The sequence below is a fragment of the Pusillimonas sp. SM2304 genome, assembly GCF_031628915.1.
GTDB lineage: Bacteria > Pseudomonadota > Gammaproteobacteria > Burkholderiales > Burkholderiaceae_B > Pusillimonas_C.
The window spans coordinates 55,166-111,829 of sequence record NZ_JAVLUJ010000002.1; the positions used below are offsets into that span (position 1 = coordinate 55,166).

The window sequence follows — 56,664 nt, forward strand, 5'->3', positions numbered from 1 at the left end:
AGCGAATTAGCCGATATGTTCCGTCTTCGGGAATGCTGCGGTGCGGATGGGCGTTCAACCGCCAAATTGTATTTTTTTGTAAATTCACCTTTGTTTCAGAGACGGCGCTCGCCGTTTCTGTCGGCCAGTTGCCGTCCGGCCTGGCGCAATGCATCGGCAAACGAAGCGTAGGCGTCATGGCGCAGGTCTTCCCGGCGCGTGAACAGGGTAATGGGCGGCAGCGTCCAGCCGAAGGAATAGGGCACGATGGCCACGCCGGCAATACGCACCAATTCTTCGGCCACGTCGGCTGGAACAATGGATATGGCCTTGTCGTTGGCGACAATGAGCTCGCCAATCAATTTGGTGGAGTAGCTTTCCACGATCGGCGTGGGCGGGGCAATGCCTGCCGCCAGAAAAATGTTGCTGACCTGCTCGCGTTCAGGCGTATGGACGGCCCCCAGTATCCAGTCCAGTTCCACGAGCTCGCGCCAGTCGGGCGGCCGGCGTGCCAATTGCGCGGCCAGCCGGCGGCTGGCGATCAGGCGCGGCTGCTGGGTGTACAGCACGTCGAAGTGCAGCCCCTGGATGTCGGCGGCTGCCGATGCGCGGCCGATTACCAGGTCCAGCGTGTGGTCGCGCAGCCCGGCAAGCAGTTGGTGGCTGTCCCCTTCATGCAGCGTCATGATCAGGCGCTGCTGGTCCGACGAGGTGGCGCGCAGGATGGCGCCTGACAGCACCTGGCCCGAAATGAACGGGATGACGCCCGCATGCAGGTGGGCGGCGTGTCCGGCCACGACCGCTTCCATATCGCGTGCCAGATGGTCCAGGTCGTGCAGCATGGCGCGCGCGCGGGCAAGCGCCGCCTTGCCCAAAGGCGTGGGCGTCATGCCCCGCACCGAGCGATCGAAAAGCGCGGCGCCAAACATGGCTTCGAGTTCGGCCAGCGTCTTGGTGATGGCGGGCTGGCTGGTGGCCATGTCTTCGGCAACACGGGTCAGCGAGCCGTGCTGCTCGATACGCAGCAAAAGCAGGCAGTGGCGCATTTTAAGGCGCTGGGTCAGCTTGCGAACGACATCGTCGGCGTCAAAAGCAGTCATGGCAAGCCTCGTGAATATCAAAATAGATATGGAATCATACTAAATCAGAATAATTAAGTTATGCGAAAGGCCTAGAATCGTTACCGTCACATTACACACAAATGAGGTCAGGGACATGAGCACAGCAGATCGGCAGGCAGCGTTGGATTATCACGAGTTCCCCCTTCCGGGAAAGATATCGGTGGTGGCCAGCAAGCCCCTGGCAACACAGGGCGACCTGGGCCTGGCCTACACGCCGGGCGTGGCGGCAGCCTGCGAGGAAATTGCCGTGGATCCGATGAACGCCTTCCGGTTCACGGGCCGGGGCAATCTGGTGGGGGTGATCACGAACGGGACGGCGGTGCTGGGCCTGGGCAACATCGGCGCGCTGGCGTCCAAGCCAGTGATGGAAGGCAAGGCGGTGCTGTTCAAGAAGTTCGCGGGGATCGACGTGTTCGACATTGAAATCAACGAAACCGACCCGGACAAGCTGGTCGAGATCATCGCGGGGCTGGAACCGACTTTCGGGGGCATCAACCTGGAAGACATCAAGGCGCCCGAGTGCTTCGAGGTGGAAAGCAAGCTGCGCGAGCGCATGAGCATCCCGGTGTTCCATGACGACCAGCATGGCACGGCGATCACGGTGTCGGCCGCTTTCATCAACGGGCTCAAGGTGGTCGGCAAGGACATCGGGCAGGTGAAGGTGGTGGTGTCGGGGGCGGGCGCCGCCGCGCTGGCCTGTCTGGACCTGATGGTGGACCTGGGCCTGCCGCTCGAGAACATCTGGGTCACGGATATCGAAGGGGTGGTCTATGCCGGCCGGAAGAAACTCATGGATCCCCAAAAAGCCCGTTTTGCCCAGAAGACCAAGGCGCGTTTGCTGGACGAGGTGATTGACCAGGCCGATGTGTTCCTGGGTCTGTCGGCGGGCGGCGTGCTCAAGCCGGCCATGGTGGCGAAAATGGCTGCCCGGCCCCTGATCCTGGCGCTGGCCAACCCGCATCCCGAAATCGTTCCGGCGGATGCCCACGCCGTGCGCGACGATGTCGTCATGGCCACGGGCCGTTCCGACTACCCGAACCAGGTCAATAACGTACTGTGCTTTCCCTATATTTTCCGCGGCGCGCTGGACGTGGGCGCCACCACGATTACGCGGGAAATGGAAAAGGCCGCGGTCTACGCCATTGCGGGGCTGGCGGAAGAAGAGCAGAACGAGGTCGTAGCGGCTGCCTATGGCACCTATGACATTTCATTCGGGCCGGAATACCTGATTCCCAGGCCTTTTGACCCTCGGCTGATCGTTCGCATTGCCAGCGCGGTGGCCAAAGCGGCCATGGACAGCGGCGTGGCCACCCGGCCCATCCAGGACTTCGAAGCCTATATGGGGCAACTGGAACAGTTCGTCTATCACTCCGGCGCCTTCATGAAACCTCTGTTCTCCGCCGCCAAGCAACTGGTGCGCGACGGCGGCAAGGCGCGCATCGTCTTTACCGAAGGCGAAGAAGAGCGCGTGCTGCGCGCCGTGCAGGTGATCGTCGACGAAAAACTGGCCCGCCCCATCCTGGTCGGGCGTCCGCAGGTGCTGTTGTCGCGTATTGAAAAATATGGCTTGCGGATCCGCCTGGGCGAAGACGTCGAGGTCACCAATCCTGAATACGATGAGCGCTTTCATCAATACTGGACCACATACTGGGAGCTGCGCTGCCGGCACGGCGTCACCAAGGAAATGGCTCGCGTGGAAATGCGCCGCCGCCTGACCCTGATCGGCGCCATGATGGTGCATCTGGGCGACGCCGACGGCATGATCTGCGGCACGGTCAGTGGCTATCACGAGCATCTGCGCTTCATCGACGAGGTCATCGGCAAGAAGCCGGGCGCCCAGACTTACGCGGCGATGAATGTGCTGCTGCTGGACGAGCGTACGGTGGCCCTGGTCGATACCCACGTCAACGACGACCCGACCGCCGAGCAGATTGCCGAGTTCACCATCGCCGCCGCGGAAGAAATGAAATGGCTGAACCTGACGCCCAAGGCAGCTTTGCTGTCGCGCTCGAATTTCGGTTCGGGCAGTTCGGCGTCGGGCGCCAAAATGTGCCGTGCGACAGAGCTGGTGATCGAGCAGGCGCCCGACCTGGAGGTCGATGGCGAGATGCATGGCGACTGCGCGCTGGACGAGGCTTTGCGCAAGCGCATCCTGCCGCAGTCGCGTCTGCAAGGGGCGGCCAACCTGCTGGTCTGCCCCAACGTGGATGCCGGCAATATCGCCTATAACCTGCTCAAGACGGCAGCGGGCAGCAACGTGGCGGTGGGGCCTTTCCTGTTGGGCGCAGCGGCGCCCGTGCACATCCTGACCAACAGTTCGTCGGTGCGGCGCATCATCAACATGGCGGCGCTTACGGTCATCGACGCCAATCGCTGACCGGCGATGGGCGCGGCGCCAGTGCTATAATCGCCGCCGACCATCAAGGGAGGCGGCGTTACGCCCATGAGAATTAGCCACCGAGCGCATCGCAGGGCCGGCTGGATAGCGTTGATCGCTTTCCTGTTGGCTACGCTTATGCCTTCGGCGGTCATGGCGCTGTCGCAGGACGCCACCGCCCAGGCGGTGTGGGTGCAGTTGTGTACCGTCAACGGTCCCGCCGCCATTCAGCTTGATCCTCCCGCAGACCATGATCCCGCCGATTTCGATGCGTCGCCATCCAAATCGGGGCACTGCGTATTGTGTTGTAGCCCGGCATGCCCGCCCCAGGCGGATTCAGGGCATGTTGCGGCCATCGACGGCCCCCGTTTCGGCGCGCCTATCCTTTTCTACCAAGCCCCCCGGCAGCTGTTCGCCTGGGCGGTTTCCCTGCCGCGCGCTCCGCCGCGCTCTGCCTGATCCTTTGTCAGACGTATCTTGAGTCGTTGGCCGCCTAGGCAACGATCCATCATCAACACGTATTTGGAATGCCTGACGGCGCGCTTGCGCGTACACCGTTTTGCTGCCGGACCGGCCAGCGCCCGAAGCGAGGACGCCGGTTGCTTGCGGTAAAGACGGAGCATGCTGCGTCCGCCTTGGGCTTCCAAGCAGGGAAATCATCATGCATAAAGAAAAACAAAGGCCAAGCGGCCTGGGAAGCGGAGTCCGTCCTGGATCGGGTCTGCTCGTGCTGGCGCTGCTGTCCGGCTCGGCCGTGGCGCAGACTCCTACGTCGACTTTGTCCACGATTACCGTCACGGGCGGACAGGCGGGCGGATTGAGCGCGCCGGCCTCGACGGGTTCGGGCCTGGCGCTCACGCCCATGCAGACGCCGGCCAGTATCGATGTCATCAGCCGCGAGCAACTGGAAGAGCGGGGCGATCACAATGTGGTCGACGCCATTACCCGCGCGGGCGGGATCAGCGCCATGGGGCATCCCGGCAACGGCGGCAGTTCCTTGTCGGCGCGCGGCTTCACCGATACGACCTCGGTGATGCGGCTGTACGACGGCATGCGGCAATATGGCGGCGTGGGCCTGACCTTTCCGTTTGATACCTGGTCGGTCGATCGCATCGAGGTCTTGCGCGGCCCCGCTTCGGTCATCTACGGCGATGGCGCCATTGGCGGCGTCGTCAATGTGATTCCCAAGAAACCCACGCGCGGTCCCATAGAGAATGAAATGGAAGCGACGCTGGGAACCGACGATACGGCCCGGCTTGGCTTGGGCAGCGGCGGCGCCTTGAGCGACAGCCTGTCGTATCGCGTGGACCTGAGCGGCGCGCGTTCGGACGGCTGGGTGGACCACGGCGATTCGCGCAACGCAACCTTTTCCGGCGCACTGCAATGGGAGGCCACAAGCGACCTGAGCATCAGGCTCAGTCATGCCTATGGCCACCAGAAACCCATGAAGTACTTTGGCACCCCGCTGGTGCAGGGCGCGCAGCAAGAGGGCCTGCGTGAAAAAAACTACAACGTGAGCGACAGCGAAATCCGGTATCAGGACCAGTGGACCGAGTTGAACGCGCTGTGGACGCCCAGCGACAGGACGACCGTGCGCGCCCGGCTTTATCACATCGACAGCCAGCGCGATTACAAAAATGCCGAGCGATACGTCTACAACGAATCGACCGGCCTGATCGACCGGTCGGACAATACGGAAATCCTGCACGACCAGAAGCAAACCGGCCTGACCGCCGATGCGGCCTTTGACGGCAAGCTGTTTGGCCTGGACAACAAGCTGTCCATGGGCTTCGATGTCAGCGCCAGCACCTTCCGGCACACCAACAACACCTACACCGGCTCGTCTCCCTCGGTCGATCCCTATCTCCCCGTACCCGGCTATTTTCATAGCGACGAACCGACCCTTCCCCGCTATCGCAATAAGGCGGACCAGTACGCCCTGTTCATCGAAAACCGCCTGGCGCTGACGCCCCGGTGGTCGGTCCTGGGCGGTTTGCGCTACGACCATACGGAGCTGGAGCGCAAGGATCTGGTGTCGGACAGCGCCGCTTTTGAGCGGACCTATGCCGATATCGGCTGGCGTGTCGGGACCGTGTATGACGTGACCCCGGACCTTGCGGTCTATGCGCAGTATTCGACCGCGGCCGACCCGGTGGGCGGCATGCTGTTGCTGAGTCCGGCCAACAGCCAGTTCGATATGTCCCAGGGCCGGCAGGTGGAAGTCGGGCTCAAGCAGGCCTTCTGGGCCGGCAAGGGCGAGTGGACCCTGGCGGCCTATCAGATCAAGAAGACCGATCTGCTGAGCCGCGATCCAGCCAACCCGGCCTTGCGTATCCAGGTCGGAGAGCAGTCCTCGCGCGGGATAGAGGCCTCGCTTGCGGTATCGCTGGCGCGCGGGTGGCGGCTGGATGCCAACGCAAGCATGCTGCGCGCCCGGTTCGACGACTTTCAGGAGGCTGCCGGCGGAACGGTTGTTTCCCGCCAGGGCAAGGTGCCGCCCAATGTGGCGCAGCGCCTGGCCAATGTTTGGGTCAGTTGGAACTTCCAGCCCAAATGGACGGCCATGGCGGGCCTGCGCTATGTGGGCAAGCGCTATGCCGACAACGCCAATACCCTGACGCTGCCGTCGTACACGACCACCGACCTGGCCCTGCGCTGGGACGTCGGCAAAGATACCGCCATTACGGCGCGCGGCTTCAACGTGTTCGACAAGGCCTACTTTACGACCGCCTACTACACCCCCACCCAGTGGCTGTATGGCCCCGGCCGCCGTCTTGAGCTGACGCTCAGTCACCGGTTCTGACCTGAAGGCATGCGACGATGCATTTTGGAACACGCGCGAAGCGCCTGACCTATCTGGTTCACCGTTGGACAGGCGTGGCCGGATGCCTGCTGATGGTGCTGTGGTTCATCAGCGGTGTGGTAATGCTGTATGTGGGGTATCCCAAGCTCACCCCCTGGGAGCGTTTGGGGGCGCTGCCTGCGCTGCAGGCCGCCGCATGTTGCGTGCCGGCGGATAGGGCGCTGGAACGCAGCGGTGTGCAAGGGGCGGCGCAATCCCTGGTGCTCAGTTCAGTGCGGGGCGCGCCCCATTATCTGATACGAGGGCAGGACGGCGCCTACCGGGTGATGGACGCCCGCACGGGGCGCCCGGCGCCGGAAGTGGACGAGCAAGCCGCGCTCGACGAGGCGCGGTCCTTCGCGCACGCCGCCCCGGTCCGCTACGGCGGGACGGTGTTTGAAGACCGCTGGACCCATTCGCGCGGCCTGGACGCGCATCGGCCGCTGCTGGTGGCGCAGGTACAGGGGCGGGCGCCGGCGACGCTGTATGTGTCGTCGGCGACAGGCCAGGTCGTGATGGATGCGCCCCTGTCCCAGCAGCGTTGGAACTACGTGGGGGCCTGGCTGCACTGGCTGTACATGTTCCGCAATCACGCGGTCGATCCCGTATGGAGCTGGCTGGTGATTGCGCTGTCCGCCGCCGGCACGGTCAGCGCGGTGACGGGTATTTGCGTGGGGCTGTGGCGCTGGCGCTTCAGCGGCCGGTACAAGTCGGGGGGGAAATCGCCGTATCGTGCGCCTTGGATGCGCTGGCACCATATTACCGGCCTGTTGTTTGCCGGCATTGTCTTTACCTGGATATTGAGCGGCCTGATGTCGATGAACCCGCTGGGTGTGTTCAATGCAGCCGGGGCGCGTCCCGACAGGGCGGCCTATCAGGGCGGCCCGCCCGCGGCGGAAGGCGTGCTGGCCGATCCCGCGCGTATCATGGCGCCGCTGCAGGCCCAGGGTTTCCATGCCGTCGAGCTGGAATGGCGCATGTTGGCCGGACAGCCTTATGTGCTGGCGCGCAATGCCGCCGGCGGATCGCGCCTGGTCATCGGCAGTGCCGTCGGCATCCGCGTGCTTGAGCATTGGGAGGATGCCGACGTCATGGCGGGGGCATCGCGCTTGCTGCCGTATCCCGTCGCCTCGGCGCAGCACATGGCGCAGTACGACAGCTACTACTACAGCCGCCAGCCCGAAGCCATGAATGGCGCCGCTGAGCGCCGCTTGCCGGCCCTGCGGCTGGACTTCGGCGATCCCGGCCAGACACGCGTGTACATCGACTTGCAGTCAGGCGATGTGGCCATGAGCCTGGATCACAGGCAGCGTGTCGGCCGGTGGCTGTTCAACTTCCTGCATAGCTGGGACATCCCCTGGATGCTGGCCGCCGCCCACTGGCGCGATGCGGTGCTGATCCTGCTGAGCCTGGGCGGGCTGCTGGTGTCGGCGACGGGCGTGGTGATCGGCTATGTGCGGCTGCGGACTTGGCTCAAGGCATGGCGCTGATGGCCGCTGGATTGTTTCCGCCTCGGGTCAATTGGGCGTCGCGCCCGAGGACTCGACCAGTTGCCTCCACAACACGACTTCCTTGTCCAGGAACTTCTTGAAGTCTTCAGGGGTGCTGCCCACGGATTCGGAGCCTTGTTCCTCAATGGTTTTTTGAACCTCCGTGCTGTGCATCACCTTGCCGATGTGCTCGGACAAGTTGGCGATCACCGGCGCCGGCGTGCCTTTGGGGGCGAAAATGGCGTTCCACGTTGCCACCTCGAATCCGGGCAGGGTGGCCGAGATGGGAGGAATGCCGGGTACCTGGGGCGCGGGCTTGCTGGTTGTGACCCCCAATGCCTTCACCTTGCCGCTGCGAATGAATCCCAGGGCATCGATCAGGGGCGCGAACATGATCTGGATGTTGCCGCCGATCAGGTCGGTGACGGCAGGCGCCGCGCCTTTGTAGGGTACGTGTGTCATCTCTACCTTGGCCATGGTTGCGAACATCACGCCGCCCAGGTGCTGCGACGTGCCTGGCCCGCCCGAGCCGTAGTTCAGTTCCCCGGGGCGCTTGCGCGCCAGCTCGATAAGCCCGGCTACGTCCTGGACGGGCAGATCGTTGTTCGCAATGAGCACCAGCGGCGTATGGACGATCTGGGATACAGGGATGAAGTCTTCAAGAATATCGAAAGGCAGCTTCTTGAACAGCGAGATATTGGCAATGGATGTGCTGGTACCCATGAACAGGGTGTAGCCGTCCGGCTTTGCGCGCGCGACATAGTCTCCTGCAATGTTACCGCTGGCGCCCGGCTTGTTTTCCACCACCACGGGCTGCCCCACCGACTTGCTCAGCCCATTTGCCAGAATGCGCGCAACAATATCGGTGCTGCCGCCCGCCGAGAACGGCACCACGATATTGACAGCGTGTTCTGGATAGTTTGCCTGCGCCATGCTGACGCAGGCGGTGGATGCGGCGGCCAACGCCGTTAATAGCTTGATGGTTGTTTTGAACATGTCTCCCTCCTTGGTTTCGGTTGTCGTAGAGGCCGTCCAGGACGCATAGGTCCTAGGACAGCACACCCACCTGTTTTCTCTGGATCAGCCCGAAGTCGATCTCCGCACCCAGGCCGGCGCCGGTCGGCGCATACACATAGCCATCCGCATCGGGTTCAATGTCTTGCGCCAAGCCATACTTTTGCGCGCCGTCGGGAAGCAGGACTTCGAAGAACTGGGTGTTCTTCAACGCCATGATGACGTGCAGGCCGGCCACATTGTTCAGCGAGTTGCCGCCATGATGGACTTCATAATTCATGCGGAAGGACTCGGCCAGGTGAGCCGTTTTCATCATGGTGGTGATCCCCCCTTTGAGCGCCACGTCTCCCCGGAGGAAGTCCGTTGCCTGCTGCATGACCCAGGGTGCGTAGGCGTCCAGGCCGACCGCCGGGAATTCCGTTGCCATGACGGGGATATGCAGCTGCTGCTTGAGCTTCACATAGTTGTAGATGTCTGCGTCATGCAAGGGGTCTTCATACCAGTAGTAGTCGAGATCCTGCAAGGCGCGCCCCACACGCAGCGCCTCTGGATACTGATAGCTCCATGCGGCATCGAGCATGAGCAGATAATCATCGCCCACCGCCTTGCGGACGGCTTCGCAGGCCTTGATGTCTTCCTGCCAGGGGTGAGGGGGGTGGATCTTGTACGCCGCCCAGTTGCGGGATTGGTAATGCAGCGCCTCCTCGGCATATTCCTGCGGACTGTCCAGAATCATCGAGCTTGCGTAGGCCTGGACCCGATCCCGGTACGATCCAAGCAGGCGGTGAATGGGCATGCCGGCGGCTTTGCCGCAAATGTCCCATAGCGCGACGTCGCAGGCGCCGATGCTGCGGACTGTCGTGGTGCGGCTGCGGCGCCAGAGCGCGTGATAAAGCCGTTCGCGATCCAGAGGGTCCTGGCCGACAAGAATCGGCTTCAGGTACTTGATGAGGTTGGGGCCGTCAAAGTCGGCGCCGTAGTAGGCCGAGCCCAGAAAGCTGTGGCCCGTTATGCCGTCATCGGTTTCGACCTTCAACAAACCAAGCTTGCTGGATCCTGCAAACTTGCCCGTATGCGCGGCATAGCTGGTGGGCGGGATATCGTCCCAGGCAAACAAGGTAAGGGTGACGTCGGTAATCTTCATGCGGCCTCTTCATGGGGGTGGGAATAAAATGGTCTGGGGTGCTAAGTTCTATAGTCCACTATAGGACTTAGTGTGTTCCTTCTTGACGCTGATGTCAACACCGCATGCAAAATTCCTGGAATAACCATCCGTTCTTTCTGGGGATAAACTATCGCCATGACAATAAGACCTTCCCGCTCGCTGCCCGATCTTCCGCTTGTAGGCCCTGAAGGGCTGCCGAAATATCTGCAGCTCAGAAACGCCCTGGCTGCCGAGATCACCGCCGGACGCTGGGAAGCCGGCGATCAACTGCCCGCCGAAGATGTACTGGTCAAGGCGTCCGGGTTCAGTCTGGGCACGGTGCAGCGCTCGCTGCGCATGCTGGTCGACGAGGGGATTCTGGTGCGCCGCCATGGCTCGGGTACGTTCGTGGCCGAGCATAGCCACCCCCTGGGCGGCCCCTTTCGGCACTTTCGATTTCTTGATGACAGCGGCGCGGGCATCCTGCCTATTTACACGCGTGTGCTCCAGCGTTTTTTAGTGGACGAGGCCGGGCCCTGGGACGCGTTCCTGAACAGCGAGCGGATCATGTGCATCGATCGCGATTTCTCGATCAACAATGAGTTCTCGCTGTATGTCCGGATTTACTTCTGCGCCTTGCGTTTTCCCGAGCTTGCCACCATTGACACCGCCTTGCTGAATGGCGTGAGCTTCAAGGATCTACTGTCGCGAAAATACCGCCAGCCGACGGCCTCGTATACCGAGCGCATGCGTGTTCAGGCGCTTCCCCGCTTGGTCACCGACGCGCTGAAGCTGCCAGCTCGGACGGTGGGCGCCCGTCTGGATATTGTCGCCACCGATCAGCGTAATGACGCCATTTATGTGCAGCACGCCTATATTCCACCCAATGGGCGGCAACTGCTCATGCAGGATTGATGGCGACTGCGTTGCATACGCTGGAAGCGAGTGGCGTCCTGCGGCATCGCGAAGGCCTTGAATAGCCGGGCTTTCGCGAATGCCGCATTCGTACACCGTCTTTGTCTTTTGATTAATCGATCTGGATTTGCAGCTTTTCGATGATGGGGCCGTAACGGCGCCTTTCCATGTCTATTTGCGACATGAGGGAGGCGGGGTCGCCGGCAACAATTTCCCATCCTTGCGACGATAAAGTGTCTTTTACTTTGGCGTCTTTCAGCGCCTTGGCAAACTCCTTGTTCAGCCGGTCAATGGCTGCTGGAGGCGTTCCCGCTGTAGTAAATATTCCTAGCCACGTGTAGCTCGTAAATCCGGGGATGCCTGATTCTGCAACCGTCGGGACGTCGGGCATGATAGGCGATCGTCGTTCACCCGTTGTCGCAATGGCTCGTACTTTACCGTCCTTCGTATAGCGGTTCGCCGTTGCTGCGCTAATGAGGAAGAGATCAACGTCGTTCGCAATGACGGCAGAGATGATTTGAGAGGTCCCTTTGAACGGAACATGAAGCAGTTTGATGCCTGCCTCCTCGCTCAAGGCCTCCATTGCAAGATGCTGAGAAGATCCATGCCCTGGACTGCCGAATGTTATCCCCTCGGGTGTTTCCTTGGCTTTAGCGATAAGATCTTCGAGCGAGCGGATAGGAGAGTTCGCGGAAACAAGCAGGGCATTGTCCAGATTGGCTCCCCATATGACGGGCGCCAAGTCTTTTTTTACATCGAAAAGGGGCTTCTTGTACAAAAGTGGGTTGGTAGCGATAGACGATTGATCCACCATAATGGTGTAGCCATCCGGCTTTGCGTTGGCAACCGCGGCGCCTGCAATTTGACCGGACGCGCCCGGACGATTTTCCACGACCACGGCTTGCTGTATGTTCTGACTGATTTTCTCGGCGGTAATGCGAGCGAATAGGTCATTACCTCCGCCAGGAGGATACGGAACTACAAACTTAATCTGTTGCGACGGAAACTCGTCCGCTAATGATGGTGTGCAAATGAGTACGCCGGCACAAGCGAAAACTCTGAACAAGTGTGTGCGAAAACTGACCATCTTATATGCTCCTCTTTATTATCATGCTTGATGCGAAAAAGTTAAGCTTCACACGTCGCCTAATGCCTGAACAGGCTTGGTCTTGCTCCACGAGCGCAATGGTATTCCTTGTCGAACCCAGCGTTCCATCGCGGGATCAAAATCACCCATTTCTTGCAACTCGATCCAGAGCCTCAGCATGAGTCGCTTATGGCCTTGGCCATCAACGAACGCATTTCGATAATGCAATGTGGAATAGTTGTTCAGGAGTTGAATGTCGCCACGCTCCAATTGCATATCAAGGCGAAGGTCGGGGTCGCGGCCTAACTCTTCCATGTATTCCATTGCTTCCAGTTGGAGAGGCGTCAGCTGTACTGCCTTTTTTCGGGTGCCGTTGCGCATCTTCTTGCTATGGAACCATGCCCTGAACTGGTTGTTGTAGTTGCTGAAAACGGGAACAGGAACGTCACTGGTTTCGTTGATGTCTCCCGATTCTCCTTCTCCGCGCAGGTCGTGGTAATAGCCTTCGTAAAGAGGGACGAGGTACTCAGGATGCTCGGTCAAAATGCGGTTGTATATCGCCAGCGAACTGACGACGACGCTTTCCCCTCCCTCCAATGCGCGATCCACACATAGCAGGGACACAACGTCCGTTTGGTCTGAGTGGGGTGGCTGGGCTTCGTTGGTGACGTAGCTGCGCAGATTGGGGTCGCCAAGATTGCTGGGATTCTTATCTGTAATATGCTCTATGAGAGTGCCTTTGGCGTTTTGGGAAACGATGCTCCCCAGATGTGTGCCTAGCCCCCAGTAGATGGTCTTGATTTCATCGAGCGTGTATTTCTCAACGGGTAGGCCTCTTAACAGCACAAACCCTCGGCCTTGTTTCAGGGTATGGCCTACTTCGCGCAGCTTGTCTGAAAAAGCCAAGAGCGGAAAGGAATCTGCGTCAAACTCGCCCCAATTGAGTCCTTTCTCGGACACGTAACGCAGGGCCTCATCAATGCTCTGGATGTCGGTTTGGGTTAAATGAGTGATCCATTCTTGCGTCGTTTTTAGGCGGGAACCTATCCATGCCCTGTCTTCTGAGATGGGATCTTGCAGCATTGTCATTCTGATGTCTCCTAAAGAATCTCGGTTGTAGATACTTTATGGCACCAAATACATAAGTACAATGTCTATATAATTATCTATTGTTATATTTTTGCTTATTAATAATGAGCGGACTAGTTCATCCTTTACCTCGTGAAACCGTAGAAGTTCTCCGCCAAATGACGTCCAGACAGCTTGAGGGGTTCGTCATTGCGGCGGAGCTGCTGTCCTTTACACGCGCCGCGCAACGGCTGCATATGACGCAGCCTGCTTTTTCACAACTGATACGTGAGCTCGAAGCGGGAATGGAGGTAAAGCTGTTTGAGCGCACAACCAGGCGAGTTAGCTTGACAGCAGCGGGTCAAGTCTTCTACGAAAGGGTGCAGGGTGGCGTGCGAAGCATTTTCGAAGCGTACGAGAACGCCCGTGCAGTCGCGCGTGCGGAGTGTGGGCACTTGTCAGTGGGGTCGCTTCAATCGCTCGCGATAGGTTTGGTCATTCAAGCACTTGGAGATTTCCGTAGAAGCTCTCCAGGCGTTACGGTGAGCTTGCGTGAAGACTATAACGGTGCCTTGTATGACCATGTTTTACGCGGGGAACTGGATTTTGCAGTGTGTGCCCACTCGACGAAGTCTAATGAGATTGCATTTGACGAGCTATTCGAAGAGGAACTGGTCGTAGTAATGCCGTATAACCATCCACTCTCCCAAAATGAATTGTGCCGGTGGCACGAGCTACAGTCCGAGCAATTGATTCTGATGTCTCATCAATCGAGCACGAGAGAACAGATCGCAGAGGCGTTTGCCGCTAATCATATTGTGGAGAAGGGCGCTTATGACGTAGCCAGCATGTTTACCGCCCTGGGGATGGTGCGAGAAGGCTTCGGGGTGACATTGCTTCCTGTCACGGTGTTGCCTGAAGTCAATATGCTGGATCTGACGACGCGCCGGCTCAAGGGGCCGACGCCTATGCGCAGGATTGGCGTGTGTCGCCGGACCGATCGAGTGCTATCGCCTGCCGCTATCCAATTCAAGGCATTGCTACAGAGCCGGTCGAGCAAATTGAAAAAAGTAGCGGATGGTTCCGCCTGGGATGGATAGTCTTATGTACATCTGTTAATGACTCGCTGGCGGGCCATGTCTTTCAGCGGACACCGTTCTTGCCGCTCAGCAGACGGCTGTGGCGCTGCATTTCGGTTTGCAATGCGCCTACGGTTTGCAGGCCACGGGCTTTCAGGACGGGAAGCAGCTTCAGCAGGATATCGGCCGTCGCGACCGCATCGCCGATGGCGGTATGGCGCGCGTGGCCGGGCAAGTCTACCCCCAGCCTGGCGGCCAGGGCATCCAGGCCGTGGTTTTCAGACTGCCCGAACACAATTGCCGACAGCAGTACGGTATCCAGCACAGGGTGGTCAAAGCATAAGCCTATGCGGGCTTCAGTACGCTGCAGGAAGGCGAGGTCGAATGAGGCGTTGTGGGCGACCAGGACGGCGCCTTGGGCAAACTTGTGGAAACGCCGTGCTACCTGTTCAATGGCGGGGGCATCCGCCACCATGGCGTCGGAGATGCCATGGATGCGGGTGGAGGCAGTTGGAATGGCCATGGCCGGGTTGACCAGTGTGTTCAAGACTTCATTCTCCATGAGCCTGCCGTTGACGATACGGACGGCGGCGAGCTGTACGATTTCATCGCCACTGCTGGGCAGCAAGCCCGTGGTCTCGGTGTCGAACACGACATAGGTCAGGTCGTCCAGTGCTGTGTTCGCCATATCGGCGTTGCGGCCTTTGTTCAATAACCCGAAGTCGTAAACAATCGTACGCGCAGGCGTGAGCAAGTGTGGCGGCGCGTGGCCGTGTTCGTGCAAGGCCAGTACATATCCGGGTTTTTTGCCATGCGAGGCCGCCAAGGCACCGGACAACAGCCGGATTCGGACCCGTAGCGGCCGAAGTGTGTGGCGGGCAGTACACACTATGTCGATTTCGGTATCGCTCCTGTTGTGCTGCAGCAATTGTTCGTAGGCCTGGCGGATGGGCTGTTCGTCCAAATAGTTGAACACCAAGCGGTCCAGTCCAGGTGCGTTGGCGGCTTGGGCGTCACCCAGCAGGCTGATTGCCTGTCCGTTATACAGTGCGACCTGGTGCTCGGCGGTGCACATGATCACACCGACGGGAACATCCGCGAGCAGGGTCGCCAGACGTTCATTTTCCGTGACCTGCCATGCGGTTTCGCGGGCGACGGTTTCAGCAAGTTCGTTGCGGGCTTCGCCCAGGTGCTTGATCAAGGCGGTGGCGGCAGGCGCCAGGTCGCCCAGGTGGCGGGCCTGGGTGTCTTCGAGCTCGCTTGTCATGTGGGCGTGTGTGCGGGCGCGCAAGTCGCCGGCCAGACGATCAAGAGGCTTGGCGACGTTTTCGTCGAATAGCCGCCACAGGGCGACCACCAGGCCGAGTATGAGGGAACCTGCGATGACGCCCCCGGTAAGCACCGCATTCAGTGTTGCTGGCCCGGGATCTCTGGCATAGCCGTAATACAGACTGATCATCAATGCCAGGGCTGCACCGGCTGCCAGCCCGGCAAAAAGCAGAAAGATACGCTGCCGCAGGCTGAGTCGTTGCAGCAGGGCGTGCAGGCTGGTGCAACCTTGTTTCATGATGTCAGGCAGGAAGCGGGTTCTGGCATGCGGCAAGAAGCATGGGGTCATCGGATTTCATGGCTTGCCAACGGGCGTTTTCCAGTTTGCCGGTGGATGTCAGGTGGGTATCGCCGAGCAGATCGGCGCGGCTGGCGCGGTGGCAATCGAAGGCCACGGGCACCCGGCGAGTGCGCTGCCAGCGTTCGACCAGCAGCAGTTCGGTGACGACCAGGCCGGCTTGATGCTCGGATTCCACCCGGGCGCGGGTATCCAGTGCAATGAAGCGGATGGTGACCGGGTGCAGGTAAGTCCAGGGTGCCCAGACGGCGCTGCGTTCACCTTGAGCCACGACAGCCACGCCCGAGGGCAGGCCGGCTGTGATACGGCCGAACCATGTGTATTCATTCCAGACGCTGTAGCTGATCATGCCTGCGCCAATCGCGGCGGGCAAGATCCATCGAGGCGGGGTGCGGCCCCTTTTGGCGAGACTGCGGCGAATGATGAACACCATGCATGCCACAAGGATGCCGACGGCGGCCATTGAAATAAGATCGACCCACATTCTTGAGTGTCCTGTCCGGTTCTGGGTTGGAAAATCAGCGCAAGGCGCTGCGGCCACGGTCTATGGCCGATTGCATGGTGCGCACCACGACGAACGCATCGCGCAGATGATTGCGTTCGAAATCGGAAAGATCGGCTGGGGCCAGGTAGTTGGAAGGTTCGTGCCCGTATTTGATCATATCGGCCTGGTTTTGAAGGCGAATCATGGCGATGACATCGTAGGCATTAATCAGGTCGCTGGCCCCCGATGCGGAAATGACGCCGGCTTCCTGAGCGGCTTGCAGCCGTACCCGTGTATTGACATCGGGGATACGGCCCTGCAGGGCATAGATACGCGCCAGGTCGGTGACGGGGATGACGCCATTGAGCTTCATGTCGAGATGGTGGCGATGAGGGCCGGTGCGCAGTGGCGAGAATCCTCGGATCATGCCCAAGGGCGGGGTATGCTGCAGGCTGTTGGCGATCATGTGCGCCATGAATATCGAGTTCTTTGACGCCATGTCCAGGGTTTCCGCCTGCAGGTTGCGGTGCAGGCTGGCAGCGCCACCTATAGGGCGCAGATCGAACATGACGGAGGCCAGCATCTGCGATGCTGGCTCGTGTGTGACAGACCAGCTATGAAAGTATTCGCGCCATACCCGCACGGGTTGGCACCAGCGCGGATTGGTGGCCATCATGTCGCCGGGGCAGTAGATATATCCGCAGGCGTTGAGACCATCGGAAACGATGCGGGCCAACTGGGCAAAGTAGGGCATGTCGGCGGGAGAGACGCTGTCGTCCAGGAACAGACAGTTATCCTGGTCGGACACGCTGGATTGTTCCTGCCGCCCCTGGCTGCCGCAGGCCAGCCACAGATAGGGGACGGGTGGCGCCCCTAGCTGGGCTTCCGCCATTTTCAGCAGTTGGCGGGTAATGGTGTCGGCGATATCGGTAATCAGCCGGGTGATGATTTCATGAGTATGGCTGGCGCCCACCAGTTGTACCAGCAAATCGGGAATGCGTTTGCTGGTCGCCGCCATGTCGGCCACATTATCTGCCTTGGCAAGGTCTGTGACCAGGGCTGCCGCGCTGACGGCATGGAAGCGCATGATATCTGTTTGGGTGATCATGCCGGCGAAGCGGCCGTGATCAACAATGGGTAGATGGCCCACTTTGTTCTCCAGCATGCAATGCAGGATATCCGAACCCAGGGCGTTCATAGGCAAGGAGGCCGGATCAGTGGTCATGACTTCGCGAACCGTGGTGGACGGGTCCCGGCCTTCGGCCAAGACCCGGTGGGTCAGGTCGCGCGCGGTCAGTATGCCCAGCAGTGTGTCGGTGCCTGGCTCAGTAATGCCCAGCGAAGAAACATGATGGGCGCGCATGATGCGGGCGGCTTCGGCTACGGTCGTGGAGGGCGGGCAAGACAGCGGCGCCCGCGCAATCAGCTCAGAGACTTTCCGCGTGGAAATATCGGCGCTGCGCGAATACGGCTGCTGGGCCCGGTTGAAATAGCGCCGGAACGGCGCAAAGGTGTCCAGCAGCCGATGAAATTCTTCTGCGGGAAGCTGCAGGATATGGCTTTCCCGGGTGGCGTGGGCGGTGGTGGCGGCATATCCGTCGCGCAGAAAACCGCGTTCGCCGAAGGTGTCGCGGGCAGCCAGCATGGAGACCACGGCGCCGTGACGGTCAGTGGTTTGGACTTCGCCATCCATGATGATAAATATCCCGCCCAGCACATCGTCGACCTTGTAGATGAGATCGCCGGCCTGATAAGTGCGGCAGCGCATCGTTTCGGCAATGTGCAGGCGTTCCTCTGCCGAAAGATTGTCGTAGGGATGCGCACTTTCCAGGAATGCTGCAATAGCTTGATGCGTATCGTTCATGGGGCTCTTGGAGCAGATGGGTGCGTGAAGCACCCATCTGTTTGGTTGGTGCCGGGCAAAATACCCGACGGTAAGCCTACATTAATGCTGCGTGGCAGCGCCTGCGCCTCTGGGAATGCGGATCGATTCAACCATAGCCTGAATTTCCTTGGGCGGTTCTTCGGTGAAGGAAGAAACCGCGAAGGCCACGATGAAGTTCACCAGGGCTCCAACAGCGCCAATCGACAACGGCGAAATGCCGAAGAAGTAATGCTCGGCCGTGTCGGGCAGGTTGTTGGTGCCAGGAATGAAAAACCAGCCTTTATAGATGAATATATACACGGCTGTGAATACCAGGCCTACCAGCATGCCGGCAATGGCGCCCTGCTTGTTCACGCGTTTGAAAAAGATGCCCATCATGAGCGCAGGAAAGATGGTTGCCGCGGCCAGGCCGAAAGCCAGCGCCACCACCTGCGCGGCGAAGCCCGGTGGGTTCAGACCCAGCCAAGTAGACACGATAATGGCGAAGGTCATGGCAATACGCGCAGCCATGAGTTCGTCTTTCTCAGAGATGTCGGGTTTGATGGAACCCTTGATGAGATCGTGCGAAATGGCTGACGAAATCGCCAGCAATAATCCTGCAGCGGTCGAGAGTGCAGCGGCAAGCGCCCCCGCAGCGACCAGCGCAATGACCCAGCCCGGCAAGCCAGCGATTTCGGGGTTGGCCAGCACCATAATGTCGTTGTCGGCTTTTACCAGCTCATTGCCCTTCCAGCCCCGTTCTGCAGCGAGCTTGGTAATGGGGTGATCGGCGGGCGCTTTGTCGTTGTAGTACTGGATCAGGCCGTCGCCGTTCTTGTCTTCGATGTCGAGCAGGCCGGTTGCTTCCCAGGTACGGATCCAGGAAAGCTCGGGCTTGCTGTCGATGTCAGCGCGCGAAACAGCGGGGCCGTCGACGGCATTGGCCGTGATGGCTGAAGGCCACATGGTGGTGGTGAGGTTCAGGCGTGCCATGGAACCCACTGCCGGTGCGACGGTATAGAGCAGGGCAATGAAGACCAGCGCCCAGCCCGCCGAGGAACGCGCATCGGCCACCTTGGGCACGGTGAAGAAGCGGATGATGACGTGGGGCAGGCCGGCGGTACCGATCATCAGCGACAGCGTGAACAGGAACATATTCAATCGGTTCGTGGTGTCGGATGTATATTCCCTGAAGCCCAGTTCGGTTACGACCTGATTCAATTTTGTCAGGAAGGCGACATCGCCGCCGCCGGGCGCATAGTTGCCGATAAGGCCCAACTGGGGCAGCACGTTGCCGGTCAGGCTCAGCGAAATGAACAGGGCGGGGATCGTGTAGGCGATGATCAGTATGACGTATTGCGCGACCTGAGTGTAGGTGATGCCTTTCATGCCGCCGAACACAGCGTAGATGAACACGATGGTTGCACCGATATACAAGCCCATGTCGGTCGATACTTCAAGGAAGCGCGAGAAAGTGACACCCACGCCGCGCATCTGGCCGATCACGTAGGTGATCGAGATGACAATAAGGCAGACGACGGCCAGAAGACGGGCGCCGTTGGAATAAAAACGGTCACCGATGAACTGGGGAACCGTGAACTTGCCGAACTTGCGCAGGTAGGGCGCCAACAACATGGCCAGCAGCACATAGCCGCCTGTCCAGCCCATGAGGTAGGCGGATTGTTCATAGCCGCCGGTAGGGGCCAGCGCAATAATGCCGGCCATGGAAATGAAGGACGCGGCAGACATCCAGTCGGCCGCCGTGGCCATGCCGTTGGCGATGGGGTGCACACCCTGGCCCGCGGCATAGAATTCCGCCGTGCTGCCGGCTCGACTCCACACCGCAATGCCAATGTATATGGCAAATGTGGCGCCAACAAAAATTAGGTTCAGCGTAAATTGATCCATATTCCGCCCCTCTTATTCTTCAACGCCGTGTTCACGGTCGAGCTTGTTCATCACCTTGGTGTAGACAAAGATCAGAATGATGAAGATGTAGATCGCTCCGTTCTGTGCCATCCAGAATCCGAGATCGGCGCCTCCTACCATGATGCCGGACAGCGCTGGGCGCAAGATAATGCCCATGCCGAACGAGCAGATGAACCAGATCGCCAAACTGATGCCGATGACTCTCAGGTTGGCTTTCCAGTAGGCGCGTGAAGATGAGTGTTCCGCCATGTATATCTCCTGGTTTTAAAATTGTTGGCGGACGATCGCCCGTCAGGGCGCCGCCTTCTTCTTTAGCCGCGGGATGCGGTATTCGTTGCGAATTGGTGGCGTGCTGCGGATGCGTAGAGGTTGCCTGCGCGCGCGGGCAGGCAGAAAACGCGTGGGTGAGAGAAAAATGCCGACAGGCATACATACAGTAAGGGCGGTAAGGGGAACCCTGCCGCTGGGCGTTGCAGACTGCTCCAAAGCTATCATGCTGGCGTCGCCTCCGCTGTTTTTGCTACAGGTCAGTATCCTGTGCAGTGGGCTCCTGCTCGTGGCCGGCAAGCGCCCATCAATATTTATTTTTCAGCCTAGTGCCAAATCTAGCATGCCTTGTTGTAAGGAGCTTGTCAGTTTTGTTTGGCTGTGGCAGCAGAACAACGCTCCTGAACGGGGTGTCTGTGCCGATAGAGCCCGGCCACCTGCAGCGTGATGGCTTCGGTTTGTGCCGTCCGGAATACGTATTGCGCATGCATCTGGGCACATTACCGAGGCGAGACAGGAGGGCTGATCTGTCCAAAGGGTACGCATGGCTCATTGCATAATGAAATCCGTAAGCCCAGGCGAAAAAAAGCGCTTACGGAAAAGTAAGCGCTTTTTTTCTGAATTCTTTGGCGGAGCGGGCAGGACTCGAACCCGCGACCCTGGCGTGACAGGATAGTGCTTCAAGTTAATGTTTATGCGGATTTCCAGCTATTTTGAATTCCAGAAACTCCCGAGTTTAGCCTGGTTTCTATAGAATTTTGCCGACTTATATTTCAAATATTCTGAAAGAAAGGATTGATTCAATCGCTTCTCTTTAACCTGGATGTAAGTCGCGTCATTAGGTCCATGCGCTCATGGAAAACTGCCACGATCAGTGCGGGAGCATTTTCGCGTGCTAGACAAAATACGTAGTGATGCTCAATGTGAGCCATACGTAACCCCGGGTAGATCGTGCTCATGTCCTTGAAAGTGCCGCGACCGAGAGCAAGGCGGGAAATACCTTCTTCCAATGTCTCGATATAGCGACGCACCTGGGCGTCACCCCAGTGCTGGCGGGTGTAGCGAATGATTTCGCGAGTATCGCTTTCCGCAGCGGTTGTGAGGGCGTAATGCCCGTTCAAGATTGCTTGCCCTTGGCGAGTTCTTCGTCGAGGATGTTTCTGAGGTTTAGAGTAGAGATTTTGCCGGAAAGTCCTTCATGGATGCGGTTGCTCAATAGGGTTCTGAGTTCTTGCCAAGCTTCCTCGTCCCCGGTGGAGTCAGGAAATAGCCTTTCAAGCGCATATTGTTTGATGGTTTTGCCTTGCAACGCCGCTAAAGCTTTCAGGCTTTTGTGCTGCTGGTCGGTTATGTCGATAGTGAGGCGGCTCATTTGGAAACTCCGTCAACTTGCATTAAACTCACATTAGCACAAATGATGTTTTTTTGTGGTGGCTTCTTGTTTAATTGAGCAAAAGTCGAGTAGAACTGATGCTCGTTAGTGGCATACCGGCGACATGGGCCGAGTTGACCCAACTCGGAAAGCTAGGCCTGGCGCGGCTTTCCAGCCAGCCCGAAAGTCGGGTAATCCAAACTTTGGAATGAAAAACCCGACTTTGAAATATAAGTCGGAACGAAAAAAAAGCACTTGCATCGTGCAAGTGCTTTTTTTCTGAATTCTTTGGCGGAGCGGACGGGACTCGAACCCGCGACCCCCGGCGTGACAGGCCGGTATTCTAACCAACTGAACTACCGCTCCGCAGCGGGTACTGCTATTGCCAGAAATGCTGGCGTCCCCTAGGGGATTCGAACCCCTGTACCCACCGTGAAAGGGTGGTGTCCTAGGCCTCTAGACGAAGGGGACAGGACAAAACAAGCTGCGTATCATAGCATATTTAATACGCTGATTTACTGCTGCCTGAAAACCGAAACAGGCATTCTCCGTTCGACTGGTGGAGGTAAGCGGGATCGAACCGCTGACCTCTTGCATGCCATGCAAGCGCTCTCCCAGCTGAGCTATACCCCCGTACTGGCTTGTCTAGCGAAGAAGCGAGATTATGCACCAAAATTTTTATGTGTGCAAGTCGACCTGCGTTTTTTTGTTGGTACGTTGCGAAAGTTGTATTACATATGTTGTAATACAGATTATCAAGAAACCATCCCGAAGCGGGCGCTCCCAGTGAGCCGAGCAAGCAGAAGCTGGTATTCCTTCAATCACAGAATAAATTCGAATTCCCAGGAGACAAAATGAATATTTCCCGCCGTACTACTACTGTTGGGCTCATGCTGTCCGTCATGGCAGCCGGACTTGCGTTGGGCGCTAGCGCTTCGGCGCAGACGGTGATGCGCATCAGCATTTCTTCACCGCAAAATTCGCATCAAGGCGTTGCGATCGATACTTTTGCCAAGGAAGTGGAAAGGCTGACCAATGGCCGCTATGTGATCAAGACCTTTTACGCCAGTTCTTTGGGCGCCGAGCGCGAGGCCATGGAATCGGTGCAGATGGGGACGCAGGAACTGACCTGGACGTCCAGCGGTCCTGTACCCAACTTTGTGCCGGAAGTGAAGATTCTGGACGTGCCCTATCTATTTACCGATTATGCGCATGCACGAGGCGTGCTCGACGGCCCTATCGGCGACGAGATGCTGGAAAAGTTCGAACCCAAGGGGTTCAAGGCCTTGGCCTGGGCGGAGAACGGTTTTCGCCATATGACGAACAACAAGCATCCCATCAAGGTGCCCGCCGACATGCAAGGACTGAAAATGCGCACGGTGGAGAATCCTGTGCATATCCAGGCTTACAAGGCCTTTGGCATCAATCCCACGCCGATGGCGTTCAGCGAGGTGTTCACCGCGCTGCAGCAGGGCACGGTGGACGGCCAGGAAAATCCCCTGTCGGTGATCACCGCTTCCAAATTCGACCAGGTGCAGAAGTACCTGACCCTGACGGGCCACGTCTATTCCCCGGGTGTTTACCTGATGAACAAGGCCACGTTCGACAAGCTGTCGGATGAGGACAAGAAGGCATTCATCGAGGCGGCGCGCATCGGCGTGAAGGCCAATCGGGATCGCATCGATTCCGACGAGAAAAATGCGGTGGCCGACTTGCGCAGCAAGGGTATGGAAGTGATCGAGACCATAGACAAGGCGCAGTTCCAGGCGGCGCTGGAGCCGATCATGGCTGACTTCAACAAACAATTCGGCAAAGAAAATCTGGACAGGATCCGCGCCGCAAAATAAGACTTTTATGGCAAAGCGCCCCATTATCATGGGGCGTTTCTGTCTCTGTTCCTTCAGTGCCCAACACATTTCCTCTCAAGGAAAAACGTGAAAACAGCTTTCTTGAATTTTGAACACCGCCTGACAACGCTTTCGACCGGGTTGGCCTGCCTGATGCTGGTCGTCGCCGCCAGCATGGGCATGGTGCAAGTGCTGATGCGCTTCGTCTTCGAGCTGCCATCGGAGTGGAGCGAAGTCATTGTCAGGATAGCGCTGGTCTGGATGGTGTTCCTGGGGATTCCCGCGGCGTTTCGCTACGGCGCCATGATTTCAGTGGACTTGATGCACCGGACGGCGCCGCCCCGGTTTCGCCGGGTGCTAGAGGCCGTGATCACGCTTTTATCCCTGGCGCTTCTGATCGTTATTGCTTGGTACGGGTGGGATTACGCGCAGCGCGGCAAGGTCCAGACCATTATCGGCCTGGAGTTTTTCTCGATGTTCTGGGCTTTTGTGGCTTTGCCGATAGGGTCTGTTTTCGCCATGGTCGGCGTGATCGGGAACTACCTGGACCCGCGCCACGAAGAACTGGAAACCGCACAGTAGCCTCTGCCTAAACGCCTGAAAGAAGAACAAATATGACGACAGCCATGCTTATCACGATGATCGCCTGCTTTGCGATCTCGGTGTCCATTGCAGTGTCCATCGGGCTGGCCAGCGTGGTCGGCATTGTCGTAGCCGAAGCAAACATGCTGGTGGCCGTCAAGGAAATTTTCAATTCCATCAACAAGTTCCCACTGGCCGCCATCCCTTTCTTCATCCTGGCCGGCAACCTGATGGAGGCGGGCGGAATTTCCCAGCGGCTGGTCGAGTTTGCCAAGTCGCTGGTGGGCGGGGTACAGGGCGGGCTGTCGGCCACCTGCGTACTGACCTGCATGATCTTCGCCGCGGTGTCGGGATCATCCGTCGCCACCACCTTCGCCATCGGCGCCATCCTGATTCCGGCCCTGGTCAAGCACGGCTATCCGGTCAGCTACGCGGCGTCGCTGCAGGCCACATCGGCTGAGCTGGGCGTCATCATTCCGCCGTCCATTCCCATGATTCTGTATGGCGTCTCGGCGGAAGTGTCCATCGGCGAGCTGTTCATCGCCGGCATCGGCCCCGGCATTCTTATCGGCGGCGTCCTGATGATCTTCACGCTGCTCTACGCCCGGTACTATGGCTACGGCAAGCAGGACGGCGTCGGACGCATGCCGGTTTGGCGCGCCAGCAGCCACGCCTCCCTGGCTTTGTTGATGCCGGTCATTATTCTTGGCGGGATATACGGCGGTATCTTCACACCGACCGAAGCGTCGGTGGTGGCGGTTTTCTATGCCTGGATCGTGGGCGCATTCATCTACCGCCAGATCAAACTGCGCCATCTGATGGCGGTGCTGAAGAAGTCGGTGATCTCGTCGGCCGTCATCATGTTCATCATCGCGAATGCGGGCTTGTTCAGTTTCATGCTGACCCGCGCCGGCGTGCCCGACATGATAGGGAATTTCCTGGCCGAGCACCTGACCAGCCCCAATATGTTCCTGCTTGGCGTCAATGCAGCCCTGTTCGTCATCGGCATGTTCATCGAGACGTCGGCCTCCATCATCGTGCTGGCGCCCATCCTGGTTCCGGTGGCCATGAAGTTCGGCGTCGATCCGGTGCACTTCGGCACCATCATGGTGGTCAACCTGGCCATGGGCATGATCACGCCGCCTTTCGGCGTGAATCTGTACGCGGCCTGCGCTGTGGCCAAGGTCTCGCTGGACAAAATCATTCCCAAGCTCGTGCCTTTTGTGCTGGTGATCCTGGGGTGTGTGATGGTCATCACCTATTTCCCGTCGCTGTCGCTGTTCCTTAGGGATCTGGTGTACGCACGCTGACGGGTCCTTGGCGGCCCGGCGGCAAAAAGAACCCTCCGTTCTGTTATTTTTTCGGGTCCAGGAGCTTGGGCATCCAGCCCAGGCCCGGCACTGTGCCATGGGCCGGCCGGTATTCGCATCCTACCCAGCCGTCGTACCCCAGCTCGTCGAGCAACTGGAATAAATAAGCATAGTTCACTTCACCCGTGTCGGGCTCGTGCCGTTCGGGCACGCCGGCAATCTGTATATGCCCCACATGCGGCTGGAACTTGCGGAAGGTCATGGCGATATCGCCTTCCATGATCTGCGCATGATAGAAATCCATCTGCACTTTGAGGTTGGGCTGATTGACCGCTTGGCGTATCGCGTGCGCCTGGTCTTGCAAGCTCAGGAAATAGCCCGGCATGTCGCGCTGGTTGATGGGTTCGATCAGCACATTGATCTGATGCGCAGCGCATTGCCGCGCGGCGTACTCAAGATTGTCGATGAAGGTGGCCCTGCATTGGTCCACATCCGCGCCGGCGGGCAGCAGGCCGGCCATAGCGTGGATATTGGGCGTTCCGAGCGCCTGTGCATAGGCGATGGCCTGGGCCACGCCGGCACGGAATTCGTCGGAACGGCCCGGCAGGGCTGCGATGCCGCGCTCGCCCGCATCCCAGTCGCCTGGCGGCGTATTGAACAGGACATTCTTGAGCCCGTGGCGCTTCAGTTCGGCGGCAATGTCCTGCGCGTCGAAGTCGTAGGGGAACAGGAATTCAACGGCTTTGAAGCCGGCCTGCGCGGACGCCTGGATACGCGCCAGAAAAGGCAGTTCGTTGAACATCATGGTGATGTTGGCGGCAAGTTTGGGCATGATGGTTCCGATCAGGACAATTTCTTTATGCGCTGGGGTTGCGGCGGCGCGGCTGGCCACCGTGCCCGCAGAGCGGGCTATTGCTTGAATACCGTGTTGAGTTCGTCTATTTGCTCTGGGGTCAGCACACGCGGGTTGTGCCCCTGGAGCAGCAGGAAAAGCTTGGCGGTTTCTTCGAGTTCTTCCATGGCGTATACCGCTGATTCCAGGGTCGCGCCCGAGACGACCGGCCCGTGATTGGCCAGCAGGACGGCACTGTGCCTGGCGGCAAGGCCGCGTATGGCGTCGCCCAGATGAGGATCGCCGGGCCGGTGATAGGGAATCAGGGGCAGCTTGCCGATCTTCATGACGAAGTAGGGTGTCAGCGCGGGGATGCAGTCGCAGCGATTCAGGCCGTCCATGCAGGAAACCGCCGCGGAATGGGTGGCATGAAGGTGGACGATGGCGCCGGCACCGGCCCTTTCTTCGTACATGGCGCGATGCAGGAAGGCCTCTTTGGAGGGCGGCGCGCCGGACAGCAGCTTGCCGTTCCAGTCCAGCTTGGACAGGCTTGCGGGGTCGAGCGCGCCCAATGAACTGTTGGTGGGCGTCAGCAGCCAGCCGTCGTCGGTGCGCACACTGATGTTGCCGCTGCTGCCGGCCGTCAGGCCGCGCTGATGCAAAGAGGCGCCGAAATGGCAGATTGCTTCGCGCAGACGGGATTCGTTCATGGCAGGGCGCTCCATGCCTTGGTGAAGAAGTCGGTGGCGCCGAAGTTGCCGGACTTGAGGGCCAGGGCGATAGGCGTGGCGCCCAGGCTGACCGTCCAGGGCACGCCGGGATCGATGGTGGGGCCGATGCGCAAGCTGCGCACTTGCAGCGCCGTCACGACCGCGCCCGAGGTTTCACCGCCCGCGACAATCAGTTGGCGTACGCCTGCCTGGACGAGTTGCCGGGCGATTTCCGCCAGCGCTTCTTCCACCAGCGCTCCCGCGCGTTCCACGCCCAGCTGTTCCTGTGCCGCCTTGACACGGTCGGACGAGGCGGTCGCATAGACGATGACCGGTCCCTGGGGCAGCAGGGGGCTTGCCCAGGCCATGGCGTCCGCCACCTGATCTTCATTGGCGGCCAGCCGCAGGGGATCGACGGCATAGGCGGGGATGCCGCGCGCCATGGCGTCGGCCAGTTGCGCCTGGGTGGCCTGCGAGCAGCTGCCGCACACAATGGCGCGCAAGCCCAGGGTTGGCGGCAGGTCGAGCGCCGCATCCTTTGTGTCCAGCAGGCCTTGGGCGCGGAAATTCTGCGGCAGGCCCAGCGCGATGCCCGAGCCGGCGGTGACCAGAGGGAGGCCCGAGCACGCCGCGCCGATGTGCAGCAGATCGTTATTGGAGATGGCGTCGACGATGGCGATGCCCACGCCTTCGGCCTGCAGGCTGTCCATGCGTTCCACGATGGCCTGCGGCCCGGCGGCAACGGTGCTGTGTTCGATCAGGCCGACCTTCCCGGCTGTTTGGGCTTGCAGCACCCGTTGCAGATTGGAGTCGTGCATCGGGGTCAGGGGATGATTGCGCATGCTGCTTTCGGCCAGCAGGGTGTCGCCCACGAACAGGTGGCCTTTGAATATCGTGCGCTTGTTCTCGGGAAACGCCGGACAGGCAATCGTGAAGGGTGTGCCGAGCGCGCTCATCAGCGCCTCGGCGACCGGCCCTATATTGCCTTGGTCGGTCGAGTCGAAAGTGGAGCAATATTTGAAATAGACTTGGCGGCAGCCGGCATCGCGCAGCCAGTGCAGTGCCGCCAGCGACTGCGCCACCGCCTGGTCGGCGGCGATGGTGCGCGACTTCAGGGCGATGACCACGGCGTCGGTGCCCGCGGGCAACGGCGCTGTGGGTATGCCTATGGTCTGCACCGTGCGCATGCCGGCATGCACCAGCATGCTGGCCAGATCGGTGGCCCCGGTGAAGTCGTCCGCGATGCAGCCCAGCAATATGCTCATGATGTTCTGTCGTCTTCCAGATAAGCGCGGATGATGTCGCTGAAATTCGTGTCTGCCGTGAAACCCAGCGCCTTGGCGCGTGTGGCGTCGAAGTTGCCCGGCCACGAATTGACGATGCGTTTCACGGCTTCGTCTTCGCGCCAATGTATGCGCTGCGCGGTTTCGCTGCCCGCCACGCTGGCCAGGGCATCCGCCATGTCGCGTACGGTGACCGACAGGCCGGGCAGGCTGAGGATACGGCTGGCTTCGAACAGCCCGGCGTCCAGCTCGTGGCCGTGGATCAGATTGCGAATGGCCTGGCGCGGCGACATCAGCCACATGCGTGTGTCACCGCCTACCGGACAAACCGATACTTGGCCGTTCAGGGGTTCGCGGATGATGCCGCTGGCAAAGCTGGAGGCCGCCTTGTTCGGGGCGCCGGGCCGTACGGAAATGGTTGGCATGCGCAAGATGCGCCCGTCGATGAAACCCTTGCGGCTGTAGTCGTTGACCAGCAGCTCGCCCATGGCCTTTTGCGCGCCGTACGAGCTTTGCGGCACGGGACTCATGGTGTCGGGCACCGTGTCGGGAAGCGCGCCGCCGAAGACAGCCACCGAACTGGTGAATATCACGCGGGGGCGGGTTTCCAGCGCCCTGGCGCGTTCCAGTATTTGACGCGTCGCGTCAAAGTTTATTTTCATGCCCAGGTCGAAGTCGAGTTCGGCGTGGCCGCTGACGATGGCCGCCAAATGAAAGACGCTGTGCGTATCGGGGGTGATGGCTGACGCAATGACGGCGGGGTCGGAAATGTCGCCCACCCGCACATCGATGCGAGGGTCCGAGAAGCCGGCTGCTGCGGCAATGTCCACCATGGTAATGCGGGAGATTTTTTCAGCCTGGCCGCTACGCCCGATCAGTGAGCCTTGAGTTAATAGTTGTTTTGCCAGCTTGCTTCCAAGAAAACCGGCGGCGCCCGTGATGGCGATGTGCATGTTATGGCTCGCTAAATGTTGTCATACAAATTTCTTACCAGTTTATGGATTAATCTGTATCATGTCAACAAAATGGGCGACTGCAATCACACTGATATAACCGCGGGTGTTTTCATGGACGGCTTGACAGAAACCGGCAAAAAGCCGGAGAAAAAAAAGGGCACCCTGGCGGACCGGGTTACGCAGGTTTTGATCGGGGAAATCAAGGACAGCACTTTTCCGGTTCACGCGCGCCTGCCGTCCGAAGTCGATATGGCGCAGCGTTTCGGCGTGAGCCGGACGGTCATTCGCGAAGCGATTTCCCGCCTGAAGTCGGAAGGCATGGTGGCCACGCGGCAAGGAAGCGGGACCCGGGTGCTTGAACCCGGCGCCGCCACGCCGTTCAGGCTGGATATCGACCCGCATGATTCCTTGCAGGCGGTCTTGCGTGTGATTGAACTGCGCCGTGGCATCGAGGGCGAAATGGCGGCGCTGGCCGCCGAGCGGCGCAGCGACGCGCAATGCGCGCACATCAGGAAAGCCTTCAACAACATCAGGAAAGCGGAGCGCGCCGGCCGCGACGGTGTCGATGAAGACGTGGCTTTCCACACCGCGATTTCCCAGGCCAGCGGTAACCCCTTATTCCTTTCCTTGCTGTCTTTCCTGAGCCAGTATGTGCGCAGCGCGATTCACGTCACGCGCAATAACGAAGCGCGCCGCGCCGATTTCAGCCGGCAGGTGCAGGCTGAGCATGCCGCCATCCTGGACGCCATTACCCGCAAGGATGCGGCGGCGGCGCGCGCCGCCGCCCTGAATCACATCGAACATGCGGCAATACGCCTTCAGGCGGCCGATGACGCTTTCTGGACAGCCGATGTCACCAGGGTGGCGCGCAGCCTGTCGATCGATCACGCGCTGGACGCCCTGCAGAAATAGGGTCGCGCCAGCGCACCCTGATTGGTCAGGCGGGAAGGGGCTTGCGCTTTCGCAGGCCCAGTCCCAACAAAAGCAGCAGCAGCGTCCACGCCAGCACGGGGACGTTGCCCCAGCGCACATAGGGCGTCAGGCCCGTCATGCCCTGGACTTCCACATCAAGCACGCCCTTGCTCATGGGCGCCAGCGCGGCACGTACGACCCCATGGGGGTCGATGGCGGCGGTCATGCCGGTATTGGTGGCGCGCAGCATGGGGCGGGCGGTTTCCAGCGCGCGCATGCGCGAGATTTGCAGATGCTGGCGCAAGGCCCAGGAATCGCCGAACCAGCCCAGGTTGCTCAGGTTGATCAACATGCTGGCGCCGGGGCCATGGGCGGCGCTGTCGCGTACCGACTGGATGATTTCCTCGCCGAAGACGTCTTCGTAGCAGATGTCCGGCGCAATCATCTGGTCCTTGATCGGAAACAGGGGCTGGCGCAGGGGGCCGCGGTTGAAGTCGCCCAGGGGTATCCGCATGCTGTCGACAAACCATCGGAAACCGGGCGGGACGAATTCGCCGAAGGGAACCAGGTGGTGTTTGTCGTAGCGCATCGGGGTGGCGCCCGCCACCAGGGTGTCGAGCGGCGTGCGGGCGTCAAAGCCAATGGCGCTGTTCGTATAGCGGTCGGCGCCTTCGTAGTGATCTTGCAGGGGGATGCCCATCAGGACGGTGGCATTGCGTTCATGGGCGATGGCCAGCCATTGCTCCCAGACCTGGGGCGCGACCCTGTTCTGGAACAAAGGGATGACGGTTTCCGGCAGCACGATCAGTTCGGGTGCGCCGCTGGCTTCCTTGGGCGACAGCGCGGCCAGTTCCATATAGGTGGCCAGGCCGTACTGGAGCAATGCCGGGTCGAACTTTTCCGATTGCGGCACATTGCCCTGCACCAGCCGCACGATCAGGGGCTCGCCCTGGGGCTTGGACCAGGCGACATGGCCCAGGGCGATGCCGATCAGGCCCGACACAATGGCCAGCCCGACGCCGACAGCGGCCTTGGCGTCGTTGGCCGTGTCCTTGGCGCAGGCCAGCAGGGCGATGGCGCCGGCGGCAAAGGCAGCCAGCCAGGCCAGCCCGTATACGCCCAGCACAGGCGCCCAGGGCGCCAGGACGCCTTCGACATGGGCGTAACCGATATTGAGCCAGGGCAGGCCGGTAAAGAGCGTGCCGCGCAACCATTCGGACAGCGTCCAGCTCGAGGCCCAGACGGCGGCCAGCAGCACTTGCCATCCATAGCTGGAAAAGGCCTTGGGTTGCTGCGCCGACAGCCAGCGGGCCAGCGCCGTGGCCAGGGTGGTGAACAGGGCCAGGCCGGCGGCCAGCAGCATGACGGCCGCCGCCGCCATGGGGGCGGCCATGCCGCCGTACTCATGCATGCTGATGTAAAGCCAGTACAGGCCGACGGCGAAATGGGACGCGCCGAACAGAAAGCCGCCCAGGGCGGCCTGGGCCACGGTGCTGGCCTTGAACACAAAAAACGCCAGCACCGCCAGCGTAAAGATCTGCGCGAAAGGCAGGATCCAGTGCGGCAGCGGGTTGGGCGCAAAAGACAGGGCGTGCAGGGCGCCCAGGGCCAGCAGGGCGGCATGCCAGCGATTGAAATGGCCGAGTTTGCTCAAGTGCTTACTCGCCGGTGTTGGCGCCGGCCGGAGACAGCGGGTCGGCGATGTCGTGCTGGATATGCAGCCACAGCGCGCGTTTGGCGTCGGCGCCTACCACCGTGATGTTCAGGCCCTGGTGGCTGATGCTGTCGCCGCGCCGCGGGATGCGGCCCAGTTCGGCCGCCAGCCAGCCGCCCAGGGTATCGTAGTCGTCGTTGGGCAGATCGGTGTTGAAGCTGCGGTTGAAGACATCGATTTCGGTGATGCCCATGGCCCGCCAGCTATTGGTGCCGGTCTGGAAGATGGTTTTTTCGGCATCTTCGTCGTATTCGTCCTCGATGTCCCCCACGATTTGTTCCAGCACGTCTTCCATGGACACCAGGCCCGATATCCCGCCGTGCTCATCCACCACAATCGCCAGGTGGTTGCGGCTGCTGCGAAAATCATGCAGCAGCACGTTCAGGCGCTTGGTTTCGGGAATGAAGACCGCGGGGCGGACCAGCGGGCGCAGGTCAATGGCCGGGTTGGTAATGGACAGCAGCAGGTCTTTGGCCAGCAGGATGCCCACGATATTGTCGCGGTCGTCTTCGTAAACGGGAAAGCGGGAATGGCCGGTTTCGATGATGTCCGGAAGGACCTCGGCCAGCGGCTTGCTGACGTCGAGCATGTCCATTTTAGAGCGGGGGACCATGATGTCGGCAACGGTCTGGTTGGCGACTTCCAGGGCGCCGGAGATCATGGCGTAGGATTCGCCGTCGAGTACCTGGCGGTCATGGGCGGCTTCGAGTACAGCCTTGATATCTTCGCGGTCTTCGGGTTGCGAGCGCCGCATGAAGGCGGTAAGCCGTTCGAACAGGGATTTGGAGGAATTTTTTGCCGGGCGGGGCTCGGCGTCGGGTGAGCTAGGTTCTGACATTGTCCAGGGGACTGAATACAAGGAGTTTTAGCATAACCGAAATTTCCGGCCAGGGTATCAGGCGCCGGCGGCCTGGTAGGGGTCGGCAATGCCCATTTTGCGAAGTATGGCGACCTCGAGCGATTCCATTTCGTCGGCCTCGTCGGGGGCGATGTGGTCGTAGCCCAAGGCGTGCAGCACGCCATGCACGGTCAGGTGGGCGGCATGGTCGAGCACGGCTTTATGCTGTTCCGCCGCCTCGCGATACAGGACGGGCAGGCACAGCACGATATCGCCGCCCGCCACGCCGTCCGGGTCCACGCCGTACTCGAAGGTCAGGACATTGGTGGCGTAGTCCTTCTGGCGGAATTCGCGGTTCAGGCGCCGGCCTTCGTCGGCATCCACCAAGCGCAACGTGAAGGCGGCGGCGCGAAAGGGGCCGGGCGCGCCGGCCGCCGCGGCCACGCCGGCGACGGCCTGCCCGACCCACCGGCGCAGGCGCCAGCGGGGCAGCTCGGGCGCCGGTGTGGCGTACTGCACGGCCAGCGACAGATCAGGCGACATGGTCGCCCGCCTTTTCGTAAGCATCGACAATGCGGGCAACCAGGGGGTGCCGGACTACATCCCGGCTGGTGAAGCGGGTGGTGGCGATGCCTTGCACGGATTCCAGCACATCGACGGCATGGACCAGGCCGCTGGCCTGGCCGCGCGGCAAGTCCACCTGCGACGGGTCGCCATTGATGACGGCCTTGCTGCCGAAACCGATGCGGGTCAGGAACATTTTCATCTGTTCGGGCGTGGTGTTCTGGGCCTCGTCCAGAATTACGAAAGCATGGTTCAGCGTCCGTCCGCGCATATAGGCCAGGGGCGCGATTTCTATGGTCTGTTTTTCGAACAGGCGCTGGACCCGTTCTATGCCCATCAAGTCGTAGAGCGCATCATAAAGCGGGCGTAAGTACGGATCGACTTTTTGAACCAGGTCGCCCGGCAGAAAGCCCAGCCGCTCGCCGGCTTCGACGGCGGGGCGGGTCAGCACCAGCCTTTGCACGGTTTCGCGCTCCAGCGCGTCGATGGCGCAGGCGACCGCCAGCCAGGTCTTGCCGGTCCCGGCCGGGCCGACGCCGAACGTAATGTCGTGGCGCAGAATGTGGTTCAGGTATTCGCGCTGGCGCGGCGTACGGGGGCGCAGGTCGGATTTGCGTGTGCGCAGAACGACGCTCTGGTCATCTACGGGCGGCAGTTCCGGAAGCGCGGCGGCCGGTTCGGCGGCCTCTGGCGCCTGGGAGCGTCCGGCGCCCAGCTCGACCAGGCCCAACTGGATGTCGTCGACAGACAGTGCCTTGTGCACGGCGCGGCGGTGGAACAGTTCGAGCGCCTTGGCGGCCGCCTTGGCCTGATCGCCGGTGATTGTGACGCGGTCGCCGCGGCGGTTCAGACTGACGTTCCAGCCGTCGGCGATCTGGCGCAGGTTTTCGTCCAGCGGGCCGCACAGATTGGCCAGGTGCGTATTGTCGCCTTCCAGGGTGACGGCGACGGGTCCTTTGCTGCGGGCGGCACGTGTCATGCATGTACCCCGCTGACCGATTCGCTGGTGACGATATCGCCCTTCAGTGTATTGGTCATGGCGTGGGTAATGCGTACATCGATCATCTGGCCAATCAGGCGGGGCTGGCCCACGAAGTTCACAATGCGGTTGTTTTCGGTGCGTCCGGACAGCTCGTTGGGGTCGCGCCGGGACGGCTTCTCGACCAGAATGCGTTGCGTGGTGCCCAGCATGCTCTGGCTGATGGCGTCTGCCTGTTCGTTGATCAGGGCTTGCAAGCGGTGCAGCCGCGCCAGCTTGACGTCCTTGGGCGTGTCGTCTTCCAGGTCGGCCGCCGGCGTGCCCGGGCGGCGCGAATAGACAAAAGAAAAAGATTGGTCGAAACCTACGTCGCGGATCAGCTTCATGGTCTTTTCGAATTCGGATTCGGTTTCGCCGGGAAAGCCCACGATAAAGTCGGATGACAGCGTCAGCCCCGGGCGCGCGGCACGCAGCCGGCGTACGATGGACTTGAATTCCAGCGTGGTGTAGCCGCGCTTCATGGCGGCAAGAATCGTGTCGCTGCCCGCCTGTACCGGCAAATGCAGGAAAGGCACCAGCTTGGGCAGGGCGCCATGCGCTTCGATCAGGCGGGTGGTCATTTCCTTGGGATGCGAGGTGGTGTAGCGGATGCGCTCGATACCCGGGATGTCGTGGACATACTCCAGCAGCATGGCAAAGTCGGCGATGTCGGCGCCTTCGCCCATGGGGCCGCGGTAGGCATTGACGTTCTGGCCCAGCAAGGTGATTTCCTTGACGCCCTGGTCGGCTAGGTCGGCCACTTCCATCAACACATCATCGAAGGGCCGCGACACCTCGGCGCCCCGGGTGTAGGGGACGACGCAAAAGCTGCAATACTTGCTGCAGCCTTCCATAATGGACACAAAGGCCGTGGGGCCGTCCACGCGCGCGGGCGGCATGGCATCGAATTTTTCGATTTCGGGGAAACTGATGTCGACCTGCGCGCGGCCGGACGCGCGGCGGCGGGCGATGAGCTCGGGCAGGCGATGCAGGGTTTGCGGTCCAAAGACCACGTCGACATACGATGCGCGCTTGACGATGGCATCGCCTTCCTGGCTGGCGACGCAGCCGCCCACGCCAATGATGAGATCGGGGTTGGTCTGCTTCAGGTGCTGGACGCGGCCCAGGTCGGAAAACACTTTTTCCTGCGCTTTCTCGCGCACAGAACAGGTGTTGAACAGAATGATGTCGGCTTCTTCGGGATTCTGCGTGATTTCGACGCCCTGGTCTTCACGCAGCACGTCCGCCATTTTGTCCGAATCGTATTCGTTCATCTGGCATCCGAAAGTCCGGATGAAGAGCTTGCGGGCGGGGGATGCGGGTTCAGGTTCTTCGGGGATCAGGAACTGGGCCGGCGCCTGGTTTTCGGGCTCGGTGGGCAACAGGAAAGCGCTGGGCTGGACAGGCGTCGCGGACGTAGCGGGACGATTCCGTTTGAGGGTGGTTTCTTGCATGGCGGGTGCCGTGACGGGTGTATATCCCGGGGGCAAAAGGTAAAAACGCCATTGTAACGTTCTTTGGCGCAAGCGAACCTTCATTGCTTTGGGTTATATTGATATGCATCAAGAGTATAAAGTGGATCGTAGTACTCGAAAAACCCGGTCACTCGCTCATGTGCCATGCGTGGGGCGGCCCGAACAGGAGGAGACTGACATGACAGAACTCAGTAAAGAACCCGGTAAAGAACTCGGTAATGCCGGACGCCGCCGCATGCTTGCCTCGACGGGCGGCATGATGGCTTGGGCGGGGCTGGGCGGTATCGCCCGCGCCGACACCGGTGCGGCCGATCCGGGCGCCGCGGCGGGGCCGGCCGCCAAGCCCTTGCCCGCTTATGCCGGCTGGAAAGACGCGGACAGCATGATCGTCCATAGTGCCAACACCATCGAGACCAAGCGGACGGCATTCGGCAACGGCGTCATTACGCCCGCCAACCGTCTGTTTGTCCGCAACAATGTGGCGCCGCCGACGGACCCCGCCCTGGTCAAGGAACCCGATAGCTGGACGCTGGAAGTCAGCGGCGTGGCCGAGCCGCGCAGCTTCACCGTGGCCGAGCTCAAGACCCTGGGGCTGGCGGCGGTGCCCATGGTCCTGCAATGTTCGGGCAACGGCCGGAACTGGTTTCCCCATAAACCCAGCGGCACGCAATGGACGGTGGGTGCGGCCGGTTGCGTCATTTTCACGGGCGTGCCGGTCAAGGCGGTGCTGGAAGCGGTGGGCGGCATGGCCGACGGAATGGTCTATATGACCAGCACGGGCGGCGAAGAGATTCCTGCCGGACTGGACCCCAATACCATCAAGGTCGAGCGTTCCGTGCCGATTTCGGCCATAGAGGACGCCATCCTGGCCTGGGAACTCAATGGCCAGCCCCTGCCGCTGGCGCACGGCGGACCCTTGCGCATCATCGTGCCCGGCTATACGGGGGTGAACTCCATCAAGTACATCAAGCATCTGGCGTTCACCAAAGAGCAATCGCCCGCCAAGATCCAGCAAACCAGCTATCGCTGGACGCCGGTGGGCGGCAAGCCCAGCCCCAGCGACGACGCCATCTGGGAAATGCCGGTCAAGTCCTGGATCAACTTTCCGTCCGACCCCGACCAGACCGTTCAGGCGGGGCGGGTGCTGATCAGCGGCGTGGCCATGGGCGGGATGACGGCGGCCAAAACCATCGAAGTGTCCGTCAATGGCGGCAAAGACTGGCAGGAAGCGGCGTTTGTGGGGCCTGATCTGGGCAAGTACGCCTGGCGCGAGTTTGCCTTTTCCGCCGAATTGGCGCCTGGCACGCACGAGCTGGCCTGCCGGGCCACCAACGAGGCGGGCGACACCCAGCCGGAAGAACGCCGGGAAAACAACCGCGGCTATATCAACAACAGTTGGCGCGACCATATGGTGGTGGTCAAGGTTGCCTGACTGAATCAGCCGGCACCCCCGCAGCGGGCGCCGGCTTGAAGCGCTTGCATTGCATGCCCCGGAAACGGGGCATGTTTTTCTATAACACCCATTGAAGGAAAACTATGAAACGACTTGCCTTGCCTGGAATAGCGGGAATGTTGCTGGTCAGCCTGGCGGGCGCCTGTTGGGCCGGGGAGCCCGACAGCCTGCAGCTGGAAAAAGGTAAAACCCTGTTCATATCGGGGGCGGTGCCCGCCTGTGCCGTGTGCCACGCCCTGAGCGACGCGGACGCGGCCGGCACGATTGGTCCCGACCTGGATGAGCTGAAACCCGATGCCGAACGCATCAAGAAAGTCCTGCAAGAGGGCATGGGCGTCATGCCGTCGTTTGCCGACTCCCTGGACGAGGCATCCATGGACGCCATTACCGCCTATGTCGTGCACGCAACGGGCGGCGGGCAATAGGCCGAAAGCCGGGCGGGCATAAAGAAAATCCCCGCCGGGGCGGGGATGATCTGAAGGGCGGTTACATGACCTCGGCCGCGGGGTCTTCTTTCTTGACCGGCTTGACCAGGTCTTCACGCTTGACGCCCAGCCACATGGCAATCGCGGCCGCCACGAACACGGACGAGTAGATCCCGAACCAGATCCCGATCGTCAATGCCAGCGAAAAATTGTGCAGCGTGGGGCCGCCGAAGAAGAACATGGACATCACCATCATCTGCGTCGAGCCGTGGGTGATGATGGTCCGCGAGATGTTCTGGGTGATCGACAAATCGATGATTTCCGATACGGGCATCTTGCGCTGCTTGCGGAAGTTTTCACGGATACGGTCCATGACCACGACCGATTCATTCACCGAATAACCCAGCACCGCCAGCACCCCGGCCAGCACCGATAGCGAAAACTCCCACTGGAACAGGGCAAAGAACCCAAGGATGATGACCACGTCGTGCAAGTTGGCGATGGCGCAAGCCAGCGCCAGCTTCCATTCGAAGCGGAAACCCAGGTAGATCAGGATGCCGCAGACCACGAACAGCAGGGCCATGAGCCCGTTGTGCAGCAGCTCCTGGCCCACCTGCGGGCCCACGAACTCGACCCGCCGCAGCTCGGCGTCGCTATGCTGCTGTTTCAGCACCTGCATGACGTTTTCGCTTTGCTGCCCGGCATCCTGGCCGTCGCGCGCGGGCAGGCGGATCATGATGTCTTGCGATGTGCCGAAGTTCTGCACCTGGAAGTCGGTGTAGTCCAGGCTCTGGATGGCGCCGCGCACATCGTCGACCTGCACCGACTGCTGATAGTGCACTTCCATCACGGTGCCGCCGGTGAACTCGATGGACAGATGAAAGCCCTTCAGGATGATGAAGGCCACCGCCGCCACGAAGGTGAGCAGACTGATCAGATTGAGCACCAGTGCATGCCGCATGAACGGGATGGTGCGATGAATACGAAAGAATTCCATGATGCGTTGCCTGTAATTTGACTGGGCCGGGCGGCGTGCGCCGCCCGGCGACTTGCATTACTTTTGTCCGGGTTTCCAGATCTGGCCGATCGAGATGCTCTGCAAGCGGCGCTTGTTGCCATACCAGAGGTTGACCAGCGCCCGCACGCCGACCACCGACGAGAACATCGAGGTCAGAATGCCTATGCAGTGCACGACGGCAAAGCCGCGTATGGGGCCCGATCCGAAAGCCAGCAGCGCGACCCCCACGATCAGGCTGGTCAGGTTGGAGTCGAAAATCGTGGCCCATGCGCGGTCGAAACCCAGGTGTATGGCCTGTTGCGGGCTGGCGCCGTTGCGCAATTCTTCGCGGATGCGTTCATTGATCAGCACGTTGGCGTCGATGGCCATGCCCAGGGTCAGCGCGATGGCGGCAATGCCGGGCAGCGTCAGGGTGGCCTGCAGCATGGACAGGATGGCCAGCAGCAAGAGCACGTTGAACGTCAGTCCGATGGTCGAAAAGGCGCCCATCAAGTGGTAGTAGATGATGATGAAGATCGCGATGGCAATGAAGCCGTACAGGGTGGCATTGAAGCCTTGCTTGATGTTGTCGGCCCCCAGGCTTGGGCCAATGGTGCGCTCTTCGATGATTTCCATGGGCGCGGCCAGTGCGCCGGCGCGCAGCAGCAGGGCGGTGTCGGCGGCTTCCTGGGCGGTCATGCTGCCGCTGATCTGCACCTGTCCGCCGGGGATTTCGCTGCGGATGACGGGCGCGGTCACGACTTCGCCCTGGCCTTGCTCGAACAGCACAATGGCCATGCGCTTGTTGATGTTGTTGCGGGTAACGTCGCGGAAGATGCGCGCGCCTTTGGAATCCAGCGTCAGGTTGACCGATGGCTGCTGGGTTTGCTGGTCGCGGCCGGGCTGGGCGTCCTGCAGGTTTTCGCCCGTCAGGATGACCTGCCGGCGCAGCAGCAGGGGGCGTCCGTCGCGATCGGTGTAGCGTTCGAGCCCGAAGGGCACGGTGCCCGACGACAGCGCGGCCATCGCGGTGGGCGAATCGTCGACCATGCGGATTTCCAGCGTGGCGGTGCGGCCCAGGATTTCCTTGGCCTTGGCAACGTCTTGCACGCCGGGCAACTGGACCACGATGCGGTCCGCGCCCTGCTGCTGGATGATGGGTTCGGCGACACCCAGCTCGTTGATGCGATTGTGCAGCGTGGTCATGTTCTGGCGCAGCGCGTTGCCTTGCACCTGTGTGACGGCCGTTTCGGTCAGCCGGCCGGTCAGCACGAACTGGCCGCCGCTTTCGCCGCTGTTGACGAAGGCCATGTCGGGCATGGCGCGGCGCAGCTCTGACGCCGCATTGTCGCGCGCGTCGGCGCTGGCGAATGTGGATACGATAGACATGTCGGCGCGCTCTACCCCGATCGTGGCGACCTTGGCGTCGCGAAGGGTGTTGCGCACATCGCTGGCAAGCGAGTCATAGCGTCCCGTCAGGGCGCCCTTCATGTCGACCTGAAGCAGGAAATGCACGCCGCCGCGCAGGTCCAGGCCCAGGTACATGGGCCGTGCGCCCAGGGCCGTCAGCCAATTGGGGGACGAGGGCAGCAGGTTCAGGGCCACCGTGAAATCGGGATTGGACGCATCGGGGTTCAGCGCTTTCTCGATGACATCCTTGGCCTTGAGCTGGACGTCGGTCGAGTCGAAGCGGACCCTGACCGCCCCCACAGGCCCGTTCTGCTCGAAATAAGCGCCTGTGGCGGTAATGTTGCTGCGCGCCAGGATGTCTTCGACCCGGGTCAGCACGGTGTGATCGACCTTGACTGTGGACTTGGCGCCGGCTATTTGAACCGCGGGCGACTCCCCGAAGAAATTAGGGAGCGTATAAAGCAGGCCGATAAGCAGGGCTGCCAGTACGGTGAGGTATTTCCAGAGCGGATAGCGGTTCATTGTCGGTCAATCGGCTAAAGCAGAAAAAAACCCTGGATTGCGCTCCAGGGTGTGCACGTGGGATCAGAGCGCCTTGATCGTGCCCTTGGGCAGGACCGAGGTGACGGCGGTGCGTTGCACAACGGTCTCGACGGGCTTGTCGCCCAACATGCTGATTTCCACCGTAATGTAGCTGTCGCTGACTTTGGTGATCTTGCCGAGCAGGCCGCCGGTGGTGATGACTTCGTCGCCCTTGGCCAGCGCGGACACCATGTTGCGGTGTTCTTTCTGACGCTTCATCTGGGGGCGGATCATCAGGAAGTACAGAATCACGAACATCAGAATGATGGGCAGCATGCCCATCAAGGCGTTCTCGCCGCCGGCGGCTGCCTGGGCGGTAATCAGTGTCAAAGTATCAATTGCAGCCATCGAATGTGCTCCTGAAAATATTTTTGGTTAACTCTGTATTGTAGCGATATCTTGCCTATTCGATACCGCGGGCCCGATCACGGGTGAATTCTTCGCGCCATTGCTGGAAACGGCCCGCCTCGATGGCTTCGCGCATTTCCCGCATAAGGGCCAGGTAATAGTGCAGATTGTGCAGGGTGTTCAGGCGCGAACCGGTAATTTCATTGGCGCGCTGAAGGTGGTGCAGGTAGGACCTGGAAAAATGCCGGCAGGTGTGGCAATGGCACGACGGGTCCAGGGGGCGGGTATCGTCCCGATAGCGGGCATTGCGGATCTTGATGTCGCCGTAGCGGGTGAACAGCCAGCCGTTGCGGGCGTTGCGGGTCGGCATGACGCAGTCGAACATGTCCACGCCACGGCTGACCCCCTCGACCAGGTCCTCGGGCGTGCCCACGCCCATCAAGTAGCGCGGCGCGCTGGCCGGCAGGCGCGGCGCCACATGGGCCAGCACCCGCATCATGTCTTCCTTGGGTTCGCCCACCGACAGGCCGCCGATGGCATAGCCTTCGAAGCCGATGTCGAGCAGGCCGGCCAGGGATTCGTCGCGCAGGGACTCGTACATGCCGCCCTGGACGATGCCGAACAGTGCGTTGGGGTTGGCCAGCGCATGGAAGGCATCGCGCGACCGCTTGGCCCAGCGCAGCGACATGCGCATGGACTTGGCGGCTTCCTCGGCGGTGGCGGGGCGCCCGTCTATCGTATAAGGCGTGCACTCGTCGAACACCATGGCGATGTCCGAATTGAGCGCATGCTGGATGCGCATGGATTCCTCGGGGGTCAGGAACAGCCGCGCGCCATCGATGGGCGAAGCGAACTTGACGCCTTCCTCGGTGATTTTGCGCAGGCCATTCAGGCTGAACACCTGGAAGCCGCCCGAGTCGGTCAAGATGGGCTTGTTCCATTGCATGAAGCCATGCAGGCCGTTGTGCTTCTGCATGACCTCTGTGCCCGGACGCAGCCACAGATGAAAAGTATTGCCCAGGACGATCTGGGCGCCGACCTCATCCAGCTCGTGGGGCAGCATGGCCTTGACGCTGCCGTATGTGCCGACGGGCATGAAGATGGGGGTCTGGACCACCCCGTGGTTAAGCGTGACCTGGCCGCGGCGGGCGGCGCCGTCGGTGGTCAGCAGCTTGAACTGCAAACCGGTTGTTGTCATGGTGATTCTATGAACATGGCATCGCCGTAGCTGAAGAAGCGATACCGGGATTGAACGGCATGCGCGTAGGCGCGCTGGATGGGCTCCATGCCTGCCAGCGCCGAGACCAGCATGAGCAGGGTGGACTGGGGCAGGTGGAAATTGGTCAGCAGGGCATCGACCCAGGCAAATGAATAGCCCGGCGTAATGAACAGGCGGGTGTCGCCTTCCAGGACGCCGGCTTCGTGTGCGTGCGGCGCGGCCGATTCCAGCGCGCGCACGCTGGTGGTGCCCACCGCGATCACGCGCCCGCCCGCCGCCCGCGCCGCCTTGATCTGCGCGACGGTTTCAGGCGGCACGGAATAGCGCTCGGCGTGCATGATGTGGTCGCTGAGCTTTTGCGCCCGCACGGGCTGGAAAGTGCCTGCGCCGACGTGCAGGGTGACGAACGCCTGGGCCACGCCCAGATCGGCCAGTTGCGCCAGCATGTCCTGGTCGAAATGCAGCCCCGCGGTCGGCGCGGCCACGGCGCCCGGTTCGCTGGCATACACCGTCTGATAGCGCTCATCGTCATCCTGGCCTGCGGCGTGCTCGATATAGGGAGGCAGGGGAGTGGCCCCATGCCGGTCCAGCAGGTCGAGCACGCGTTCCGGAAACTCAAGCTCAAAGAGTTCGCCCTGGCGGCCGGGCACGGTCACGGCAAAGGCTTCGGCCAGGATCAGCCTGCTGCCCGGCTTGGGCGATTTGCTGGCCTTGATGTGCGCCAGCGCCGTGTGGGACCCGGTCACCCGCTCGATCAGTACCTCGACTTTGCCGCCGCTTTCTTTCTGGCCCAATAAACGGGCCTTGATGACGCGCGTATTGTTGAAGACCAGCAGGTCCTGGGGCCGCAGCAGTTGGAGCAGGTCGGTGAACTGCCTGTCGTGCAGGCCGCCCTGGCGGTCCAGGTGCAGCAGGCGGCTTTGGGTGCGCCGGGCTGCGGGGGACTGGGCAATAAGTTCGTGGGGCAGTTCGTAATTGAACTGGGAAAGTTCTAGGTCAGGATTCACGCAAAAGGTCTTTGATAAGGCGCCTTCCGTGCCGGTGCGGCGGCGCCTGAAATAATTTTGTGCCGGTATTTTAAGCTGTTGCCGCTGTTTCCTGCTTGGCCGGGCAGTAAATGGCGTGGCGCGCCGGTCGCTTGCCTGCAATAAAAACCGGGCCGGCGCAGCCCCGGACGGCCCGACTTTGGTTATGCTGATGCTTTTTCACCGGGAAAGGTTCTTTCATGACTTTGCCTCCGTCTCGCCCAGGATCTGACCGCCACGCAAGCAGATGGTTCCGGCGCGCCGCGGCATGCCTGCTGGCCGTTGGACTCAGTGGCGCGGCCGGGGCCCAGGGGCTGCCGGCCGAGCTGAACCAGGCTTGGCGGGCAACGCGCTTGCCGGCAGGCGCCATGTCTCTTTTTGTGCAAGAGGTCGGCGGCCCGGTGCTGATGTCGGTCAATGCGGCCGAGCCGCGCAATCCGGCATCCGTCATGAAAATGGTCACCACCTGGACGGCCCTGTCCGGCCTGGGGCCGGACTATACCTGGCGCACGGCTTTTTATGCGCGGGGCGGCGGGCAGGTCGACGAGTACGGCACGCTGGCCGGGCCACTGTACCTGAAAGCGGGCGGCGACCCCTTCATGAGCGTGGAAGATCTATGGGGGCTGCTGCGCCAGCTGCGCCTGCGCGGCGTGAAGAACCTGAGCGAGGTGGTGGTGGACCGGACGCTGTTCGGCCCGGTGGCCGTTGATCCCGGCGAGTTCGACGGCGCGGCCGACCGCCCTTATAACGCCAGCCCCGATGCCATGATGGTGGGGCTGGGCGCCGTGCGCCTGGTGTTCCAGCCCGATGCGCAAGCCCATCGGTGGGTGCCGATGATCGATCCCCCTGTGCAGGGCGTGCGCATCGAGGGCGACATCAAATGGAGCAACGCGGTCTGCCCCGGTTCGCCGTCCATCGGCACCCAGGTCGTCCGGACCGGCAGGGATATCGTCATCCAGGTCAGCGGCACGGCGGCCGGTTCCTGCGGCGAGTTCAGTGTCTATCGCCTGGCATTGTCGCAGCCGGAATATTTCTCGGCCCTGTTCCAGATGCTCTGGAAAGAGCTGGGCGGCACGCTGGGCAAAGGCGTGCAGGCCGGGAAAGTACCGGCGGGGGCCAGGCAAATGGTCTGGCACGACTCGGAAAGCCTGGGCGACACCATCCGGCATATCAACAAGAAAAGCAATAACGTCATGGCCCGGACGCTGCTGCTGACCTTGGGCGCCGAAAAATTCGGGCCGGGCGCCACGCCCAGCACGGGCGCCAGTGCTGCGCTGGGCGTGTTGAAAGCGCAGCAGGTGGATACCCGCGGCTGGGTCATCGACAATGGCGCCGGCCTGTCGCGCACGGGCCGGCTGACGGCGGTGGGCCTGGCGGGCATGCTGGACGCGGCCTGGCGCTCGCCCCTGATGCCCGAATTCATCTCGTCGCTCGCCATCTCGGGGGTCGACGGGACGGTCAAGCGCCGTCTGCGCAACGGCGATGCGAAAGGCATGGCCCACCTTAAAACAGGGACGTTGCGCGATGTCCGGGCGCTTGCCGGCTATGTGCTCGGCGCCAGCGGCAAGCGCTATATTCTGGTCAGTATCGTGAACGACGAGCGTTCCGCCGCCGTGCGCAGTTTCGACGACGCCCTGGTCAACTGGCTGGCCGCGCGCTGATCTTCACCCCCGATTTGTCAACAAGGAACACCATGCCCATACATGAAATTCGCCACCCTTTGATCCGGCATAAGCTCGGATTGATGCGCCGAGGCGACCTGAGCACCAAGAATTTCCGCGAAATGGCCCAGGAAGTCGCGGCCCTGCTGACCTACGAGGCCTCGAAAGACCTGCCGCTCGAGCCTGCGGTCATCGAAGGGTGGTCGGGGCCCTTGCACGTGGAGAAACTGGCGGGCAAGAAAGTCACGGTGGTCCCGATATTGCGTGCCGGCATCGGCATGCTGGACGGCGTCCTGAGCCTGATTCCAGGCGCCAAGGTGAGCGCGGTCGGTATTGCCCGGAACGAGGAAACCTTGCAGGCGCAAACGTATCTGGAGCGCCTGGTGGGGCAACTGGACCAGCGCCTGGCCCTGATTGTCGATCCGATGCTGGCCACCGGGGGCTCCATGGTCGCCACCATCGACCTGCTCAAGAAGGCGGGCTGCCGCAATATCCGGGCGCTGGTTCTGGTGGCCGCGCCCGAAGGCATCAGCGCCGTCGAGCAGCATCATCCCGATGTCCACATCTATACCGCCTCGATCGACAGCCATCTGAATGAAGACGGCTACATCATTCCGGGCCTGGGCGATGCGGGCGACCGCATATTCGGCACGCGCCAAAAAGACAACTGACGTCAAGAAAACGGACGCCATTCATGTTTGCTAACGTTTCTTCTTGAATTGTCCGAAGCTGGTTCCGCAAATAGGGTAGTATGAAATGTCTGCGGTTTTAACAGGCGAGAGGTATGCGTAGAACTTGGTACTCGGCTTTTGCAGCGATACTGTTTGGGCTGGCGTCCAGCCCGGCCAGTGCCGGATTGTGCCAGGCGCCCTTCATGCACAATGGCGGCCAGGCACAGCTTACGGGCTCGGGCGGCATGCAGTTGGGGGCCGATCTGGCGTTTTCCGAAGTCAGCAAGCAGGACGGCGACCACTGCGATGCCAGGGTGCAGGGTACGGCCACCTACGGCCTGGCCGGTCTGCCCGCCGGCAAATCGACGCTGGATTACTGGATGGCCGTCAGGAACGGCCAGGCCACTTTCGAGCGGCGCAACGAACAGGGCAAGCGCGAGGCCGCCGAAGGCAGGTTCGACCTGCGCATGCTGGGCCTTTTCGCCTATGGCGAGCCCGTGACCCGGGCCGGCCAGACCTTTCCCGAATTGCGCTTCCAGATCAATCTGGACAAAAAGGCGGTGCAGACGCAGCCCATCGTGGTCCACACCGGCCTGAAAACCGTCGGCGAGCGCCAAACCATACAAACCGCCGCGGGCGAACAATCGTGCTGGCCCATACGCTATACCCGGCGCATCGAACCCACACAGGCCTCGTTCAACGGTCTGGTATTGCCGATACCCGGCATGACATCGTCCGTCACCGATTGGTTCTGTCCCGATCTGAACATGGTTATGCGCCAGGAAAGCGATCAAAGCGGGGTGGCTTCCGTGGTCGAAGTCACCAAGATGCAGTAGCGGTATGCAGTACAGATACTTAGTGGTACCTTTTATACAACCCTATCCAACTCTTTAAGGAGCTCATCATGGCGACAAAGAAAAGTGTGCAAGCTAGCGAAGAGGAATTCATCGAAAGCGTCAAGGAAAGCCTGGACGACGCGGAAAAACTGCTGCGCGAGGCAGCGGATGCCACCGGTGAAAAAGCAGTGGAACTGCGCGAAAGCGCCATGCGCTCTTTGAAACGGACTCGCGAAGCCCTTTATGACACGCAAGATGCGTTGCTGGAACGCGGCCGTAAAGCCGCCCGGGTCACCGACGACTATGTGCACGACAATCCGTGGCAGGCCATCGGCATGGCCGGCCTGGCGGGGGTGCTGATCGGGGCATTGATCTGCCGCCGTTGATCGGAACCGTTCTTCACTCAACCATCGTCAAGGGCGAACTATGGCGCTACGACAGTCTGTAGGCGATCTTGCATGCACGATGCTTTCCATCGTGCGCACTCGTCTTGAACTCTTTTCGCTCGAGGCCTCGGAGCAGAAGGCGCAATTGATCGTCATCCTGGGGATGGCGTTCGGCGCGCTGCTGTTCCTGACCCTGGCGGTGCTGGTGTTCTCCCTGGCGGTGGCCCTGTATTTCTGGCCCACCGAGCAGCGCTATGTGGCCTTGAGCCTGCTGACGCTTTTTTACGCCCTGCTGGGCATGGGCTTGTTCTGGGGCGTGCGCTACAAGCTGCTTTTTTCACCCATGCCGTTCTCGGCCACCATTGACGAACTGCGGCGCGATCTGGCCCTGGCCGACCGGCTGCGGGAGCCCGCCGATCCGCTCGATCTCGTGGCGCGCGCGGAACAACGTAAGGATACGCCATGAAACAGGCTCTTGCGGGTAAAGAGCGCGCGCTCCGGATCGAACTGGTGCGGGCCCGCGCCGCCCTTGAGCGGCAGGCCATGTCGCGCGGCGTGCGCGATCTGGGCGACTCGCTGACCCCACGGTCGGTCATGCGCAGTCTGTTCCCGCGCGCATCGTCGCGGTCGCCGTCCGACTGGATCTTCCAGGCGGTATCGCTGACGCGCCGCTACCCCTTGCTGACGTCCAGCGTATCGGCCTTGCTGTCCGGCGTGGGCAAGCGCCGGCGCTGGTGGCGGATCGGGGCCGGATTGCTGCTAAGCTGGCAGGTGGCGCGCACCATGAATCGCAAATCCGGCTGATTCCGGCGCGGCGCTACAGGCCCAGCTCGTTCCACATGGCATCGACGCGCGCCTTGACGGCGTCGTCCATGACAATCGGCGTGCCCCATTCGCGGGCGGTTTCGCCGGGCCACTTATTGGTGGCGTCCAGGCCCATTTTTCCGCCCAGGCCCGATACGGGCGAGGCAAAGTCCAGGTAATCGATAGGCGTATTTTCCACCAGCACGGTGTCGCGCACCGGGTCCATGCGGGTCGTCATCGCCCACACCACTTCCTTCCAGTCGCGCACGTCGATATCGTCGTCCACCACGACGATGAATTTGGTGTACATGAATTGCCGCAGGACGCTCCATAGTCCGAACATGACGCGCTTGGCGTGGCCCGCGTACTGCTTGCGCATGGACACGACCGCCAGGCGATAGCTGCAGCCCTCCGGGGGCAGATAGAAATCGACAATCTCGGGCAATTGGCGTTTCAGCAGAGGAACGAAGACTTCATTCAGCGCCACCCCCAGCACGGCGGGCTCATCGGGCGGCTTGCCGGTATAGGTGCTGTGGTAGATGGGATGGCGGCGCATGGTGATGCGTTCGACCGTGAAGACGGGGAACCAGTCTTGCTCGTTGTAATAGCCGGTATGGTCGCCATACGGACCTTCCAGCGCCATTTCATAGCCGGTGTCGGCCGGCCCCGGGACGCCTTCGGGCGTTGCGGGTTTGATGGCGCGCGGGTCGGAAGAGGGCAGCAGATGCCCTTCAAGCACGATTTCGGCGAAGGCGGGGACGGACAGCGTGCTGCCCAGGGCCTGGGTGACTTCGGTGCGTGAGCCGCGCAGCAGGCCGGCAAACTGATATTCGGACAGGCTGTCGGGCACCGGGGTGACCGCGCCCAATATGGTGGCCGGGTCGGCGCCAAGCGCGACGGCGATGGGAAACGGCGTATCCGGATGGGCCAAGGCGTGGTCGCGGAAGTCGAGCGCGCCGCCGCGGTGCGACAGCCAGCGCATGATGAGCTTGTTCCGTCCGATGAGTTGCTGGCGGTAAATCCCCAGGTTCTGGCGCTTGGCATGGGGGCCGCGCGTGATGACCAGGCCCCAGGTCAGCAGCGGGGCCACATCGCCGGGCCAGCAGCGCTGCAAGGGGATCTGGTTCAAGTCCACGTCGTCGCCTTCCAGCACCACTTCCTGGCAGGGCGCGCCCTTGACGGTTTTGGGGCTCATGTCCCACAAGGCATTCTTCAGCATGGACACGGTGGCCAGCGCGCTGCGCAGTCCGCGCGGGGGCTCGGGTTCGCGCAGAGAGGCCAGCAGCTCGCCCGTGTGGCGCAGGGCGCCGATATCGTCGGCGCCCATGCCCCAGGCCACGCGCTTGGGTGTGCCGAACAGGTTGGTCAGGACCGGCATGGCCGAGGGCGCGCCACGGTGGACGGCTTGCTCGAACAGCAGGGCAGGCCCGCCGGCGCGCAGGACGCGGTCGCTGATCTCGGTCATTTCAAGGTCGGTCGATACGGGATGCGCCAGGCGTTTGAGCTCGCCGGCTTGCTCGAGTTGAGCAATAAAATCTCTGAAGTCGCGATATTTCACAGAATTAAGCCTGTCAGGTTACATTTGTGCGGCAGTAGAAGGTTAACATCGACCTTCCATATTTTATTGGGAAGGGACGCAATGGGTGTCATTTCTTCCGACAGTCTGGCCGGGCGTTCCGCCCTGGGTGTGACCCGGCAGCTCAGCGAGTTCATCTATGTCTGCGCGATTTACCTGGGCATTGCCGTCTTGATCACCGTGGTGTTCGGCGCCAGTGTGCCGTCGCTGCGCGAGCAGGTGCGCCAGGTTCACGAGGCGCTGGTCATTGCCCTGCGTCCCGCCGGCGACTTCAAGCAGGGCTGGCTCGCGTCGTACGGGGGCAACGGCGATGGCTGGCACGCTTCCGAAGACCAGGCTGCCCTGGATGAAGAGGGGGCGGTGCCGCCGGAAGACGTCAGGGCGGCCCGCCGCGCCGAGGCGGCCACGCGGCCGGCGGCGGCATCGCCACTGAGTTTCAGCGAGGCCTTGAAAGCGTCTACCGACGGCCGGCATGTGGCAGGCATTACGGCCGCCCAGGCCCAGGCGCTGCGCAGCTATATCGCGCGTAAATACAAGATAGCCCATAGTGTCGCCGGCGCGTTGGTCAACACGGTTTTTGTGGTGGCTCGCGAAAAGCAACTGGACCCGCAGCTCGTGCTGGCGGTGATCGCCATCGAGTCCCGCTACAACCCGTACGCCGAGAGCCATGTGGGCGCGCAAGGCCTGATGCAGGTCATGACCAAGGTTCACCAAGACAAGTTCGAGGTGTTCAGCGACGGCCCCATTGCGGCCCTGAATCCCATTGCCAATATACGGGTGGGGGTGCAGATTCTGTACGATTGCATCAAGCGCCGCGGCTCGGTCGAGGGCGGCCTGGCCTGTTACGTGGGCGCAACGGGCCCCAGCGATGGCGGCTACGGCGCCAAGGTGCTGGCCGAGCGCCGGCGCATCGCGCTGGCCTCGGGCATTCCGGTGGGGCGCTGAGCGGGGCCGTTGCGATCAGGCCAGGAAGCGTTCGATGCGGTCGATGGCTTCCTGCAGGCGGTCCAGGCCGGTCGCGTACGAGAATCGCATGGTGTACGGGGCATGCGCCGGACCAAAGTCGCGGCCCGGTACGGCGGCGACCCCCGCCTGGGTCAGCAGGCGGCGCGAAAAATCATCGCTGTCCTGGCTGTGCGCGCGAATATCGGCATAAATGTAAAAGGCGCCGTCGGGCGCGACCGGTATATGCAGGCCCAGGCGCTCGAATTCCGGCAGCAGATAGTCGCGCCGCTGCTTGAACGACAGCCGCCGGTTCTCGTAAATATGCATGACTTCCGGCTCGAAGCAGGTCAGGGCGGCATGTTGCGCCAGCGATGGCGCGCATATGGCCAGGCTGGCCGCCAGCGTTTCGATGGCCTGCACCATGTGCGGCGGCACAATCAGCCACCCCAGGCGCCAGCCGGTCATGTGAAAGTATTTTGAGAAGCTGTTGATGATGACAACGTTATCGTCCAGCGTCAGTGCGCTTTGCGGCCTGTCACCGTAGTAAAGGCCCAGATAGATTTCATCCATGATCACGAAGCCGCCGCGCTGCCGGACCTCGGCGATCAGCGCCCTGAGGTCTTCGCGGGCAATCGTGATGCCCGTCGGGTTGCTGGGCGAGGCGATCAGCACGCCGCGCGTGGCGGGACCCCAGTGTTCGCGCACGGTATCGGCGCTGAGCTGGAAGCGATGTTCGGCCGAGCAGGGTATCAGCCGCGGCACGCCGCCCGCGCTGGTGATGAAGTTTTGATTGGCGGGGTACGACGGATCGGGCATCAGGATTTCGTCGCCCGGATTGATCAGCGCCATGCTGGCCAGCAGCAGGGCGCCCGACGCGCCCGATGTGACGATGACGCGGGCGGGGTCCAGCGTGGCCCCGAACTGTTGCGCATAGTAGTCGGCAATGGCCGCGCGCAGTGGCGAAATGCCCGCGGGCGGGGTGTAGCCGCTCAGGCCTGCCTGGGCCGCCCGGTGCAGGGTTTCGACAACTTGCGGCGGGGCCGTAAAATCAGGTTCGCCTATCCCCAGGCTGATGATGTCCTGGCCCTGCGCTTTCAGCGCGTTGGCCTGTTTGAATAATTCCACGACGTAGAATGGCATCACATGTTCGGTACGCTTGGCGAGACGGGGCATAAGACAGGAAACTCAGGCAAAAGCAGGATTGTAGTCCGTGGCCAGCCGGAGCTCTAGCACGCATCAATAAGGATTCAACCATGCAGTCAACTTCTCGTCGGGCTTTCTTGACTGGCCGGCGCTCGGCCCAGAGTCCCTGGGAGGCTTTTGGCCAGCGTTTGCGCAATACCGTGGCGGGTACTTTTTACGAGTTCGAGGCGCACGAAGGCGTAGGCCGGGCCCGCCTGGTGCCCAAGCAGGCCTCCGACGTGCACAAGGCGCGGGCGCTTTGCGCTGAATACGGCGTGCTGCTGGCGCTCGATGGCATACCGCATGCGGCCCGCCTGAACGATCACCCCGTCCTGTGGGTTGAGCCGGGACGCGATCTGAGCCTGTGCCAACGGCTGGAGCCGGGCAGCACCAAATGGTTTGTGCAGCCGGGCTGCCTGCTGGGCGAACTCGAAGCGGCCGGTTTCAGCCAGTTTGCCGAACTGCCCTGCCACATCACTGTGGCGGCCTGGCTGGCCGATCGCACGCTGTGCGATTGGCCGGTGGGCGAAACGGCCGCCTCGGGCCTGTCGCATGCCTCGGTGCTGCTTGCCGATGGCACGCTGGCCAGCCTGGGGCCTTTTGGCGAGCACAATAAAAAGCCGCTAGAGGGGGCACGGCTTCAACAATTGGTGGCTGCGCTGTTCCAGGCGGCGGCCGGCGCCGATGCGCAAGCCTGCCGGGCCGGCGCGCTATGGCCGGCGCGCTATCGCCTGGATGCGCTGCTGCCGGCGGCGGGGCAAACGGTGAACCTGGCGCATGTGCTGCTGGGCCATGGGGGCGATCTGGGCTGGGTCGAGTGGCTGGTGCTGGACGAGCAAATGGCGCAACCGCAGACCGAGCCGCCGTTTGCCCGGCGTTACACCTCGGCCAGGGCGGGCGAGGCCGGCTTGGCCGCGCCGGCCGGCGACCTGGACATGCGCGTCAAGTCGCTGTTTGATCCGGACGAACGCTTTCCCTATCCTGGGCAAGAGCTCTAGCCGCGAACGGGCGTCCCTGTTCGCAATCAGGCATGTTCCTATCTCCGGCAAGACGATAGAATGTGCATCTCTTACTCTGCACGGCGCAAATCATCATGGAAGAAACGCTTCGAAAGGCCGCTCTGGAATATCACGAGCAGGGCCGCCCCGGGAAAATTTCGGTCACGCCCACCAAACAGCTGTCCAATCAGCGCGATCTGGCCCTGGCCTACTCCCCCGGCGTGGCGGCGGCTTGTGAAGAAATCGTTTCCGACGCTCAAAACGCCTTCCGGTTCACGGGCCGGGGCAATCTGGTGGGGGTGATCACGAACGGGACGGCGGTGCTGGGCCTGGGCAACATCGGCGCGCTGGCGTCCAAGCCGGTGATGGAAGGCAAGGCGGTGCTGTTCAAGAAGTTCGCGGGGATCGATGTATTCGACATTGAAATCAACGAAACCGACCCGGACAAGCTGGTCGAGATCATCGCGGGGCTGGAACCGACTTTCGGGGGCATCAACCTGGAAGACATCAAGGCGCCCGAATGTTTCACCGTCGAGCGCAAGCTGCGCGAACGCATGAATATTCCGGTGTTCCACGACGACCAGCATGGCACGGCCATCTGTGTGTCGTCGGCTTTCATCAATGGCCTGCAGGTCGTCGAGAAAGACATCAAGCAGGTCAAGGTGGTGGTGTCGGGGGCGGGCGCCGCCGCGCTGGCCTGCCTGGACCTGATGGTGGACCTGGGCCTGCCGCTCGAGAACATCTGGGTGTCGGACATTGAAGGCGTGGTGTACCAGGGGCGCACCACCCTGATGGACCCCGACAAGGCGCGCTTTGCGCAGGACACCGCCGCCCGTACCTTGGGCGACATCATCGACGGCGCCGATGTGTTCCTGGGCCTGTCGGCGGGCGGCGTGCTCAAGCCCGCCATGGTGGCGAAAATGGCCGCCCGGCCGCTGATCCTGGCGCTGGCCAACCCCAACCCCGAGATTCTGCCTGAAGACGCCCATGCCGTGCGCGATGACGTCGTCATGGCCACGGGCCGTTCCGACTACCCGAACCAGGTCAATAACGTACTGTGCTTTCCCTATATTTTCCGTGGCGCGCTGGACGTGGGCGCCACCACGATTACCCGGGGCATGGAAAAAGCCGCTGTCCTGGCGATCTGCAAGCTGGCGCGCGAAGAGCAGAATGATGTGGTGGCGGCTGCCTACGGCAGCTACGGCGTCTCTTTCGGCCGCGAGTACTTCATCCCCAAGCCTTTCGACCCCAGGTTGATCGTGCGCATTGCCGTGGCGGTTGCCGCGGCCGCCATCGAAGACGGCGTGGCCACGCGGCCCCTGGCCGATATCGAGAGCTATGCCGAACAGTTGCAGCAGTTCGTATACCGCTCCGGCTCGTTCATGAAACCGCTGTTTTCCACCGCTAAGAAGCTGGTGCGCGACGGCGGCAAGACGCGTATCGTCTTTACCGAAGGCGAAGACGAACGCGTATTGCGGGCTGTCCAGATCATTGTCGACGAAAAACTTGCCAAGCCTATCCTGGTGGGCCGGCCGGCGGTGTTGGCCGATCGCATCCAGAAGTTCGGCCTGCGCATACAGCTTGGCCTGGATGTCGAAGTCACCAATCCCGATTACGACGAACGCTTCCATCGCTATTGGACGACTTATTGGGAACTGATGTGCCGGCAGGGCATCAGCAAGGAAATGGCCCGCGTCGAGATGCGCCGCCGCCTGACCCTGATCGGCGCCATGATGGTGCGCCTGGGCGATGCCGACGGCATGATTTGCGGAACTGTGGGCGCGTACGCGAATCACCTGCAGTTTATCGATCAGGTGCTGGGCAAGGCGCCAGGCGCCAAAACCTATTCGGCCATGAACATCCTGCTGCTGGCCGAGCGCACTATTGCGCTGGCCGATACCCATATCAACGACAACCCCGATGCCGGGCAGATTGCCGAGATCACCCTTGCCGCCGCGGCGGAAATGCGGCGCTTGAATATGGAGCCGAAGGTGGCGCTGCTGTCGCGCTCCAATTTCGGCTCAGGCAGTTCAGAATCGGGGGCGAAAATGCAGCAGGCCCTGGCCCTGATCCGCGAGCGCGAACCCGAACTTGAAATCGATGGCGAAATGCATGGCGATTGCGCGCTGGACGAGGCGCTGCGCCAGCGCATACTGCCGTCCACCAGCCTGCATGGCGAGGCCAATCTGCTGATCTGTCCCAACGTCGACGCCGGCAATATCGCGTACAACCTGCTCAAGACCGCGGCAGGCGGGAACGTGGCCGTAGGCCCCTTCCTGCTGGGGGTGGATGCGCCGGTACACATCCTGACGTCCAGTTCTACCGTTCGCCGTATCGTCAATATGACGGCCCTGACGGTCCTCGATGCCAATACACCGCGCAACACCTGACGTTGCGGCGCGCGGACCCGTCGGCCTGATTCTGACCGGCGGCGGGGCGCGTGCCGCCTATCAGGTCGGCGTCCTGGCGGGTATTCTTGACATACTCGACCCCGGACGCTCTAGCGGTTTCCGCAATCCTTTCGGCATTATCTGCGGCTCCTCGGCGGGCGCCATCAACGCGGCGGCCATGGCCTGCCGCGCCGATCAGCCGCATCGCGCCATCGATGGGCTTGAGCGCCTGTGGGGCGACCTGCATACGGGCGAGGTCTACCATGCCGATGCCCCGCGTTTGTTGCGCACCGGCTTGCGCTGGTTTGCCATGCTGGCCGTGGGGTGGATGCTGCCGGAATTGCGCGACCGGCAACCGCGTTCCCTGCTCGATAACCAGCCGCTGGGCGAGCTGCTGTCGAGCACGCTGGATTTCACGCGGCTGCAGCAGAACCTGACCGCCGGCCAGTTGCAGGCCCTGGCCATTACGGCCACCGCCTATACCACCGGCGAGCATTTGACCTTCTATCAGTCGCATGGCGTCATCAAGCCCTGGCAGCGCTCGCTGCGGCAAGCCGTGCCGTGCAAGATCGGCGTGGACCATCTGCTGGCTTCCAGCGCCATACCGTTCATTTTCCCGGCCCAGGCCATGCTGGTGCGCGGTCAGACGCAATGGTGCGGCGATGGCTCGATGCGGCAACTGGCGCCCATGAGCCCCGCCATTCATCTGGGCGCCGAAAAGATTGTCGTGATCGGCACCGGCTACCGGGACGATACCCATCCCGAAGAGAAAGGCATCAACCCCAAATACCCGACATTGGCCCAGATCGGCGGGCACGCGCTGTCCAATATCTTCCTGGACAGCGTATCGATGGATGTGGAGCGTATGCAACGCATCAACGAGTTGCTTGCGCTCTTGCCTGAAAATGGTTTACAAAGCCAGTCGCTACGCCCGGTCAGCACGTTTGTCGTGACGCCCAGCCGCTCCCTGGATGAAATCGCCACGGCCCACCTGGATCAATTGCCTCGTGCTGCACGTACCCTTTTTCGCGTCCTTGGTGTATCGTCGGCTTCCAGAGCGACAACCGGCGGCGCATTGGTTTCCTACTTGTTGTTCGAGGCCAGCTATACGCAAGCGCTCATCCGTCTCGGAAGGGACGATAGCCTGAGCCGTGCTGAAGAAGTCAAAGCGTTTTTCAAGGAGACGTCTGAATGAGCCAAGCGCAGTCATTGCAGAAGAAATTGCAAAAAGGCGGTTTGATCGGTCTGCCTGACCTCTCTCAGGACGACGCCCTGAATGCCGCGCGTACTGCCGGCATGACCGCATATGTGGTGGATTGCGATCGCGCCCGGAGCCGCTCCGCCGTGCTTCGCGCCGTGGTCAAGGCGGTGGACTTCCCCGAATATTTCGGCGGCAACCTGGATGCCTTGTACGACTGTCTGTGCGATACCGTCCTAGACCATAAAAACGGTCTTTTCCTGTGGTTCCACAATTTGCATTCGGGCGATCCGGCGCTGGCCGAGGATTCCAGGGCCATTGTCCAGGTGTGCGACGACACCGCCGAGTTCGCGGCCAACAACGACCGCCGTTTTGCCTATTATGTCGTGCATGCGGGCAAGCATCCCGATCCCGATCCGGGGGTGGAGCCCACGCCATACTCGGGCGGCGGCGAAGCCGAATAACGCCATCGGCCAGCCTGGCGCGGCTCAGTTCCAGCCGCGCAGGGTGCTGACCGCGGCAATCAGCGCCAGGCCGGCTGTTTCGGTGCGCAACACGCGAGCGCCGAAATTCACCGGCGTCAGGCCGTGTTTTTCGACCAGGGCCAGCTCTTCATCAGACCACCCGCCTTCCGGGCCGACCAGCAAGGTCAGCGCGCTTCCGGCGGCTTGCGCCGCCTGGGCAAGGGTCCGGCTGCTGCCTGGGTGGCAGAACAGAATACTGCCGGCCTGGGCGGCGGATGCGGCAAGATATTGCTGCAAGGATTGCGGATCGGCCACTTCCATGATGCGATTGCGTCCGCATTGTTCGCTGGCGGCCTGGGCAATGCGGCGCCAGTGATCCAGGCGCTTGCGCAGC

General features: G+C 61.4%; 53 protein-coding genes and 3 tRNA genes (1 of these 56 running past the window's edge). 23 read left to right on the top strand and 33 right to left on the bottom strand.

The features are described from left to right. Positions 1–95: 95 nt before the first annotated feature. Entirely contained in the window at positions 96–1,079 is a 984-nt protein-coding gene (locus tag RE432_RS09225) for a LysR substrate-binding domain-containing protein (RefSeq protein ID WP_310933135.1), read from the bottom strand. 115 nt (positions 1,080–1,194) lie between these two features. Between RE432_RS09225 and RE432_RS09230 the strand changes: the two genes are divergently transcribed. The 4 genes from RE432_RS09230 to RE432_RS09245 all read left to right on the top strand — a co-directional run bounded on the left by RE432_RS09230 (position 1,195) and on the right by RE432_RS09245 (position 7,809). Then, positions 1,195–3,477, top strand: a complete 2,283-nt coding sequence (locus RE432_RS09230; RefSeq protein ID WP_310933136.1) for an NADP-dependent malic enzyme — start codon at positions 1,195–1,197, stop codon at positions 3,475–3,477. A gap of 66 nt (positions 3,478–3,543) precedes the next feature. Beyond that, positions 3,544–3,936 (top strand): DUF2946 domain-containing protein, encoded by a 393-nt coding sequence (locus tag RE432_RS09235; protein WP_310933137.1) that lies wholly within the window; start codon positions 3,544–3,546, stop codon positions 3,934–3,936. Positions 3,937–4,138: 202 nt separating this feature from the next. Next, the gene (locus tag RE432_RS09240; protein ID WP_310933138.1) at positions 4,139–6,280 is read left to right on the top strand and encodes a TonB-dependent receptor; all 2,142 of its coding nucleotides are present in this window, start codon (positions 4,139–4,141) and stop codon (positions 6,278–6,280) included. A 17-nt stretch (positions 6,281–6,297) separates the two neighbouring features. Then, entirely contained in the window at positions 6,298–7,809 is a 1,512-nt protein-coding gene (locus RE432_RS09245) for a PepSY-associated TM helix domain-containing protein (RefSeq protein WP_310933139.1), read from the top strand. A 27-nt stretch (positions 7,810–7,836) separates the two neighbouring features. Here the strand turns inward: RE432_RS09245 and RE432_RS09250 are convergent, their stop codons facing one another. Together RE432_RS09250 and RE432_RS09255 are read right to left on the bottom strand one after the other, a co-directional pair. After that, entirely contained in the window at positions 7,837–8,805 is a 969-nt protein-coding gene (locus tag RE432_RS09250; protein ID WP_310933140.1) for a tripartite tricarboxylate transporter substrate binding protein, read from the bottom strand. A 52-nt stretch (positions 8,806–8,857) separates the two neighbouring features. After that, on the bottom strand, positions 8,858–9,967 hold the full coding sequence (locus RE432_RS09255; RefSeq protein WP_310933141.1) for an enolase C-terminal domain-like protein: 1,110 nt from the start codon (positions 9,965–9,967) through the stop codon (positions 8,858–8,860). Positions 9,968–10,123: 156 nt separating this feature from the next. Between RE432_RS09255 and RE432_RS09260 the strand changes: the two genes are divergently transcribed. Further along, the gene (locus RE432_RS09260) at positions 10,124–10,882 is read left to right on the top strand and encodes a GntR family transcriptional regulator (protein WP_310933142.1); all 759 of its coding nucleotides are present in this window, start codon (positions 10,124–10,126) and stop codon (positions 10,880–10,882) included. 112 nt (positions 10,883–10,994) lie between these two features. Here the strand turns inward: RE432_RS09260 and RE432_RS09265 are convergent, their stop codons facing one another. Together RE432_RS09265 and RE432_RS09270 are read right to left on the bottom strand one after the other, a co-directional pair. Continuing rightward, on the bottom strand, positions 10,995–11,969 hold the full coding sequence (locus tag RE432_RS09265) for a tripartite tricarboxylate transporter substrate binding protein (RefSeq protein ID WP_310933143.1): 975 nt from the start codon (positions 11,967–11,969) through the stop codon (positions 10,995–10,997). Positions 11,970–12,017: 48 nt separating this feature from the next. After that, a complete protein-coding gene (locus RE432_RS09270; protein WP_310933144.1) occupies positions 12,018–13,058 on the bottom strand; it encodes a TauD/TfdA family dioxygenase in 1,041 nt (346 codons plus the stop codon). Between the two features lie 158 nt (positions 13,059–13,216). Here RE432_RS09270 and RE432_RS09275 point away from each other — a divergent pair, with 158 nt between their 5' ends. Then, positions 13,217–14,137, top strand: coding sequence for a LysR family transcriptional regulator (locus tag RE432_RS09275; protein ID WP_310933145.1), 921 nt, complete (start codon positions 13,217–13,219; stop codon positions 14,135–14,137). 43 nt (positions 14,138–14,180) lie between these two features. Here the strand turns inward: RE432_RS09275 and RE432_RS09280 are convergent, their stop codons facing one another. The 10 genes from RE432_RS09280 to RE432_RS09325 form a co-directional block, all read right to left on the bottom strand. Beyond that, positions 14,181–15,734, bottom strand: a complete 1,554-nt coding sequence (locus RE432_RS09280; protein WP_310933146.1) for a 3'-5' exonuclease — start codon at positions 15,732–15,734, stop codon at positions 14,181–14,183. Next, positions 15,688–16,227, bottom strand: coding sequence for a hypothetical protein (locus RE432_RS09285; protein WP_310933147.1), 540 nt, complete (start codon positions 16,225–16,227; stop codon positions 15,688–15,690). The genes RE432_RS09280 and RE432_RS09285 overlap by 47 nt, the downstream gene beginning before the upstream one ends. Positions 16,228–16,261: 34 nt before the next feature. Continuing rightward, the gene (locus RE432_RS09290; protein WP_310933148.1) at positions 16,262–18,091 is read right to left on the bottom strand and encodes a DUF294 nucleotidyltransferase-like domain-containing protein; all 1,830 of its coding nucleotides are present in this window, start codon (positions 18,089–18,091) and stop codon (positions 16,262–16,264) included. A gap of 81 nt (positions 18,092–18,172) precedes the next feature. Further along, positions 18,173–19,999 (bottom strand): sodium:solute symporter family protein, encoded by a 1,827-nt coding sequence (locus tag RE432_RS09295; protein WP_310933149.1) that lies wholly within the window; start codon positions 19,997–19,999, stop codon positions 18,173–18,175. A 12-nt stretch (positions 20,000–20,011) separates the two neighbouring features. Beyond that, on the bottom strand, positions 20,012–20,269 hold the full coding sequence (locus RE432_RS09300) for a DUF4212 domain-containing protein (RefSeq protein ID WP_310933150.1): 258 nt from the start codon (positions 20,267–20,269) through the stop codon (positions 20,012–20,014). A gap of 818 nt (positions 20,270–21,087) precedes the next feature. Next, complete coding sequence (locus RE432_RS09305; protein ID WP_310933151.1) at positions 21,088–21,408, bottom strand: type II toxin-antitoxin system RelE/ParE family toxin; 321 nt, start codon at positions 21,406–21,408, stop codon at positions 21,088–21,090. Continuing rightward, positions 21,405–21,659 carry an antitoxin gene (locus tag RE432_RS09310; protein WP_310933152.1) on the bottom strand — a complete coding sequence of 85 codons (255 nt, stop codon included), beginning with the start codon at positions 21,657–21,659 and terminating at the stop codon, positions 21,405–21,407. Before RE432_RS09310 ends, RE432_RS09305 begins: the two co-directional genes overlap by 4 nt. A gap of 289 nt (positions 21,660–21,948) precedes the next feature. Further along, positions 21,949–22,025: transfer RNA gene (locus RE432_RS09315), tRNA-Asp, on the bottom strand. Positions 22,026–22,054: 29 nt separating this feature from the next. Further along, a tRNA-Glu gene (locus tag RE432_RS09320) sits at positions 22,055–22,130 on the bottom strand. An 86-nt stretch (positions 22,131–22,216) separates the two neighbouring features. Continuing rightward, positions 22,217–22,292: transfer RNA gene (locus RE432_RS09325), tRNA-Ala, on the bottom strand. 221 nt (positions 22,293–22,513) lie between these two features. Between RE432_RS09325 and RE432_RS09330 the strand changes: the two genes are divergently transcribed. From RE432_RS09330 to RE432_RS09340, 3 genes are all read left to right on the top strand, one after another. Beyond that, a complete protein-coding gene (locus RE432_RS09330) occupies positions 22,514–23,506 on the top strand; it encodes a TRAP transporter substrate-binding protein (protein ID WP_310933153.1) in 993 nt (330 codons plus the stop codon). Between the two features lie 87 nt (positions 23,507–23,593). Beyond that, positions 23,594–24,088 carry a TRAP transporter small permease gene (locus tag RE432_RS09335; RefSeq protein ID WP_310933154.1) on the top strand — a complete coding sequence of 165 codons (495 nt, stop codon included), beginning with the start codon at positions 23,594–23,596 and terminating at the stop codon, positions 24,086–24,088. A 32-nt stretch (positions 24,089–24,120) separates the two neighbouring features. Beyond that, positions 24,121–25,398 carry a TRAP transporter large permease gene (locus RE432_RS09340; RefSeq protein ID WP_310933155.1) on the top strand — a complete coding sequence of 426 codons (1,278 nt, stop codon included), beginning with the start codon at positions 24,121–24,123 and terminating at the stop codon, positions 25,396–25,398. A gap of 43 nt (positions 25,399–25,441) precedes the next feature. Here the strand turns inward: RE432_RS09340 and otnI are convergent, their stop codons facing one another. From otnI to denD, 4 genes are all read right to left on the bottom strand, one after another. Next, a complete protein-coding gene (otnI, locus tag RE432_RS09345; RefSeq protein WP_310933156.1) occupies positions 25,442–26,230 on the bottom strand; it encodes a 2-oxo-tetronate isomerase in 789 nt (262 codons plus the stop codon). A gap of 77 nt (positions 26,231–26,307) precedes the next feature. Beyond that, positions 26,308–26,940, bottom strand: a complete 633-nt coding sequence (otnC, locus tag RE432_RS09350) for a 3-oxo-tetronate 4-phosphate decarboxylase (RefSeq protein ID WP_310933157.1) — start codon at positions 26,938–26,940, stop codon at positions 26,308–26,310. Beyond that, positions 26,937–28,205: a 3-oxo-tetronate kinase gene (otnK, locus tag RE432_RS09355; protein ID WP_310933158.1), complete on the bottom strand. Its 1,269-nt coding sequence runs from the start codon at positions 28,203–28,205 to the stop codon at positions 26,937–26,939. The genes otnC and otnK overlap by 4 nt, the downstream gene beginning before the upstream one ends. Next, positions 28,202–29,176 carry a D-erythronate dehydrogenase gene (gene denD / locus RE432_RS09360; RefSeq protein WP_310933159.1) on the bottom strand — a complete coding sequence of 325 codons (975 nt, stop codon included), beginning with the start codon at positions 29,174–29,176 and terminating at the stop codon, positions 28,202–28,204. The genes otnK and denD overlap by 4 nt, the downstream gene beginning before the upstream one ends. Before the next feature lie 114 nt (positions 29,177–29,290). On the opposite strand from denD, the gene RE432_RS09365 reads away from it, so the two are divergent. Further along, positions 29,291–30,091 carry a FadR/GntR family transcriptional regulator gene (locus RE432_RS09365; protein ID WP_310933160.1) on the top strand — a complete coding sequence of 267 codons (801 nt, stop codon included), beginning with the start codon at positions 29,291–29,293 and terminating at the stop codon, positions 30,089–30,091. 25 nt (positions 30,092–30,116) lie between these two features. On the opposite strand, the gene lnt is transcribed toward RE432_RS09365, so the two are convergent. Genes lnt through miaB form a run of 5 tightly spaced genes read right to left on the bottom strand, consistent with a single transcriptional unit; the run spans position 30,117 to position 35,679 of the window. Continuing rightward, on the bottom strand, positions 30,117–31,745 hold the full coding sequence (lnt, locus tag RE432_RS09370) for an apolipoprotein N-acyltransferase (RefSeq protein ID WP_310933161.1): 1,629 nt from the start codon (positions 31,743–31,745) through the stop codon (positions 30,117–30,119). 4 nt (positions 31,746–31,749) lie between these two features. Further along, entirely contained in the window at positions 31,750–32,643 is an 894-nt protein-coding gene (locus RE432_RS09375) for a transporter associated domain-containing protein (protein WP_310933162.1), read from the bottom strand. A gap of 57 nt (positions 32,644–32,700) precedes the next feature. After that, entirely contained in the window at positions 32,701–33,186 is a 486-nt protein-coding gene (ybeY, locus tag RE432_RS09380; RefSeq protein WP_310933163.1) for an rRNA maturation RNase YbeY, read from the bottom strand. Further along, entirely contained in the window at positions 33,176–34,186 is a 1,011-nt protein-coding gene (locus RE432_RS09385; protein WP_310933164.1) for a PhoH family protein, read from the bottom strand. The genes ybeY and RE432_RS09385 overlap by 11 nt, the downstream gene beginning before the upstream one ends. After that, positions 34,183–35,679, bottom strand: a complete 1,497-nt coding sequence (gene miaB / locus RE432_RS09390; protein WP_310933165.1) for a tRNA (N6-isopentenyl adenosine(37)-C2)-methylthiotransferase MiaB — start codon at positions 35,677–35,679, stop codon at positions 34,183–34,185. The genes RE432_RS09385 and miaB overlap by 4 nt, the downstream gene beginning before the upstream one ends. Positions 35,680–35,878: 199 nt before the next feature. On the opposite strand from miaB, the gene RE432_RS09395 reads away from it, so the two are divergent. Together RE432_RS09395 and RE432_RS09400 are read left to right on the top strand one after the other, a co-directional pair. Continuing rightward, positions 35,879–37,132, top strand: coding sequence for a sulfite oxidase (locus RE432_RS09395; protein ID WP_310933166.1), 1,254 nt, complete (start codon positions 35,879–35,881; stop codon positions 37,130–37,132). 104 nt (positions 37,133–37,236) lie between these two features. Continuing rightward, positions 37,237–37,578, top strand: a complete 342-nt coding sequence (locus RE432_RS09400; RefSeq protein WP_310933167.1) for a cytochrome c — start codon at positions 37,237–37,239, stop codon at positions 37,576–37,578. A 61-nt stretch (positions 37,579–37,639) separates the two neighbouring features. Here RE432_RS09400 and secF read toward each other — a convergent pair whose 3' ends face one another. The 6 genes from secF to RE432_RS09430 form a co-directional block, all read right to left on the bottom strand. Next, on the bottom strand, positions 37,640–38,575 hold the full coding sequence (gene secF / locus RE432_RS09405) for a protein translocase subunit SecF (protein ID WP_310933168.1): 936 nt from the start codon (positions 38,573–38,575) through the stop codon (positions 37,640–37,642). A gap of 57 nt (positions 38,576–38,632) precedes the next feature. Further along, the gene (gene secD / locus RE432_RS09410) at positions 38,633–40,507 is read right to left on the bottom strand and encodes a protein translocase subunit SecD (RefSeq protein WP_310933169.1); all 1,875 of its coding nucleotides are present in this window, start codon (positions 40,505–40,507) and stop codon (positions 38,633–38,635) included. Between the two features lie 63 nt (positions 40,508–40,570). Beyond that, positions 40,571–40,915: a preprotein translocase subunit YajC gene (gene yajC, locus RE432_RS09415; RefSeq protein ID WP_310933170.1), complete on the bottom strand. Its 345-nt coding sequence runs from the start codon at positions 40,913–40,915 to the stop codon at positions 40,571–40,573. A 55-nt stretch (positions 40,916–40,970) separates the two neighbouring features. Then, positions 40,971–42,113, bottom strand: coding sequence for a tRNA guanosine(34) transglycosylase Tgt (gene tgt, locus RE432_RS09420; RefSeq protein WP_310933171.1), 1,143 nt, complete (start codon positions 42,111–42,113; stop codon positions 40,971–40,973). Next, a complete protein-coding gene (queA, locus tag RE432_RS09425) occupies positions 42,110–43,141 on the bottom strand; it encodes a tRNA preQ1(34) S-adenosylmethionine ribosyltransferase-isomerase QueA (protein WP_310933172.1) in 1,032 nt (343 codons plus the stop codon). The genes tgt and queA overlap by 4 nt, the downstream gene beginning before the upstream one ends. 70 nt (positions 43,142–43,211) lie before the next feature. Next, positions 43,212–43,361 (bottom strand): hypothetical protein, encoded by a 150-nt coding sequence (locus tag RE432_RS09430; RefSeq protein WP_310933173.1) that lies wholly within the window; start codon positions 43,359–43,361, stop codon positions 43,212–43,214. Here RE432_RS09430 and dacB point away from each other — a divergent pair. The 6 genes from dacB to RE432_RS09460 all read left to right on the top strand — a co-directional run bounded on the left by dacB (position 43,360) and on the right by RE432_RS09460 (position 47,517). Further along, a complete protein-coding gene (gene dacB / locus RE432_RS09435; RefSeq protein ID WP_310933174.1) occupies positions 43,360–44,820 on the top strand; it encodes a D-alanyl-D-alanine carboxypeptidase/D-alanyl-D-alanine-endopeptidase in 1,461 nt (486 codons plus the stop codon). The two genes, RE432_RS09430 and dacB, sit on opposite strands and share 2 nt — an antisense overlap. Before the next feature lie 32 nt (positions 44,821–44,852). Continuing rightward, positions 44,853–45,491 (top strand): uracil phosphoribosyltransferase, encoded by a 639-nt coding sequence (gene upp, locus RE432_RS09440; RefSeq protein WP_310933175.1) that lies wholly within the window; start codon positions 44,853–44,855, stop codon positions 45,489–45,491. A 113-nt stretch (positions 45,492–45,604) separates the two neighbouring features. Further along, positions 45,605–46,327 (top strand): hypothetical protein, encoded by a 723-nt coding sequence (locus RE432_RS09445; RefSeq protein WP_310933176.1) that lies wholly within the window; start codon positions 45,605–45,607, stop codon positions 46,325–46,327. 68 nt (positions 46,328–46,395) lie between these two features. Then, positions 46,396–46,713, top strand: a complete 318-nt coding sequence (locus RE432_RS09450) for a DUF883 family protein (protein ID WP_310933177.1) — start codon at positions 46,396–46,398, stop codon at positions 46,711–46,713. Positions 46,714–46,753: 40 nt separating this feature from the next. Then, positions 46,754–47,179, top strand: a complete 426-nt coding sequence (locus RE432_RS09455; RefSeq protein ID WP_310933178.1) for a phage holin family protein — start codon at positions 46,754–46,756, stop codon at positions 47,177–47,179. Further along, positions 47,176–47,517, top strand: coding sequence for a hypothetical protein (locus RE432_RS09460; protein WP_310933179.1), 342 nt, complete (start codon positions 47,176–47,178; stop codon positions 47,515–47,517). Before RE432_RS09455 ends, RE432_RS09460 begins: the two co-directional genes overlap by 4 nt. Before the next feature lie 13 nt (positions 47,518–47,530). Here RE432_RS09460 and ubiD read toward each other — a convergent pair whose 3' ends face one another. Next, positions 47,531–49,075 carry a 4-hydroxy-3-polyprenylbenzoate decarboxylase gene (ubiD, locus tag RE432_RS09465; protein ID WP_310933180.1) on the bottom strand — a complete coding sequence of 515 codons (1,545 nt, stop codon included), beginning with the start codon at positions 49,073–49,075 and terminating at the stop codon, positions 47,531–47,533. 81 nt (positions 49,076–49,156) lie between these two features. Between ubiD and RE432_RS09470 the strand changes: the two genes are divergently transcribed. Further along, on the top strand, positions 49,157–50,038 hold the full coding sequence (locus tag RE432_RS09470) for a lytic transglycosylase domain-containing protein (RefSeq protein ID WP_310933181.1): 882 nt from the start codon (positions 49,157–49,159) through the stop codon (positions 50,036–50,038). 15 nt (positions 50,039–50,053) lie between these two features. On the opposite strand, the gene RE432_RS09475 is transcribed toward RE432_RS09470, so the two are convergent. Beyond that, on the bottom strand, positions 50,054–51,211 hold the full coding sequence (locus RE432_RS09475; protein WP_310933182.1) for a pyridoxal phosphate-dependent aminotransferase: 1,158 nt from the start codon (positions 51,209–51,211) through the stop codon (positions 50,054–50,056). A gap of 80 nt (positions 51,212–51,291) precedes the next feature. Between RE432_RS09475 and RE432_RS09480 the strand changes: the two genes are divergently transcribed. The 4 genes from RE432_RS09480 (at position 51,292) to RE432_RS09495 (ending at position 56,270) form a co-directional block, all read left to right on the top strand. Further along, positions 51,292–52,218: a hypothetical protein gene (locus RE432_RS09480; RefSeq protein ID WP_310933183.1), complete on the top strand. Its 927-nt coding sequence runs from the start codon at positions 51,292–51,294 to the stop codon at positions 52,216–52,218. Between the two features lie 95 nt (positions 52,219–52,313). Further along, entirely contained in the window at positions 52,314–54,608 is a 2,295-nt protein-coding gene (locus RE432_RS09485; RefSeq protein ID WP_310933184.1) for an NADP-dependent malic enzyme, read from the top strand. Continuing rightward, entirely contained in the window at positions 54,583–55,803 is a 1,221-nt protein-coding gene (locus tag RE432_RS09490) for a patatin-like phospholipase family protein (protein ID WP_310933185.1), read from the top strand. Before RE432_RS09485 ends, RE432_RS09490 begins: the two co-directional genes overlap by 26 nt. Continuing rightward, entirely contained in the window at positions 55,800–56,270 is a 471-nt protein-coding gene (locus tag RE432_RS09495; RefSeq protein ID WP_310933186.1) for a barstar family protein, read from the top strand. Before RE432_RS09490 ends, RE432_RS09495 begins: the two co-directional genes overlap by 4 nt. Positions 56,271–56,294: 24 nt before the next feature. On the opposite strand, the gene RE432_RS09500 is transcribed toward RE432_RS09495, so the two are convergent. Continuing rightward, positions 56,295–56,664 carry the 3' portion of a 16S rRNA (uracil(1498)-N(3))-methyltransferase gene (locus tag RE432_RS09500; protein ID WP_310933187.1) on the bottom strand. 365 nt of this gene lie beyond the right edge of the window, so the window shows 370 of its 735 coding nt (coding positions 366–735); its start codon lies off the right edge, out of view; its stop codon occupies positions 56,295–56,297.

Coding starts and splice junctions, on each gene's coding strand:
- RE432_RS09480 (WP_310933183.1), top strand. CDS start 51,292: ATGCAGTCAACTTCTCGTCGGGCTTTCTTGACTGGCCGGCGCTCGGCC.
- otnK (WP_310933158.1), bottom strand. CDS start 28,205: ATGAGCATATTGCTGGGCTGCATCGCGGACGACTTCACCGGGGCCACC.
- RE432_RS09395 (WP_310933166.1), top strand. CDS start 35,879: ATGACAGAACTCAGTAAAGAACCCGGTAAAGAACTCGGTAATGCCGGA.
- RE432_RS09265 (WP_310933143.1), bottom strand. CDS start 11,969: ATGGTCAGTTTTCGCACACACTTGTTCAGAGTTTTCGCTTGTGCCGGC.
- RE432_RS09225 (WP_310933135.1), bottom strand. CDS start 1,079: ATGACTGCTTTTGACGCCGACGATGTCGTTCGCAAGCTGACCCAGCGC.
- RE432_RS09290 (WP_310933148.1), bottom strand. CDS start 18,091: ATGAACGATACGCATCAAGCTATTGCAGCATTCCTGGAAAGTGCGCAT.
- otnI (WP_310933156.1), bottom strand. CDS start 26,230: ATGCCCAAACTTGCCGCCAACATCACCATGATGTTCAACGAACTGCCT.
- denD (WP_310933159.1), bottom strand. CDS start 29,176: ATGCACATCGCCATCACGGGCGCCGCCGGTTTTCTTGGAAGCAAGCTG.
- RE432_RS09400 (WP_310933167.1), top strand. CDS start 37,237: ATGAAACGACTTGCCTTGCCTGGAATAGCGGGAATGTTGCTGGTCAGC.
- RE432_RS09270 (WP_310933144.1), bottom strand. CDS start 13,058: ATGACAATGCTGCAAGATCCCATCTCAGAAGACAGGGCATGGATAGGT.
- RE432_RS09285 (WP_310933147.1), bottom strand. CDS start 16,227: ATGTGGGTCGATCTTATTTCAATGGCCGCCGTCGGCATCCTTGTGGCA.
- RE432_RS09240 (WP_310933138.1), top strand. CDS start 4,139: ATGCATAAAGAAAAACAAAGGCCAAGCGGCCTGGGAAGCGGAGTCCGT.
- RE432_RS09365 (WP_310933160.1), top strand. CDS start 29,291: ATGGACGGCTTGACAGAAACCGGCAAAAAGCCGGAGAAAAAAAAGGGC.
- miaB (WP_310933165.1), bottom strand. CDS start 35,679: ATGCAAGAAACCACCCTCAAACGGAATCGTCCCGCTACGTCCGCGACG.
- upp (WP_310933175.1), top strand. CDS start 44,853: ATGCCCATACATGAAATTCGCCACCCTTTGATCCGGCATAAGCTCGGA.
- RE432_RS09430 (WP_310933173.1), bottom strand. CDS start 43,361: ATGAAAGAACCTTTCCCGGTGAAAAAGCATCAGCATAACCAAAGTCGG.
- RE432_RS09310 (WP_310933152.1), bottom strand. CDS start 21,659: ATGAGCCGCCTCACTATCGACATAACCGACCAGCAGCACAAAAGCCTG.
- RE432_RS09385 (WP_310933164.1), bottom strand. CDS start 34,186: ATGACACGTGCCGCCCGCAGCAAAGGACCCGTCGCCGTCACCCTGGAA.
- RE432_RS09255 (WP_310933141.1), bottom strand. CDS start 9,967: ATGAAGATTACCGACGTCACCCTTACCTTGTTTGCCTGGGACGATATC.
- RE432_RS09230 (WP_310933136.1), top strand. CDS start 1,195: ATGAGCACAGCAGATCGGCAGGCAGCGTTGGATTATCACGAGTTCCCC.
- RE432_RS09245 (WP_310933139.1), top strand. CDS start 6,298: ATGCATTTTGGAACACGCGCGAAGCGCCTGACCTATCTGGTTCACCGT.
- tgt (WP_310933171.1), bottom strand. CDS start 42,113: ATGACAACAACCGGTTTGCAGTTCAAGCTGCTGACCACCGACGGCGCC.
- secD (WP_310933169.1), bottom strand. CDS start 40,507: ATGAACCGCTATCCGCTCTGGAAATACCTCACCGTACTGGCAGCCCTG.
- dacB (WP_310933174.1), top strand. CDS start 43,360: ATGACTTTGCCTCCGTCTCGCCCAGGATCTGACCGCCACGCAAGCAGA.
- RE432_RS09280 (WP_310933146.1), bottom strand. CDS start 15,734: ATGACCCCATGCTTCTTGCCGCATGCCAGAACCCGCTTCCTGCCTGAC.
- RE432_RS09485 (WP_310933184.1), top strand. CDS start 52,314: ATGGAAGAAACGCTTCGAAAGGCCGCTCTGGAATATCACGAGCAGGGC.
- RE432_RS09470 (WP_310933181.1), top strand. CDS start 49,157: ATGGGTGTCATTTCTTCCGACAGTCTGGCCGGGCGTTCCGCCCTGGGT.
- RE432_RS09300 (WP_310933150.1), bottom strand. CDS start 20,269: ATGGCGGAACACTCATCTTCACGCGCCTACTGGAAAGCCAACCTGAGA.
- RE432_RS09330 (WP_310933153.1), top strand. CDS start 22,514: ATGAATATTTCCCGCCGTACTACTACTGTTGGGCTCATGCTGTCCGTC.
- RE432_RS09490 (WP_310933185.1), top strand. CDS start 54,583: ATGCCAATACACCGCGCAACACCTGACGTTGCGGCGCGCGGACCCGTC.
- RE432_RS09250 (WP_310933140.1), bottom strand. CDS start 8,805: ATGTTCAAAACAACCATCAAGCTATTAACGGCGTTGGCCGCCGCATCC.
- RE432_RS09445 (WP_310933176.1), top strand. CDS start 45,605: ATGCGTAGAACTTGGTACTCGGCTTTTGCAGCGATACTGTTTGGGCTG.
- ybeY (WP_310933163.1), bottom strand. CDS start 33,186: ATGTCGCCTGATCTGTCGCTGGCCGTGCAGTACGCCACACCGGCGCCC.
- RE432_RS09235 (WP_310933137.1), top strand. CDS start 3,544: ATGAGAATTAGCCACCGAGCGCATCGCAGGGCCGGCTGGATAGCGTTG.
- RE432_RS09495 (WP_310933186.1), top strand. CDS start 55,800: ATGAGCCAAGCGCAGTCATTGCAGAAGAAATTGCAAAAAGGCGGTTTG.
- RE432_RS09450 (WP_310933177.1), top strand. CDS start 46,396: ATGGCGACAAAGAAAAGTGTGCAAGCTAGCGAAGAGGAATTCATCGAA.
- RE432_RS09275 (WP_310933145.1), top strand. CDS start 13,217: ATGACGTCCAGACAGCTTGAGGGGTTCGTCATTGCGGCGGAGCTGCTG.
- RE432_RS09460 (WP_310933179.1), top strand. CDS start 47,176: ATGAAACAGGCTCTTGCGGGTAAAGAGCGCGCGCTCCGGATCGAACTG.
- RE432_RS09260 (WP_310933142.1), top strand. CDS start 10,124: ATGACAATAAGACCTTCCCGCTCGCTGCCCGATCTTCCGCTTGTAGGC.
- RE432_RS09375 (WP_310933162.1), bottom strand. CDS start 32,643: ATGTCAGAACCTAGCTCACCCGACGCCGAGCCCCGCCCGGCAAAAAAT.
- otnC (WP_310933157.1), bottom strand. CDS start 26,940: ATGAACGAATCCCGTCTGCGCGAAGCAATCTGCCATTTCGGCGCCTCT.
- RE432_RS09455 (WP_310933178.1), top strand. CDS start 46,754: ATGGCGCTACGACAGTCTGTAGGCGATCTTGCATGCACGATGCTTTCC.
- RE432_RS09475 (WP_310933182.1), bottom strand. CDS start 51,211: ATGCCCCGTCTCGCCAAGCGTACCGAACATGTGATGCCATTCTACGTC.
- RE432_RS09295 (WP_310933149.1), bottom strand. CDS start 19,999: ATGGATCAATTTACGCTGAACCTAATTTTTGTTGGCGCCACATTTGCC.
- secF (WP_310933168.1), bottom strand. CDS start 38,575: ATGGAATTCTTTCGTATTCATCGCACCATCCCGTTCATGCGGCATGCA.
- RE432_RS09340 (WP_310933155.1), top strand. CDS start 24,121: ATGACGACAGCCATGCTTATCACGATGATCGCCTGCTTTGCGATCTCG.
- yajC (WP_310933170.1), bottom strand. CDS start 40,915: ATGGCTGCAATTGATACTTTGACACTGATTACCGCCCAGGCAGCCGCC.